Genomic DNA, 56,496 nt, shown 5'->3' with positions numbered 1-56,496 from the left:
TGCTCGTGCAGACCGAACCCGAAAGGGCCCAGCCGGTAGTTGAACGTCACCACCACCATCTGACCCCGCACCGCCAACCGAGCACCGTTGTAAGTGGGTTTGACCGAGGAGTGCACCTGCCACCCGCCGCCGTGGATGTAGACGAACACCGGACGCCGCCCCCCCAACCCCGGCGTCCACACGTTGGCGTACAACGCGTCCTCGGCGCTGACCGGGCTGTCGTCGGGGGGTTGCAGGAAGGCCGACGACAGCCCGGTGGCTTCACGCACTCCGTTCCACGGTGGGTGGGGACACGGTGCGGCGAACCGCAACGGCCCCACGGGGGGTGCGGTGTAGGGCACGCCGAGGAAGGCCAGGGCCTGCTGGTCGGCCGTGCCGCGTATCGCTCCCGCGTTCGTGCGGACGACCGGTGACGTGGAGGCCACCGGCTCGGATAATGAACTCGTCATGACGTCCTCCCACCGTGGTTCGGACCCCGCTGCGGTCGGGGTCAGTGCGCCTGTGCCGGTTGGTCCATCCCCGAGTTGCGGGTGCTCCACACGGTCAGCGTGGTGAGCAGCACGAGGACGGCGCCGAGCCAGAGCACGTTGGACAGCGAGGTGGTGTCGACCACCACGCCGCCGAACAGGGCGCCGAGCGAAATGGACAGGTTGAACATGGACACCCACAGCGCCGAGGCGGCCTCGGTCTCGTGCGGTGCCGCCTTGATCATCCAGGTCTGCAGGCTGACCGAGACGCCGCCGAAGGCCAGTCCCCACATGATCAGCAGTACGATCCCGCTGGCGACGGTGCCGCCGAGCAGGGGGAACAACGCCAGTACCGCGGCCAGCGCGAGGCTGATGGTCAGCACGGTGCCGCGCACGTTGCGGCCCGAGCTGGAACCGGCCACGAAGTTGGTGACGATGCCCGCCAGGCCGTATCCCAGCAGCAGGGAGCTGATCAGTCCCACGCTGACCCCGGAGAGGGACTGCAGCACGGGGCTGACGAAGGTGTAGGCGGCGAAGTGGCCGGTCACCAGCAGGAAGGTGGCGATCACTCCGGCCGTGACCGCGTGGTTACGGAACTGTTCGGCCAGTTTGCTCAGCCGTACCGGTTCGCTGGCGGGCAGTTTCGGCAGCAGTGAGACCAGCCCGACCAGCACGATCAGGGCCAGCGTTCCCAGGGCCGCGAACGCGGTGCGCCAACCGGCGAGTTCGCCGATGAGCGTGCCCAGCGGCACGCCGAAGACGTTGGCCGCGGCCACGCCCCCGAAGATCAGCGCGGTGGCCCGGGGAACGTACTTCTCCGGGACCAGGCGCACCGCGAGACTGCCCGCCACGGCCCAGAAGCCGCCGATGGTGATGCCGACCAGCACCCGACCCAGCAGCATGACGGCGAAGTTGGGGGCCAGGGTGGACAGCAGACTGGAGCCGCCCATGATGATCATCAGCGCGATCAGCAGGATCCGTCGGTCCAGTCTGCCGACCGCCACGGGGATGACCGGGGCGGATATCGCGGCCACCAGACCGGGCAGGGTCACCATCAGTCCGGCGGTGCCCTCGGTGACGTGCAGGGAGCCGCTCACCGCGGTGAGCAGTCCGACCGGTAGTTGTTCGGCGGTGACCATCGAGAAGATTCCCACGGTCACCGACAACACGGTGAGCCAGCCTTTCAGCCCCACGTGCTGTCGCGTTTCCACCGCCGTGTCCGCGGTGGCGGAGGTTCCTTTAGTGGTCATGAGAATGCACCTGATACTCGACGTTTTCCTCAGGTCGTGGCGTGTTGTGCGGGACGGGGAAGGCTGGCCCGAACGTGCTCCGCTTCGCTGTCGCTTAGGCCGATGCCGAAGGTGTCCCGTATCACCTCGGCGACGTCGCCGTCGTCGAGGACGACGACGTCCGCCTTCTTTCCGGGATCTTTGGTGCTCAACTCCCGGTTGTTGAGCGTGAACCGGCGAGAACCGTGTTTGCGTTCCAGGAAAACCCGTCCGGTGAAGGGCGAGCGTGGATGGGTGGAGATGAAGTGGTTGGCCGCCACGCAGTCGATCTGGTGCTGGGGATCGGTGCCGAACCGGTACAGCTGCAACGGGCCCGACTCTGTCAACAGGGACAGCACCCAGGTGACGCCGTCGGGGGATCGATCCAGTTGGTACACCCATCCGTCCTGCTCGGAACGAACGCCGTCGGTCAGGGGGATGGGCTCGGACGGGCCGTCGTCACCGAACCCCACGTCCACCAGGAAGGTCCGTTCCGTGGTGGGAACCAGCAGCATCAGATGGGTGTTGGGCAGTGGTTTGGCTGCTCCCAGCAGCGGCCGTGCGAACACCCGCAGGACCCGGTGTCCCAGCCGTTCCAGTAACGCGGCGAACAGGAGGTTGTGTTCGTAGCAACACCCTCCGCGGGGTTGTGCCAGGATCTTGCGCTGCATGCTGTCCATGTCCAGCGGAACCGGGCGTTGCAGCACGATGTCGAGGTTCTCGAAGGGGATCGACATCGCATGGGCACGGTGCAGTCTGCCCAACGTCGCCGGGTCCCCATCCGGGCGGCCGGTGTCACCGATGCGCCGGAGATAGGACTCGACGTCGAGGTCCTCCGATTCCCATTCGGAACTGTGGTGCTTTTCGGGCATGTCGAGCTCCGCTCGTCCTTCCGCCGCTGGGGTCTGTCGTGTCACCCGGCGGACGGGGTCTTCTCGCTGTCCAGCATGGCCATGCCGGCTTCGTCGAAACGTGTGCCGGCCACAGCGTCGGCGGGGATGGCCTTTTCGATCTCGTCGAGATCGCCCTCGGTCAGTTCCAGGTCGAGGGTGCCCAGTGCCTCGGCGAGCCTGTCGCGGGTGCGTGCCCCGATGACGGGAACGATGTCGGAGCCGCGGGACAGTGCCCAGGCGATGGCGACCTGGGAGACGGTTCCCTGCCTGCGTTCGGCGATGCGTCGCAGCCGGTCGGTCAGTGCCAGGTTGTGTTCGAGGTTGTCCCCGCTGAAGCGGGGAATGTGGGTGCGGGCGTCGTTCTCGCTGGTGGCGCGGTCCCGACTCCAGTGTCCGGACAGCAGGCCCCTGCCCAGCACCCCGTAGGCGGTGATGCCGATGCCCAGTTCCCGGGCGGTCGGCAGGATCTCCGACTCGATACCTCGGGACAGCAGTGAGTACTCGATCTGTAGGTCGACGATCGGGTGCACCGCGCTGGCCCGGCGCAGGGTGTGGGCTCCGACCTCGGACAGGCCGATGTGGCGGACATAGCCGGCCTGCACCATCTCGGAGATGGCACCGACGGTGTCCTCGATGGGCACCTGAGGATCCAGTCGAGCGAGTCGATAGACGTCGACGTGGTCGGTGTCGAGTCTGCGCAGCGACTGGGCCAGAGAGTTCTTCACCGCCTCGGGACGTCCGTCGACCCCGAGGATCTCGCCGTCCGGGTCGCGCAGCACTCCGAACTTGACACTGATCTCGACCGCGTCGCGGTCGCGTTCACGCAGCACGTCACGAAGCAGCAGTTCGTTGTGTCCGCTTCCGTAGAAGTCACCGGTGTCCAGCAGGGTCACTCCCGCGTCGAGCGCGGCGTGTACCGTGCGGCGCCCCTCCTCGGGGTCCGAGGGGCCGTAGAAGTCCGACATTCCCATGAGACCGAGCCCGAGCGCCGACACGCTCGGACCGGTGGAACCGAGTAAGCGTTGCAACATGAACAAAACATCGCAGTGTCACGACAACGGCGTCAAAAAAGCACCGAAACAGTCTGTCAGATCGCGCCGTCCTCGTTTTCGGAAAAGTGTGTTCCGTGTCCGCGGGAAACGTATTGTGTCGCTCGATCGGGCAGTATAGCGTCTCACTCGCCCACACATCCCCGGCGGAAATATGTCAAGTATCCGCCGGAAGGAGTGGATGTGAGCGACGGAATCGAAGGAGCATGTCGTGTTGGACGAGACCACGATCACTCGTTATCTGAAACGTATCGGAGCGGACCGGCCGGAGAACCTCGACATCGAGGCGCTCAGCCATCTGCAGGAACGGCACGTCCTGTCCGTCCCCTTCGAAAACCTCGACTATCACCTCGGAGTTCCGATCCCCCTGGACGAGAGCATCGTCGGAAAGATCGTGGACGACCGCCGCGGAGGGGGCTGTTACGAGACCAATCCCGCGCTCGGTTTCCTGCTGCGCTCGCTCGGCTTCGAGGTCACCATCATCTCCGGCAGAGTCCACTTCCCCGACCGGATGGGGCCTCCGCTGGGACATCTGGCCCTGCGGGTGGATCTCGACCGCCCGTGGCTGGTCGACGTCGGCCTCGGACGCAACAGCCGTCGTCCGCTGCGGATGGACACCACCGAGCCCCAGCAGGATCCGCACGGCGAGTACCGTCTGGTTCCCGCCCCCGACGGCGGCACCGACGTGTTGCTGAACGGCAAACCCGAGTGCCGTCTCTACGAACGCCCCTGCGAGCTCGACGACTTCCGCCCCACGTTGTGGTGGTTCCGCACCGCTCCGGAGTCCCCTTTTCTGCGGGACCTGGTCTGCTCGATGCCCACCGAACAGGGGCGGGTGACCCTGAAGGGAAACCGTCTGACCAGAGTGGTGCACGGTGAACGCCACACCGAGGAACTGCCGGACGAGGACACGACGAGGCGGGCCTACCGCGAATGGTTCGGCATCGAGCTGGACACGGTCCCCCGCGCTCCGGAGCAGTCCGCCGACCGCAATCTCGGCGGGGCGCTGAGCTGACACGATTTTACTTCCCGTGCTTTTCCGGTGTCTTTGTTTTCCCGCCGAGAAAGGGTTTCCGCGAGACGAAAAAACGGTACGTGACACATTATCCGAGAATTGACTGACTGGGGTGGTGCTTCTTGATCGGGGGATCGCGTGAATCACACCGTGGGAACTGTTCCCCGTTTCCGCGGAAAGGGGAACGCCGCGTGGGAGGCGGCGAAACACAGTGTCCGTCGCCTCCTCGTCCTCCGAAGAAACACCGCTGCCGCGGAGGGTGCGCCCGTGGTGACACCCTCCTTTTCCGCCCGTGGAGACGACATGGAAAGCTCCTTACTGCACATCCCACTGGAAAACGCGAAACAACAACCCGACTGGGGTGATTCGGCACAGGTCCAGCGCGTACGGGACGCGCTGACGGCCCGGCCCGGGCTGGTCTCCGACAAGGACGTCGGTGTGCTGCGTTCGCAGCTGGCCCGGGTCGCCCTCGGAGAGGCCGAGGTGGTGCAGGCCGGTGACTGCGCCGAGAACCCCGACGAGTGCACCTCGGCACAGGTCTCCCGCAAGGCCGCCGTCCTCGACCTGCTCGCGGGAACGATGAAGCTCGGCGGACACCGTCCCGTGGTCCGGGCCGGTCGTGTGGCCGGGCAGTTCAGCAAACCCCGGTCGCGCCCCACCGAATGGGTCGGCGACGTCGAACTTCCCTCCTTCCGGGGGCACATGGTCAACAGCCCCGAGCCCTCGGCCGAGGAACGCCGCCCGGACCCGTTGCGTCTGGTGACCGGATACATGGCCGCCAGCGACATCATGGAGCACCTCGGTTGGGGCCGCCGGAACCGGTCCACGGGTCCGGAGACTCCGGTGTGGACCAGTCACGAGGCGCTGCTGTTGGACTACGAGGTTCCGATGCTGCGGCGCACCGTCGACGGTGACCTGGTGCTGGCCTCGACCCACTGGCCGTGGATCGGGGAACGTACCCGCCAAACCGACGGTGCCCACGTCTCGCTGCTGGCCAACGTGGTCAACCCGGTGGCCGTCAAGATCGGCCCGAACATCACCACCTCCGAACTGCTGACGCTGTGCGAGCGGCTGGACCCCGAACGCGACCCCGGACGGTTGACGCTGATCGTGCGGATGGGTGTGGGAGTGGTGGCCGAACGTCTTCCGGCGTTGGTGCAGGCGGTACGCGCGGCGGGCCATCCCGTGGTCTGGATGACCGACCCCATGCACGGCAACACCGTCACCACCGCGCACGGGTACAAGACCAGGCACCTGGCGGCGCTGCGGGAGGAGATCCGGGAGTTCCGACAGGTCGTGCGCGCGGCGGGCGGCTTTCCCGGTGGGATCCACCTGGAGACCACTCCGGAGGAGGTCGTCGAATGCGTGGAGGACCAGCAGTGTGACGAGCAGGTCGGCAACCCCTACACGAGCTTCTGCGACCCCCGGCTGACTCCCTCCCAGGCCACCCAGGTGCTCGGTGCCTGGACCGAGGGCAACACCACCAGCGAGACCCGTTCCTCCCCGCCGGGCAAACCGCTGGTCGTGTTGGGACCGCAGTCGGGCGAGCACGGTGAGGAGACGACATGACCGAGACGATCGCGCTGGTCACCGGAGCCGCGGGGGGCATCGGCGCCGCCGTGGCCCGCAAACTGGCCGAGGACGACACGAGGGTGGCCGCCGCCGACCACGATCCGGACCAGCTGCGGGAGACCGTGGCCGAACTCGCCGGAAAGGGGCTGCCCGTCGAGGCCTTCCCCCTCGACGTCACCGACAGCGCGCGGGTCTCCGCCGTGGTCGAGGAGGTCGAGACCCGGATGGGTCCGGTGGAACACCTGGTCAACGCCGCGGGGGTGCTGCGGCTCGGCGAGACCCGCACGACGAGCGCCGAGGAGTGGGCCCACACCCTCGCGGTCAACGCCACCGGGGTGTTCCACGTGTCCCGAGCCGTGGTGGACCGGATGGTGCCGCGGCAACGTGGGGCGATCGTCACGGTGGCCTCCAACGCGGCCGGCACCCCCAGGGCGCGGATGGCGGCCTATTCCGCCTCGAAAGCAGCGGCCACGATGTTCACCAAGTCACTCGGTCTGGAGGTGGCCGAACACGGCATCCGCTGCAACGTGGTCGCTCCCGGATCCACGGACACCCCGATGCTGCGTTCGATGTGGCACGACGAGAACGGCCGCACCCACACCCTCAACGGCAACCCGTCCGAGTACCGGCTGGGCATCCCGCTGGGCAAGCTGGCCCACCCGGACGACGTCGCCGAGTCCGTGCGGTTTTTGCTGTCCGATCGGGCGGGACACATCACGCTGCACGATCTGACCGTGGACGGCGGAGCCACGCTCGGTGTCTGAGAAGGAGAGGGAACCATGTCAGGTATTCCGCACATCACCCGTTACCCCATGCCCGGCGAGCGCGACCTGCCCCCCAACACGGCACAGTGGAAACCGGACCCCGAGCGCGCCGTGCTGTTGGCCCACGACATGCAGCGCTACTTCCTGCGACCGTTCGCTCCGGAACAGTACACCGAACTGGTCGGCAACATAGCGCTGCTGCGCCGGTGGTGCGCGGCACTGGGGGTTCCGGTGGCCTACACCGCCCAGCCCGGGGACATGACCTCCGAACAACGGGGACTGCTCAAGGACTTCTGGGGTCCCGGAATGCGGATCGACCCCACCGACAGGGCCGTGGTCGAGGAACTGGCTCCCGGCGAGCACGACTGGATGTTCACCAAGTGGCGTTACAGCGCCTTCTTCGGGTCCGGTCTGCTGGACCGGATGCGGGAGCACGGCAGGGACCAGCTCGTCGTCTGTGGTGTCTACGCCCATGTGGGAGTCCTGATGACCGCGGTCGAGGCGTTCACCAACGACATCGAGACGTTCATGGTCGCCGACGCGGTCGCCGACTTCTCCGCCAGGGACCACAGGCTGGCCCTGGACTACGCGGCACGACGGTGTGCGGTGGTGACCACCACCCGGGGTCTTCCCACCGTTCACGGCCCCGTGGCCGAGCTCGGTGGCCGGACGAAGGTGGAGGCACTCGTATGAGCCCTGTGGAGACCACGCCTTCCGAGGGGGCGGAGCTGCTCGACGAGATCCTGTCCTGCGCTCCCCCACCGTTCGCCCTGCTGCACCGGCCGGAGTCCACCGGCTCCGGCCGGGTGGAGCTCCTGCTCGGAACCACCTCGGTGGTGGACACGATCGCCGACATTCCGGTCCCGGAGTCCTCCGAGGGCCCGGCAGGAGCCGACGTGCTGGCTCTGCTGCCGTACCGGCAGCTGAGCGAACGGGGTTTCCCCGCCCCGGACGACGGGACGCCGTTGGTGACCATGCGGGTGGAGCGCCAGACCGTGCTGGACAGGTCCGAGCTCCTCGGACGTGTCCCGGACCGGCCCATCGACATGGAAAACGGTCACTTCGACATCGACGACGCCACCTACGCCGAACTGGTGCGTGAGGTGCTGGCCGACGACATCGGAAGTGGGGCGGGAGCCAACTTCGTCCTCAAACGGTCCTTCGTGGCCGACATCGCCGAGTACACACCGGAAACCGCGCTGGCGTTCTTCCGGCGGCTGCTGGAACACGAAAGCGGGGCGTACTGGACGTTTCTGGTGTACACGGGACAGCGCACTCTCGTGGGGGCGAGTCCGGAACGCCACGTCAGCCTGCACCACGGTACCGCGGTGATGAACCCGATCAGCGGCACCTACCGTTACCCCAGTTCGGGTCCGACCCTGTCGGGGGTGATGGACTTCCTCGACGACGGCAAGGAGATGTACGAGCTGTACATGGTCGTCGACGAGGAACTGAAGATGATGTCGCAGGTGTGTGATCACGGCACCTGGGTGACCGGCCCCTTCCTCAAGGAGATGGCCCGGCTGGCCCACACCGAGTACTTCATCAAGGGCCGCACCGAACGCGACGTCCGGGAGATCCTGCGGACCACCCTGCTGGCCCCGACGGTCACCGGCAGCCCGTTGGAGAGCGCCAGCCGCGTGATCAGCAGGTACGAGCCGCACGGACGCGGCTACTACAGTGGAGTGCTCGCCCTGATCGGGAGGGACGGCCAGGGCGGCCGGACGTTGGACTCCTCGATCCTGATCCGCACCGCCGACATCGACGCCGACGGGCGCATGACGATCGGTGTGGGCGCGACCCTGGTGCGGGATTCCGATCCCGACTCCGAGATCGCCGAGACCAGTGCCAAGGCCACCGGTCTGCTCACCGCGCTGCGGGCACGTCCCTCGGGATCATTGGGGGAGCATCCGCAGGTGCTGCGTGCGCTGCGCGACCGCAACGACAACATAGCCGGGTTCTGGCTGCGCAGGGCGGAACCGGAAAGCTGTGCGCACCCGACGCTGCACGGCAAGAGCGTGTTGATCGTCGACGCCGAGGACACGTTCACCGCGATGCTCGGACACCAGCTGCGTTCCCTGGGGCTGCGGGTCACGGTGCGTCGTTTCGACGAGCCGTATTCGTGGACCGGCCACGATCTCGTCGTGATGGGACCGGGTCCCGGTGATCCCCGGGACGGGGCGGACCCCAAGATCGCCCTGCTGCGGGGGGAACTCGATCGGCTGCTGGAGGAGGGCGTTCCGTTTCTGGCGGTCTGCCTGAGTCACCAGGTTCTCAGTGACCTGCTCGGACTGGAACTGGCCGCGCGGGACTTTCCGAACCAGGGGGTGCAGAAGGAGATCGACTTCTTCGGCTCCCCCGAGAGGGTGGGTTTCTACAACACCTTCGCCGCGCGGGTTCCCGACCTGGCTGAGGAGTTCGAGCATCCTCACACGGGCACGGTCGAGCTCAGTCGGGACCCCGTCGACGGCGAGGTCCACGGGCTGCGCGGCAGGTGTTTCGCCGGAATACAGTTCCACGCCGAGTCCGTGCTCACCCAGGGCGGTGTGCGCCTGCTCGGCCAGCTGCTCACCGGGGTGCTTGACACGGCACCCCATCCGGTGCGGGTCTGACCGGTTCCTTCCGGACGGGACGGGGACGGCACGGTCGTCTCCGTCCCCGACTCGTCACCGAAGGGGTTGCGAGCAGCGGCCCCGGTCACTGTCCTCACGGGTGAATGACCAGCCGCGTGCCGTGCAGTTCGCCCGACTCGAGCAGTCGATGTCCCTCGGCGGTGTCACGAAGCGGCAGGTCACGTCGTCGTGCGGGGAAGAGTGCCCCTCGGCTCAGCAGTTCGTTGATGGCTTCCGCCGCCGTGGCCAGTTCCCGGACGGTGGCGTTGGTGATGGCGAAACCGAGCACCGAACGGTCCTTCACGTACAGCGGACCGGCAGGCAGGGTGGGTCGGGTGTGCAACCCCGCCAGCAGGACCACCCTCCCCCGCCATGTCAGCAGTTCCACGACGGTGTCGAGTTCGTTGCTGCCGGCCGTGTCCAGCCACAGGTTCACGCCGTGTGGGCAGTGGCGACGTACTTCCCCGGCGGGGTCGTGGGCCCGGTAGTCCACCACCTCCTCGGCGCCGAGGGAGCGGCAGTGCTCGGCATCGTCCCCATGGGCGACGGCGACCACCCGTGCCCCCGCGTGGGCGGCCATCCGTACCGCCGCGCCGCCGACGTTGCCGGCCGCGCCGTTGACGACCACGGTCTCGTCGGGCTCCAGTCTCCCGTGGGTGAACAGGCCCAGGTAGGCGGTGGCCGCGGGGTGCAGCATCGTCACCGCCGTGCCGGGATCCACCCCCTCAGGCAGGGGATAGAGTCTCTCGGAGGCGACGGCCACTCGTTCCGCCGCCGCCCCCTGTCGTCCGCCGTGGCCGAGGCTGTTGCACCACACCCGTTGCCCTCTCCGGAAACCCTCCACGTTGGATCCCGTCCCGGCGACCGTGCCGACCAGGTCTCGTCCCACGACGAAGGGGAACTCCACGGCGACGTCCAGTGCACCGGCACGAACGAAGGTGTCGACATGATTGGCCGTGGTCACTTCCACGTCGACGAGGACCTCGTTCTCGGCCACGGAGGGCTCGGGGCGTTGTCCGTAACGGATTTCTTCGGGGGGTCCGAACCGTTCGATATAAGCAGCACGCACGTTTCGGGATTGTCGTCGACGTCACGGCCGTTGTCCCCAGGCAACGCCCGAATGCGGATCGGATGTGTCACCTCCGGTGACTCCGCCCGGGGTGCGAGGCCCCGGAATGAGAAACCAGACAAGCTTTTTGTCAGGAAAGAAACCTGTTGGTTAGCTCGGGTGAAAGAGGAAAACGGACGTGAACACGCTTTTCATTGACTCTCGTCGGTGTTCAGGACTCGTCCGAGCGTGGTAACGAACCGAATGCGGATTTTATGAAACCGTCCAGTTGGTTTAGTATGAGTGTTCTGTTGGCCCTCACGCGGGGACCACAGGAGCAGTACTCGTCGAGCGGTTCCTCGACGACCGAGGTGGAACGGAGCCATCACATGGTCAGGCAGAAACGTGCGGAACGCACTCGGCACTCCCTGCTCCGTGCCGGAGCGGAAGTCATCGCCGCCCGCGGTTGCGAGAAGGCCAGCCTCTCCGAGATCCTGCAGCGTGCCGGTGTCACCAAGGGTGCCCTGTACTTTCACTTCCCCTCCAAGAACGCGCTGGTGCGGGCGGTGTTGGAGGAACGCGCCGCTGTGGCGGCCACCGACAGCGGAGAGCCCTACACGCAGGACCTGATCGACTTCACACATCGGGCGGCTCGGGCCGGGGAACGTGACCCCCTGCTGCGGGCGGAGACCCGGATGGCCGCCGAGTCCTTGTCCGGGAAGGACTGCCCCGTGCCCTACCGGGAGTGGAGCGCGACCTTCCAGGACATGCTACGCCGGTCCGCGAAGGCCGGGGAGACACTGCCCGGCACCGACCCCGCGGCGTCGGCGGACACTCTCGCCGCCGCCTACCTGGGTACGCGACTGTTCTGGCATGCCACGGGGCAACGTCCCGAGCTGAGGGAGATGCTCGCGAGGTTGTGGCGTCACCTGCTTCCCGGTCTCGTTCTCCCGGCGACGTTACGCCGACTCGACCCACACGGTGGCGACGTCTCGGCGGATGCGGGCGCGACGGACGAGGACTCCCGTGCCCCCTCCGAGACGAGATGATCACGAGAAAACGATTTCTTCGCCGCTCCTGCCAGGAGAGTCTCCCCGCGAGAGTCCTCGCCCGTGCGCTCCGCTGGAGCGAGCACGACTTCCGGGCAGCCACGGGCGGCTCCACAGCCCCTCACCACCCGGACGAGCACGCCATGCCGCTGCCAGTGACCGGGCTTTCCCCTTCGTGCTCATTCCGTCACGGTGACGATCACGAACCGGAGGCTCCTCGCCCCTTCCCGGGAGGACTCGGAACGGCCTTCCACGGATCCTGGGGCCAGTCGTGCTTGAGGTACTGGCCCCGGAGTTCGGCGCGGACCTGGTGGTAGCCGTTGTTCCAGAACGAGGTCAGGTCACCGGTCACCGCGGCCGGACGCCCCGCCGGATCGAGCAGGCGCATCAACACCGACACTCTTCCCTCGGCGACGGTGGGCACACTGCTCCACCCGAAGACCTCCTGCAACCGCACCGGCAGGGCGGGTTGCTGTTCACCGTAGTCGACCGGCACCCACCTGCCGGAGGGAACCATGATACGCGGCGGAGCCAACTCGTCCATTCTTCCGGCCTCGGGCCACGGAAGAAGTCGGTGCAGTGCCTGCCCCGCGTCGATCGTGTTCAGATCGGCCCGGCAGGAAGCCGTGGACAACTCGGGCTCCAGCCAGGTGTCCATCGTCTCGAGCAGAGCGGCTTCGGAAGTGTCCGGCCAGGGGGATCCGAACACCCGGCGAAGGAAGGCCACCCGGTCCCTGAGCTGACGGGCGTGTTCGTCCCAGTGCAACAGCCGTTCGAGCCCCTCGGTGCGCAGCCCCTGCACCAGCGCCGCTCGCGTCGCGGCAGCCGGTGGGGTACGGAGGGGCCTGTCGGACAGCACGATCGCCCCCAGCGTTCGGACGGTGCGTGCGCGGACATCGCCGTCGTCCCAGGTGATCTCGTCGGTCTCCGTGATCAGTTCCGGGGCGGCCTGTTCGGCGAGCCGCTGGTCCGCCCGGGCCGCCAGCCGCACGAACCCGTGCGTGCGGTGGGGCTCGCGTTCGGCGATCGCCACGGCCAGCCACTCGGATCCGGCCAGACCTTCGGAGGTGGGCATCCCCGAGGGGTCCTCGCGTACCTCGGAACGAGGCAGCTCCACGGCCGTTCCCCCGGCCAGGAGATACACCCGGGAACGGGGCGCGCGACGCCGGGCCAGCCGCTCGGGATGGGCCAGCGCCACCACCAGGGCTTCGTCTCCGGAGTCGGGCGGGTCCTGCGGGGCGGGGACCAGTTTTTCCAGACGGCGGACCTCGCGACGCCAGCGTCGGGCCCCTTCCCCGGCCGCGCGGAGTGTCCGCAGCGCGGCGGCGAGGTCGGTTTCGCGGGTGAGGGTGTCGTCGTCGAGCAGCGCGATGACTTCGGCCGCGTTACGACGTCCGACCCGGGCACTTCCGTCCAGCAGCGCTCGGGCCAGCCGTGGGTGCAGTCCCAGCTCGGCCATGCGTCGTCCCCGTTCGGTCACCTCGCCCGCGGCGTCCAAGGCTCCCAGGGTGGTGAGCACCTCACGCCCGGCCGTCAACGGCCCCTGGGGCGGGCTGTCCCACCAGCGCAGGGCGCGCCCGTCCGGTGTTCCCCAGCAGGCCAGTTCCAGGGCGAGCCGGGTGAGGTCCGTCGTACGGATCTCGGGCTCGGGGTAGCGCACCAGGTTGTTGTGTTCGTGTTCGGGCCAGCAGCGGTAGGCGACACCGGGGGCTTCCCGACCGGCGCGTCCGGCGCGTTGTTCGGCGACCGCCAGGGGAACCCGGACAGTGACCAGCCCGGCCAGACCCCTGCGGTGGTCCACGCGCGAAACGCGGGACAACCCCGAGTCCACCACCGCCCGCACTCCGGGGACGGTGAGGCTGGACTCGGCCACCGCCGTGGCCAGCACCACCCGTCGGCGCTTTCGGGGGCGCAACGCCGCGTCCTGTTCGGAGGTCGACAGCCGCCCGTGCAGCGGTAACACGTCCACATCGGACACGGACGAGAGCAGTTCCCGGGTGCGGGCGATCTCGCCCGACCCGGGCAGGAAGGCGAGCACGTCGCCGGGCTGCTCGTCCAGGGCGGTACGCACGGCCCGGGCCACGGTGGCCTCGACGCGTTCCTTGCGCAGCGCGGCGACGTGACGTGTTTCGACCGGGTGGGAACGGCCGTGGACGTTGAGCACCGGTGCCGGCTGCCGCTCCCCCAGCATGGTGGCCAGGCGGTCGCTGTCCACCGTGGCCGAGGTGGCCAGGATCCGCAGATCCGGGCGCAGCCCGTCCCGGGCGTCCATCAGCAACGCCAACAGCAGGTCGGCGTCCAGGTGCCGTTCGTGACACTCGTCGAGCACGACCGCGTCGACCCCGGCGAGCTCGGGATCGGACTGCAGACGTCGCACCAGCAGTCCCGAGGTGACCACCTCGACCCGGGTCTCGGCCGAGGACTTGCGTTGCCCCCGCACGGCGTAGCCCACCCGTGCCCCGACCGGTTCGTCGAGCAGTTCGGCCATACGGGTGGCGGCCGCCCTGGTGGCGAGTCTGCGTGGTTCGGCCACGACCACGCGGAGTCCCCGAGCGGCCAGCTCCAGGGGAACCAGGGTGGTTTTGCCTGTTCCGGGAGGGGCCACCAGCACGGTGGAACCGTGCTGTTCCAGGGTCGTGCCGATCTCGTCGAGTACCGGCCGCACCGGCAGGTCGGGCAACTCGGGCAGTGTGAGCGTCATCGACCGAAACCGTATCGCCGGTGCCGAATCCGTTCCCGGCTTCCCCGGACCGCGGCGGACAACGGGCACCCCGGACGCGGTGTTCAGATTCCGGCGGTGTGTCGGGCGGACAGCTGCCGGGTGATGTCGGTGACGGTGGTCTTGGCGGTGCGGCCGGCGCCGATGAGGGTGGCCGAGGCGTGTCCGGTCCAGTCGCCGTAACCGAGCAGGTACAGGCGGGGTTCCTGCACCGAACGGGTGCCCTCGGTGGGAATGGTCCCGTCACGACGGCGCAGCCCCAGCGGGCGTAGATGGCGAAGGGCGGGTCGGAAGCCGGTGCACCAGAGAACGGTCTCCGCCGGATGTTCGGTGCCGTCGGACCAGACCACGGTGTCGCGGGTGAGGCGGGTGAACATCGGGTGGGCGTGCAGCGCGCCGCGAGTACGGGCTTCGAGCACGCTGGGGGTCATGACGATGTCACCGAGCGCGGCCACGCCGCCGGTGTCCTCGGTTCCGCGACGGCGGGCGGCCTCGCGCCGGGTGGCCACGTCGAACAGCACACGCCCGTCGACGTCGTCGGGCATGAACCGGGGCGGGCGCCGGGTGACCCACAGCGTCTCGGCCACGGCCGAGACCTCGGCCAGGATCTGCGCGGCGGAGTTGCCGCCGCCGACGACGACAACGCGGTCTCCGCGGAACTGGTCGGGACCGCGGTAGGAGACCGTGTGCAGCTGGCGGCCGGTGAATTCGTCCTGACCGGGGTAGGACGGAATGTGGGGGGCTCGCCAGGTGCCGGTGGCGCTGATGACCACCCGGGCCCGCCACGTCCCCCGGTCGGTGGATACGACGAGGGATCGCGTGTCGTCCCGGCGCACACCCTCGACGTGCACCGGCCGGTGCACCGGCAGTGCGTAGCGCCGTTCGTAGCGGGTGAGGTAGTCCACGACGTGGGCGCGTGTCGGGTAGTCGAGGCCGGGTTGGCGGGGCATAGGCCATCCGGGCAGCGGGCTGTGCTCGGCCGGGGAGAACAGCCGCAGTGAGGGCCACATGTGCCGCCATGCCCCGCCCGGCTCGGACTGCGCGTCGAGGATGACGAAGTCCCAGCCGGCTCGGCGCAGGAAGTACCCGGCGGCCAGCCCGGCCTGGCCGCCTCCGATCACCACGACGTCGCAGTCCACGGTGCCGGCGCTCCTTTCCTCACCGAGGTCAGCCGGTTGGGACGGCTTCGGGGGTGGTGTGTTGGGTGGCCAGCCATCGTTCGGCGTCGATGGCTGCCGCGCAGCCGGAGCCGGCGGCGGTGACCGCCTGTCGGTAGGTTTTGTCCACCAGGTCTCCGGCGGCGAACACGCCGGGCAGGGAGGTGGCGGTGGTGGGCTGGTGCACCCGCACGTAGCCTTCCTCGTCGACCTCGAGCTGCTCGCGTACCAGGGTGCTGCGCGGGTCGTGGCCGATGGCCACGAACATGCCCGTCACGGCCAGCTCGGACTCGGCGCCGGTGACGGTGTCGCGCACCGTCAGCCCCGAGACGGTGCCCTGGCCGTTGACCGCGGTGACCACGGTGTTGGTGCGCCAGTGGATCCGCTCGTCGGCCCGGGCGCGGTCGAGCATGATGCGGGAGGCCCGGAACTCCTCACGCCGGTGGATGATCGTCACCGACCGGGCGAACCGGGTGAGGAAGGTGGCCTCCTCCATGGCCGAGTCCCCGCCGCCGACCACGGCGATGTCCTGGTCCCGGAAGAAGAACCCGTCGCAGGTGGCACACGAGGACACTCCCCGGCCGAGCAGCTGCTGCTCGCCGGGCACCCCGACGTAGCGGGGGGCCGCGCCCATGGCCAGGATGACCGCCCGCGCCCGGTGCTCGACCCCGTCGGCGACGACGGTCTTGACCGGCCCGCTCAGGTCGATCCGGCTGGCCTCGGTGGTGCGTAGCTCGGCCCCGAAACGCTGTGCCTGGGATCGGAACTGTTCCATGAGCTCAGGCCCCATGATCCCGTCGGAGAAGCCGGGGTAGTTCTCCACCTCGGTGGTGTTCATCAGTTCCCCGCCGTACTGGACTCCCTCGAAGACCAGCGGCCGCAACTCGGCCCGGGCCGCGTACACCGCGGCGGTGTAGCCGGCCGGACCCGAACCAACAATGACCACATCCCGAACGTCGCCCGTCATGTGGTGGTGTCCTTTCCTTCCAGGAGCTCGGTCAGCAGCTGCCGCACCCGGGTATCGATGTCGTCGCGAATGGGACGGATCTGTTCGACGGTTTTGCCGGCGGGATCCTCAAGGTCCCAGTCGAGGTAGCGTTTGCCCGGGAACACGGGGCAGGCGTCCCCGCAGCCCATGGTGACGACCACGTCGGAGGCGTCCACGTCCTCGGTGGACAGTTTCCTGGGGAACCGCCGGGAGACGTCGATGCCGAGCTCGTTCATGACCTCGACCACGGCCGGGTTGATCTCGTCGGCCGGCGTGGATCCGGCCGAGCGTACGGCCACCCGTCCCCCCGCGTGGTGGGCCAGCAGGGCGGCGGCCATCTGGGAACGTCCGGCGTTGTGCACGCAGACGAACAGTACTTCGGGTGTGGTGGACACGGATCGCTCCTTGGAGCACGTTCGAAGGGACTGTTACCGCTGGGAGGTGCCGGCGGCGACGGGTGCGGTGGTCGACTCGTGGTGGAACCAGCGACGGGCGGCCAGGCTGACGTAGACCAACGCGACCAGCACGGGCACTTCGATCAGGGGGCCCACGACTCCGGCCAAGGCCTGTCCGCTGGTGACGCCGAAGGTGGCGATGGCCACGGCGATGGCCAGTTCGAAGTTGTTGCCCGCGGCGGTGAAGGCCAGTGTGGTCGAGCGTTCGTAGGACAGGCGCAGCCCCTTGCCGAGGGCGAAGGTGCCCGCCCACATGACCACGAAGTAGACCAGCAGGGGCAGCGCGATGCGGGCCACGTCGAGAGGCTGGCTGGTGATCGCCTCGCCCTGCAGGGCGAACAGCACCACGATGGTGAACAACAGCCCGTACGGGGCCAGGGGGCCGACACGGTCCAGGAAGGTGGACTCGTACCAGACGCGGCCCTTGGCGCGCTCCCCGAGACGCCGCGAGAGATAGCCGGCCACCAGGGGGATGCCGAGGAAGATCAGCACGTTCTTGGCGATGGACCACGCGGAGACGTCCAACGCGGCCGTGGGCAGCCCGAGCCAGCCGGGCAGCACGGACAGGTAGAACCATCCCAACCCGGCGAACGCGATCACCTGGAACACCGAGTTCAGTGCCACGAGCACGGCGGCGGCCTCCCGGTCACCGCAGGCCAGGTCGTTCCAGATGATGACCATGGCGATGCAGCGTGCCAGTCCGACGATGATCAACCCCGTGCGGTATTCGGGCAGATCCGGCAGGAAGGTCCAGGCCAGCGCGAACATCACCGCCGGACCCACCAACCAGTTGATGACCAGCGAGCTGGCCAGCAGTCGACGGTCGCCGGTGACGGTGTCCAGCCGGTCGTAGCGCACCTTGGCCAGGACCGGATACATCATCACCAGCAGACCGACGAAGATCGGCAGCGAGACTCCGGAGATCACGTGCAGCGAGTTCAGCGCCGTGTTCAACCCCGGCACGAACCGACCGGCCAGCAGTCCCAACAGCATGGCCGCGCCGATCCAGACCGGCAGGAACCGGTCCATCACCGACATGCGTCGGGTTACCGACGTGGTCGGTGCCGTTTCCTCCGTGGTGGCCACCCCGTCACCTCTCTCGTGTACATGGCCCCGGCCGCACCGCGAGCGGGCGAGGCGGATCCGTCTGTCGTGTGCGTGCGGGAACGGCGCGACCACGCCCCACCTTCTTCTGCGGCCCCGGTCCGTGCCGACGGGACGGCTCGCTCCGTGGGGAAGGACGGGTCTCCGCGCACATTCGCCCGCCTTGAGTGATCAGGCCGTCGCGGGCGAGGCCGGGGCCGGGCCCAGCACCGCGGACAACTGCCGCAGCACCTGCGGTCGCACCGAGTAGAAAATCCAGGTGCCCCGGCGTTCGCTGTCGATCAGTCCGGCCTCGCGCAGCACCCTGAGATGATGCGAGATCGTCGGTCCCGACAGGTCGAACGCGCCGGCGAGGTCACACACGCACGCCTCCCCACCGGCGTGAGCGGCGACCAGGCTCAGCAGCCGCAGTCGCACCGGGTCTCCGAGCGCCTTGAACATCGCCGACAGCTCTCCGGCCTGTTCGCCCGACAACGGCTCCCCCGTCACCGGGGAGCAGCACCAGCGCTCGCCCCCCGGCTCCAGCTGATTCGACATACTTCTAATTTGACATCTATCGATATAAAAGACAAGAGTCTCTCGCCTTGAGACACCTCCGCACTCCCCGGTGGTCACGGCACGGCCGAGACGTCGCAGCAACTTCCTTCCGCTCGCTCGACGGAAGACTCCAACACACCGCTGCCGCCGCAGACCCCGGTTTCCGGCAGCACCAGCTCGACCCGTTCGGCGGCGGTGTGGTCCCCAGCCAGCGCGGCGGCGATCGAACGCACCTGCTCGTAGCCGGTCATGGCCAGAAACGTCGGGGCGCGCCCGTAGCTTTTCATGCCCGCCAGGAACACCTTCGGCTCCGGATGAGACAGTTCGGCGGCCCCGTGGGGGTAGACGGTGCCGCAGGAGTGCACGTTCGGATCGATCAACGGGGCCAGGGCCACCGGTGCTTGCAGGGTCGTGTCCAGGTTCAGCCGCAGCTCCGAGAGCCAGGACAACTCCGGACGGAATCCGGTGAGCACGACGGCCTCGTCGACCGCCTCGATCCGTTCGCCCGTCTCGGAGACCAGTACCAGGCGCTGGTGCGCGTCACGTTCGACGGCTTCGGTGCGGAATCCGGTGGTCACCGTGAGGCGTCCGGCCTCGACAGCTGCCCGGACACGTTGCCCCAGCGCGCCGCGAGCGGGAAGCTGGTCATGCTGACCTCCTCCGAAGGCATCACCGATCTGGGCACGCCGCAACAACCAGGTGATCCGTGTGCCCGTCTGGTGAGCGGCCAGCTCGTCGAAGGAGGCCAGCGCGGTCAACGCCGAGTGACCACTGCCGGCCACCACCACGTGCCCGCCCGCGTACCGCTGCCGTACGGCCGGATCGGTCAGGTCGGGTATGCGGTAGGTGATCCGTCGGGCGGCGGCCCTCTCTCCGAGTGCGGGCAGTCCGTCGGCACCGAGCGGGTTGGGATTTCCCCAGGTGCCCGAAGTGTCGATCACCGCACTGGCCGTCACACGTTCCTCTCCTCCCGAAGCGGTGCGCACGTGCACGGTCAGTGGTTCGGCGTCACGGCCGGCATCGACCACCCGGTTCCGCCCCCGGCGGGCCACGCCGGTGACCGTGACACCGAACCGGACCCGGTCTCCCAGGGCCGCGGCCAGTGGCCGCAGGTACCGCTCGACCCACTCCCCTCCCGTCGGATAGCTGTCCGCTTCCGGTGGAGGCCAGTCCTGGGCCTCCAGCAGGCGTCGGGCTGCCGGGGCGAGCACCTCCTCCCACCGCGAGAACAGCCGTACGTGACGCCACTCGGTCACGGCGGCCCCGGCGTGTTCGGCGCGTTCCAGTACCAGGGGGCGGAGTCCGCGTTCGGTTAGTTCGGCGGCCGCTGCCAGCCCCACAGGACCCGCGCCGACCACCGCAACAGGGAAGTCCCGCATCCTCGTACTCCTTTTATCGATTTAGGTCGATTAAAGCTCAATATATCGACTGTGTTCGATACAAGCAACCATCGAGCCGTGTCGATACAATTGCGGTATGGCCACCGAGTTCCGAGAGATCCAGGCGCTGCCCGCCACGGATGCGGCCACCTACGCGGAGTGGTTCGCCTGCCTGGCAGAACCCGTGCGCGTTCGGCTGCTGCACGCGGTGGCCACCAGTCCGACCGGCATCACCGTGGGCGCGCTGGCCCGAACTCTGGGCACCAGCCAGTCCACCTGCTCGTTCCACGTACGCAAACTCGCCGACACCGGATTCGTCCGTGTGTACAAGCGCGGCACGGCCACGATCGTGGCCGTCAACGAAGCCTGCTGTACCGGCCTGCCTCATGCCGCCGACGCCGTCATGGGCCTACTCGGGCCACGCTCCTGCTGCCCGGAGAACCTGCCTTCCGACGTCACCGTCCGTGCCCTGGATACCGAGGACTGGCCCTCCGTACGTCGGCTCTACGCCGAAGGCGTCGATACCGGCCTGGCCACCTTCGACACCACTGTGCCCAGCACAGCCACCCTCGATGCGGCATGGTTGCCCGAGCACCGCTGGGTGGCCGACATCGACGGGCAGGTCGTCGGATGGACCGCCGCCAGCTCCGTCTCAGCACGCGAGTGCTATGCCGGGGTCGCCGAGACCTCCGTCTACGTCAGCGTCGACCACCGGGGACGTGGGATCGGAAAAGCACTGCTGCACAAACAGGTCACCGAAGCCGACAGCGCAGGCCTCTGGACCCTGCAAACCTCCGTCTTCACCGACAACCGCGCCAGCATAGCCCTGCACCATGCCGCCGGCTACCGTACCGTCGGCGTCCGCGAACGCATCGCCGAACGGCACGGCACCTGGCATGACACCGTCCTTCTCGAACGCCGCTCACCCGTGAACTGACACCGCCCCCGTGGATCCGGGAGGGCGGACGACACCGGAACACGTCCACGTCCACACGGGAGCGGCGAGAGTTCCATGGTGGGGATGAGCGCTTGTGCGGTGTCGCGGTTGAGGCGGTTCCGGTGGGGACACCGCGCGTAGCGCCGAACCGGTTCACGTAGTAGCGAAGCTCGCCGCGTTCGGCGTCAGGCATTCCCCCGCCGCCCACGAGATCCGTTCTCGGGCTGATCGGCCCCGGGCCCCGTTGGTCGAGCACTGTCGCGAAGACATCGCACCCCCCTGCTCGTCACCACCCCTCGGGATCACGATCATGTTTCGGCCTCGTCCCGGCGGGGATCGGACTCTCCCTTCCTCCGCGGCCTCCGCGTTGCCGAGTTCTCGCCGTGGTTCGGACCCTCCGGCGCGGCCACACCCCCTCGGGAGCTCGCTCCACCCTTCGATCCTTTGAGTAGTAGATAACCGTCCTTATCTACTACTCAAAAGAAGTCTACATATATACTTATTGAAACAAAACTACCCTTATTTTGTTTAGTGAACTGAAGTGATAGTCTCTGGGTGTGTCTGTTGAGGAGGGACGGTTCACAGGAGACCAGGTGGAGGGCGTCGAGGAGGGCGACCAACAGCGCCACCTCTCCCCCGGTTCCACGGGGGAGAACACCGCGCGCACGGAGAGACATGACGGAAGTCGTGACGAAAAAAGTTCCCGGTCATCGGCTGAGGAGCGCCGTTGTGCCTACAGCCGGTGTCGAGCGGTACTTCCCGAAGCCAGGACCGGGCGTAAACGGGAGTTCTGCCACGAACGCGACCGCACCTGGAACGTGGACGGCAGGGCGGTGACCTGCGCCGAACTGGGCAGGGCGGAACGACTGCTGGCGGCGGCCCACGGGGACCAGTGCTCTCCCGCCGCCACGGTGGACACCACCGTGCTCGGGGAACTGGTCACCACCACCCTGCAGGGAGTGCACCGGTTGCGGTCCCCGTTGGCCGAGTTGACCCGCTCCCTGGAGAGCGTGGCGGGCAAACTCGACGAGGACGTCGCCTCGGCTCGGGCGGCTCAGGCCGCGGCGGAGTCCGAGGCGGCCGAAGCGCGGGGACAGAGCGAAGCCGCCGAGCAGGCCCGTGGCGAAGCCGAGTCCGAGCGGGACGCGGCCGAACAGGCCAGAAAGGAAGCAGACCAGGCCCGCGAGCGGGCTGAACAGGCCCAACACGCCGCCGAACACGCCCAGTCCCGTGCCGAGGGCCAACGTGACCGCTACGCCGCCCACGCCCAGGACCTCGAACAGCGTTTGGCCGCTGTCACCCAACTCCGCGATGCGGCGGAACAGAACCTGGCCGAGGCGCGGGCGGAACTACGCAGCACCCAGCAGACGCTGGCCGACACACGGGAGCAACTCGACACGGCCACCGCTCGCGTGCACCAACTCGTCGGCGAACACACCGCCGCCCTGGAACAGGCTCGTCGCGAGCACTCCGAGGAACTCGAACGTCTGCGGGCCGAACACACTGATCAGACCCGTCAGCTCGAACAGCGACACCAGCGGGAACTCGACGAGCTCCGACACAGTCACGCGGAGGAACAGCGACGAACGCGGGAGGAACTCCAGCACCACCACACCACCCAGGTGGCCGAGCTGCACGAAACGATCGGAGGGTTGCGTCATCAGCTGTCCGCCGCCGAGCGGCACCGGGACGAACACGCTCGACTGCTCACCCACTGGACGAGCACGTTGAGCCGGGCTCTGCACGAGGACACCGACGAGCAGGCGCTCACCGACGTGATCCGCCGTCTGCTGCACGAGCGGGAAGGAAGGACCTCCGTCGAACCGCCGGCTGACACGGATGCTCCAGGATGATCGTGTTCTCTCATGAAGCGCGCACGCAGACGGTGACTTCGGTGGAGAGGCGGTTCGGGCCCGAGCGATGGCACACCGCTCGGACCCGAACCGGTTGCTCTTAATGCTCGCTGTGCAGGCTGGTCGTGTGGTAGGTGGTTGTTGTGGGACTGGTCAGGACCGCGTCGAATGCCCGCGGTACGGGAGTGGACAGGCTGGAACTCTGGGTGCGGATACCGTCCAGTCCTTCCACGGGTGCGTTGCGGAGGTTGGTGAGGCTGATCTCGGCGTCGTAGCCGGCGTCGATGACGGCGGCCTCGACACTTCCGGGAGCGGGAGCGTCGAGGCGCTCCTCGGTGACGGTGAAGCCGGTCTCGGTGTCCTCGCTCGGATGCATTTCGGCGACGTGCTCGGCGGTGTGGGTCTGGGCCAGCGCCCGGTAGCTGTCGCCGAGCAGGAGGTGGAGATAGTATCCCATGGGCAGAGCTGCGAGTTCCCCGCCGAAGTACACCGGGGTTTTCTGGATGTGGTTGTTGTGGGCGGCCAGCACGATGCGTGTTCCGGGCTCGGCGCGGTCGAGGTGCCAACGCAACGATTCGGCCATGTAGTGGTCCCGGACCGAGGCGTCCCCTTCCATCCCCCCTCCAGCGAAAAGGTCGCGCATGGTGGTGAACATGTAGTCGGCGTGCAGGGCCGCCTCGAGGTGACGCAACGCGCGGTCGTAGCCAGCCTGGTCACTGCGTGAAACGTACAGCGGTTCCAGTGAACGGAACCGCAGCAGCAGCCGCGTCAACGAGGCGGTCAGTGCGTCCTGCTCGGCACCATCCAGCTGTGCCCATTTCGGGGCAGCCACAGCCACCGAGGTTCCGGTGAATCGGTCGGCGATGGCCAGCGCCCGCTCGACCAGGTCAACGACCTCGGGATCCACCTCGCGCAGGTAGTCGGCCAGTGGTTCCAACGCCGGGCGCAGCTGGCCGCCGGCCGTGGGCGTGTCCACACCGACGAAACGCAGCGGATGTGCGCTGGTGCGGTTGTGTCGGCGCAGCCAGTGCACCAGTTCCGGGTTCACCCCGGCGTTCGTGGTTCCACCCACCGTGGCCAGGTCGGCCTCGTCACCGTGGCCCCGCAGCCAGTGGTCCAGGGCCGCGGCTTCGCTGAATCCGAACTCGAAGGCCACGACAGTGAATCCACAGCGTTCGGCCAGGAAGCGCAGCATCCGCTGTCGAGCATGGGTGAACTCACTGACGAAGTGGGCTCCTTCGCCCAGAGCCACCACCTGCGCGTCGCCGACGATGTCGCGCAACGGTTCGAGGTCGTCCAGCGGCGCGTCCACGTCGAAACCACGCAGAATGCTGGTGTGCTCGCAGAACCAGTCGGACAGTGGGGCGGAACGAGACATACGGTCAGTCATCAGTCGCTCAACTCTCGGTGTAGGAACGAAACGCAGTCACCGAATGGGGAGACGGACCCAAGCCGACTTGGCCATGCACAACCGGTGGCGGGCCGCAGCCCGGCTCCACCGGACCGGAGGAGACAGCACTCCGGTCGTCCGCGCTCCCCGGGAGGAGCGTGTCAGAGGAAAAGACTTCCCGTAGGCATAGTGACCACCCTAGCAGCCGTTGACCATCCCGCCCCGGCCACCCTCCAGTGCTCGTGGGCCCGGTTCTCCCGAAACTCCCGCGAGCCGCGAAGTAGGCGTGGTTCTCAGGTCAGGTCGCTACGACACACCCCCGTGTCGGAAATCTCAACGGCCGAGCCAACCGAGAAGAAGATCGATATAAGCGAGGTTGACGATGATGTGCACCCCGATGGTGATCCAGATATTGCGGTAGCGAGACCACAGATACCCACAGAACACCCCGAACGAGCCCTGGAAGGCCAGTATCATGGCCACTTCGGTGAGCACCGGTCCGGATCCCAGATGGGTGGGCAGATGCATCATCGCGAACAGCGATGACGACACCATGATCGCGGGCCAGCGTCCCAGCAGGCTCTCGATTCGGGTCTGCAGGAAACCACGGTAGAAGACCTCTTCGAGAACACCGGCGGTAAGCAGAGTCACCAACGATGCCACAGCCAGAGTCACCGGATCCGGTAGTGCCTCGGCCGGAACGGGTGGCGGAGCCAGTGGGCTGATCCGCGACAGACAGAACCACGCCACAACAGCCGGGATCGGAGCCAGCCAACGCGGGCGCATCACACGCAGCGGAATCGCGGGAGAACTCGGACCGGTTCCGCGCAGGATCCGGAACGCCATCAGCGGCACCACGAGAAACAGCGCTACTTTCGATAGCGCGTAGCCCACGTCACGGGAGAACCCGGCGGGGAGCACGGCGATCATTACCGGAAACACCACGGCCATCGCCACGACCGTCCACATCTCCCGCAGTGTCCGAGCACGTCGAACGTGCGCCAGTGGATCGATTTCCGCCAGCCGAAGCGGGACCAGCCGCGTGAGTACCAAGCCCACCGCGGGGGGAAGTATCGCCGCTCCCAGGGAAACCGGTGGAGCTCCCTCGTTCGCCGAGACACGGAAACTCGTGTGTCCGGTCAAAAGCAGCCACAGCGGAGAGCCGATCAGGAGGACGAGTCCGCACGTCGTTACTGCGCGCGCCGTGCGTCTCTTGGCAGGAAGGCTCGCCGCCACATCGCCTTCGGAGGTCTCCGTCGCGGAGGACATACTTCGATACCTTTCACGACCCGAGTAGGTCGGTTAGGGGGTGATGCCTCTCCCCGCGTTTCCGGACCGGACACCGTTCGTGAGCGGGTTGAGGACAATGAGGGCCAGCGGGAAACCCCGGCACCCGAGCTGTCCCGTCTTCGACGAGTGTCTGTCCGGCGGTCCCAGGGATGTCACATGATCATCCGTTCTCCCCCGGCCGCACGTTCGAGGACGAGTCGGACAGTCGTGTTCCCGTGATCCTGCTGGCCATCCCGAACAGAAGCTCGAAGAGATGTGTCTCCTCCTCCCCCTCGTGGTCACGGCTGAACAGCATGTAGCAGCACCGTTCGGCCATCCAGCAGAAGGCCAGCAGCTCCGCTTCCAGGTCACCACCGCCTACCGGGAGTCCTCGCTGCCGGTCCCGTTCCAGGGCCGCGACCTGGAGGGCGACACTGCGTTCCATGTATCCTCTCCACACGCGCCGGTAGTCCGGATTGGAGGCCACGAACTCCATGACACCGGACAGTATCCCGCTGTGAGCTTTCCACGTCGCGAAAAGCAGACGCAGTATGGCGGGGAAGGCTGCCGTGAAACCGTTGTCGGTCAGCAGCTGTTCGTGCTCGTCCATCATGGGACCCACCACGCTCTCGATGGTGGCCGAAAGGATCGACTCCTTGCTGTCGAAATAGAAGTACACGGTGGACCGGGCCAACCCCGCCTCGCTCGCTATGCTCCCCACCGTCAGCTGTGACGGCAGCTTCTGCTGGAGCAAACGCCGTGTCGCCTCCAGCAGGGCGCGTTCCTGGATGTCGCCCTGGCTGATCCCCGTGCGATTCCGATATCTCGGTGACTGCCACCCGGAGTATTGCATGCCGCTCATCGTATGAGATTGTCCCGTTTTGTTCTATACCCTCTTGTCGTCGACACCGTGTTTAGTAGAATCAACACTGTGTTCGGTAATGGTCGGAAAGGTAGTCGATCGAAGAGCGCTTCCCGTTGACGGGATTCGTGGAGCTTGTTTTCTTTCGGTGACTTTTCCCGACGTTTCCGTGAGCACGGAATGATCGGACGATCGTGTCCCGAACAAGGAGATAATACATTGTCTTTGCGCAAGAAGTCCGTTGCCGTGGCCAGTGCTTTCGCCATGATGGGAGTCGGTCTGGTCGGGTTCGCCGCCCCAGCCACGGCCGACCCGTGCCCGTCCGGAGCTCTCTGTGCCTGGTACAACAAGAACTTCGACGGAGACCCGGGAACCGTCTACGGGGACAACAACAACCTGCTGCAGTACTCCAAGTTCGCCAATGCCGGATCCACCTACAACAACGGGACGAGGTGCAACGTCGCACTCTACAGCGGCAGGAACATGACCGGCAGTAAGTTCACCCTCGCCCGGGGAGACGGGATCAACATCAATCCTCGCGGGGCATACGCCGACGGTATCGCCTCCAACGACTGGTGTGTCTGACTCGATGCGTCTTCGCGGCCCGGTCGGCTTCGTGGCCGTCCTGGTGGTAGCACTGTCGATGGCCGGGTGTGCCTCCACTCCCGGCCATCGGCCTCCGAACGAGGTGGGCTATCCCTTCGGAGGCGTCACGCACTTCTCGGAACGGCGTGCCGTGCTGCTGCACGAGGCGAAGGAACGACTCATCGCCGAATGCATGGCAGACAGAGGATTCACCTACGAAGTCTCCCCCGCCGCCACCGGCGGCGAAGGTCCGGACAACCCGTACGGTCTGCTGTCTCCGGAAGAGGCGCGGAAGAACGGGTACGGCATGACGATGCGCCACGTCGAAAGGGCGGAACGGGAGGAGAAGAGGGACGAACGACCGAACTCTCGTGGAGAGCGGTGGAAGGAGGCACTGACCGGAACCGAGGAGCACAGAGTCTCTTTCACCACTCCGACCGGGCGGACGTTCACGTATTCCAGTGACGGGTGCGTCCATCGTGCCCGTACGAGGCTGTACGGAAAGTCCTGGTACCGTGATTTCCACACGATCCAGTCCCTGTCGAACAGGGTGATACGGGCGGTGACGGACTCCGAGGAGTTCAAGGCGGCCCAACAACGCTGGTCGGACTGCATGTCCTCCGCCGGGCACGACTTCGACACGATACAGGGTCCGTTACGTGTCGTCCGGGAGGAACTCTCCGAGCAGGGGGCGAGTAAGGAAGTGGCCGACCTGGAACTGTCCTTGTCCCGTCAGGACGCCCGGTGCCAACGGCGTGCCGAACTGCCGGACACGGTGGAAGCGGTGCAACGACGGGTGGAATCCAACACCCTGTCCGGACATCGCGACACCCTGGACAGGTTGCGTGCCTCGCACACCGAGGCCGTGGCCCGGGCCCGTGACCTCGTGCGTGACTAGCGGCTGTTCGCGATCCCTCCCCGGCTGGGAAGACAAAGGCGCGATGTTCATGTTCCGGAAATCAGGAATTTCCGCGACCATCGTTCGGAATTCGCTGGCTGATTCGGCTGGGCCGAACTTCCGTTTCCAGAGGGCTCGGATACCATCACGGAAACGATTTCGTGTCCCGGGGAGAGATCCGCCATGTCGTCCGAGCCCTCCGCGCTGGCCCGTCGTCTGGGGACGTACGACGCCGTGGTTCTGGGATTGGGCTCGATGCTGGGTGCGGGGGTCTTCGCCGCGTTCGCTCCGGCCGCGGCGGCCGCCGGATCCGGGCTGCTGGTCGCGCTCGGTCTGGCCGCGGTGGTGGCCTACTGCAACGCCACCGCCTCGGCCCGGCTGGCCGCCCGGTACCCCGAGTCCGGCGGCACCTACGTCTATGCCGGACGCCGTCTCGGACCAGTGTGGGGATTCGTGGCCGGGTGGGGGTTCGTGGTCGGCAAGACCGCCAGTTGCGCGGCCATGGCACTGACCCTGGGCTCCTACGCGTGGCCGGAGCACCCGGTTCCCGTCGCCGTGGCGGCGGTGGCGGTACTGACGGCGGTGAACTACTTCGGAGTGACCAAGACAGCCCGGCTCACCCGTGTGCTGGTGGTGCTCACGTTGCTGACCCTCGCCGGGGTGGTGGCCGCCGGGCTCGGAGGAGGCCAGGTCGACCCGACTCGGCTGGGCGACTGGACCACCCACGGGATCACCGGTATCACCCAGGCGGCCGCGCTGCTGTTTTTCGCCTTCGCCGGTTACGCGCGCATCGCCACGCTGGGAGAAGAGGTCCGCGATCCGGCCCGCACCATCCCCCGGGCGATCCCCCTGGCACTGCTGTTGGTGGTGGTCGTCTACGCGGTGGTGGCCACGAGCGCGTTGCTCGTGCTCGGTCCCCAGGGCTTGGCCGAGGCGCGGGCCCCGCTGGCCGCGGTCGCCCGCACCGGTGACCTGGGTGAACTGGCCGTGCTGGTACGCGTGGGCGGTGCGGTGGCCTCGGCCGGTGTGCTGCTGTCGCTGATGGCCGGTGTCGGTCGCACCGGTCTTGCCATGGCCCGCGACCATGAGCTGCCGCACTGGCTGGCGGCCGTGCACCCCCGCTACCGGGTTCCCCGCCGGGCCGAGCTCCTGCTGGGGATGGTGCTGACCGTGGTGGTGCTGTTCGTCGACCTGCGCGGGGCCATCGGTTTCTCCAGCTTCGCCGTGCTCGTCTACTACACCCTGGCCAACGTGTCCGCCTTCACCCTCCCCGGCGAACAGCGCCGTTGGCTGCGACCGCTGACCGTTCTCGGTGCCGCCGGATGTCTCCTGCTGGCCACCACCCTGCCGGTGACCAGTGTGCTCGGTGGACTCGGCCTGTTCGGTGTCGGACTGGCGGCCAGAGCGGTGGTCCCCCGTCGAGGTGGTCGGGGACTCCGGCGGGGAACCGGGAGCTGAAGCGTCCGAGGGCCGAAGCCGTGCTCGCGCGAGCCGTGGAAAACGGCCCGGAACGCTGCTAGCATTCCCGATCCGATCTTGTGTTAGCGCTAACACAACACCGGAGACCATCGCGCCGACCCGCTTCGACGCCAGGAGCCCCCATGAGCTCTCATGTCAACCGCCGCCAAGCGCTTTTCCTGGGCACGGCAGCCGCGTCGCTACTGGCCCCGCCTTTCACAACCTCAGCCGCCCACGCAGGGGCCAGGGCTGCCGCAGCCACCTCGTCCGAGCCGTTCCCACCGCGATTACGTCCCTTCCCGCTGTCCGAGGTGAGCCTCGGACCGGGGGTCTTCGCGGACAAACGTGCTCGGATGCTGGATTTCGCCCGCGGTTACGACGAGAACCGGTTACTGTTGAACTTCCGGGTGAACGCGGACCTTCCCACCCACGGGGTCAGCTCCCCCGAAGGGTGGGAAAGCCTGGACGGCGAGGCCAACGGCAACCTGCGTGGACACTTCACCGGCCACTTCATGACCATGCTCGCCCAGGCACACGCCGCCACCGGTGAGGACGTGTTCCTCCGCAAGCTCCGCACCCTGGTTTCCGGGCTGTACGAGTGTCGGCAAGCGCTGAACCGAGCTCCCTCACTGCGGACCGGCCCGGGGCCGTTCGGCAGAGCCGTGGAGGTGCGTCGGGGATCCCATCTCCATCTCGACGTCCCGGCGGAGTCGCTTCACGGGCTGTCCGAGTTGACCTTCGCGGCCTGGGTGCGTCCCACCGTGGCCGAGCCGTGGGCCCGGATCCTCGACTACGGTGATGACACCGAGACCACCATGTTTCTCACCGCCTGCGACGGTGACGGGCTGCCCCGCTTCGCGATCACCCGTGCCGGCGCCGACAGCGAGGAGCGAATCGTCGGCACCCGACCGCTGTCGGTGGGTGAGTGGAACCACGTCGCCGTCACTCTCGGAGGCGGAACCGGCCTGCTCTACCTCAACGGACACCAGGTCGGTCAGAACAGGGCGATGACGCTCACCCCGTCCGAACTGGGACCGTTGGCCCACTGCTGGCTCGGCCGTTCCCATTACGGCGACCCCGTCTACGCCGGCGGATACCACGACGTCAACCTGTGGTCGAGTGTGTTGTCTGCCGAGCAGATCGCCCGGATGGGCCGTTCCAGGGCGGCGGAAGTGGTCGGCCCCGGAGACCGGTTCTCCTACCCGTGTGACGAGCACGGGGGAACCGTGCTGCACGACGTGTCGGGGGCCGGACGGCACGCGCGGTACGCACGCACCTGGGGGCGACCCAGCCACCCCGGTTTCCTCGCCGCGTACCCGGAGACCCAGTTCATCCTGCTGGAGTCGTTGACCAGCAGCGACTACCACTTGGTCTGGGCGCCGTACTACACGGCGCACAAGATCCTGCAGGGACTGTCGGACGCCTACGAAACCACGAACGACTCCCGTGCGTTGGAGCTGGCCTCCGGCATGTGTGACTGGATGTATTCCCGGCTGAGCCGGTTGACCGAGGACGATCGGCAGCGGATGTGGAGCATCTTCTCCAGTGGGGAGTACGGGGGCATCGTCGAGGCGATCCTGCGCACCCACGAGCACACCCGCGAGCCGCGTCATCTGCGGTTGGCCCGGTACTTCGACCTGGACTCGTTGATCGAGGCCTGTGCGCGTGATCGCGACGTGCTCGAGGGCAAGCACGCCAACCAGCACATTCCGATCCTCACCGGGTTGGTGCTGTTGTGGGAACGAACCGGAGAGCGGCGTTACCACCAGGCCGCGCACAACTTCTGGCGCATGGTCGTGCCACCCAGGATGTTCGCGATCGGCGGCACGGGCGAAGGCGAGTTCTTCCACCGTTCCGGAGCGGTGGCCGAACTGCTGGGGCCGCACACGGCGGAGACCTGCTGTGCCTACAACATGCTCAAACTCACCCGGGAACTCTTCCTCCGGGACCCCTGCCCCGACTACACCGAGTACTACGAACGGACGCTGGTCAACCAGATCCTGGGATCCAAACAGGACACGGTGGATCCCGAGAGACCATTGACCACCTACTTCGTGGGGCAGCAGCCCGGGGCCGTCCGTGACTACACCCCGAAGAACGGCACCACCTGCTGTGAGGGCACCGGAATGGAAAGCGCCACGAAGTACCAGGACTGTGCGTACTTCGTCGGTGAGGACCAAGAGTCGCTGCACGTCGCTCTGTATCTGCCCTCGACCCTGCGTTGGCACGCCAAGGGGGTGAGGGTCGAGCAGCGTACCTCCTTTCCGCACGAGGGACGCAGCAGGATCCGGATCAACGGTTCCGCGGAGTTCGAGCTGCACCTGCGGGTGCCGGCATGGGTGGTACCCGGTGGGTTCGCGGTGCGGGTCAACGGAGTCCCGCATCCGGTGCGGGGTGCGCGGAGCCGGGTGCGGATAGCCCGTCGCTGGAGCGACGGCGACGTCGTCGAGGTCGATCTTCCCTTCGCACTGCGTGCGGAACCGACCCCGGACGATCCGACGGTACAGAGTCTCATGTACGGGCCGGTGCACCTCGTGGCACTCGAGGCGAGCACCGAGTTCCTGAACTTCGGGCTCCACCCCACCGCGAGACTGTCCGGAGACCTGTCCCGCGCTCTCACTCCCCTGCCGAACAGGCCGTTGCACTTCCGGCTCGGTGGCGTGGAGCTCGCTCCCTTCTTCGAAGGCACCACAGAGCCCTGTCACTCCTACTTCCGGAGGGAGGAACCCCGCATCGTGTTCGACTCGGTCGACTCCGGAGTCCCGAACCGCACGGGGCCCGACGGCACCACGTTCCTCGACCGGATCTGGAGCGCCGCTCCCTTCGCGGACAAGGGGGAACTGGTCGAGCGGGTGACGGAGGTGTCCGGGCTCTGGTGCCGACAGGGCGTGTTCACAGTGGAGGAACGCCGGAGGATCAGAAGGGCCGTGGCGCGGGCACGCTACGAGCACTGATCCCCCGGGATCTCGGCGGGGCGGAGGCGGACGGGCCGGGGTCGGCAGACGGAACCGATTCCGCCTGCCGACAGCCTGGTCGGACGGTCCGGACGGGACGGTATCGTCGGTTCGGTCCGAACGTCGGAGGTGTCTATGTCCCGGAACGCGTCCGCGCCACGACGTCCCGTCGTGATGACCGACGTGGCTCGGCTGGCCGAGGTCTCGCACCAGACGGTGTCCCGGGTGCTCAACGGTCACCCGTCGGTGGCCCCGCGGACCCGTGCTCGGGTGTGGGAGGCGATCGAGCGGCTCGACTACCGCCCCAATTCGGCGGCCCGTGCGCTGGTGACCCGGCGCACGGGAGGGATCGGGGTGATCAGCCCCGTCACCACGCTCCACGGCCCCGCTCGCACGCTGTACGGCATCGAACAGGCGGCACGGGGGAGCGGCCACTTCATCAGCGTGGCCAGGGTGGAGGACGTCGAAGGGGAGACGATGCGGCGGGCCGTGCGACGGCTGGGCGAGCAGTTCGTCGACGGGATTATCGTCATCGCACCGCATCAGGCCGCTGTGGAGGCGCTTCGGCGGACGCCCTCACGCCTTCCGCTGGTCGTGGTGGAAAGTGGCGAGGGAGGAGAACGGCCCGTGGTGTGCGTGGACCAGTTCGACGGGGCGGGCGCGGTCACACGGCACCTGTTGGAGCGGGGGGCCTCCACGGTGTGGCATCTGGCTGGCCCGGAGGACTGGTGGGAGGCCCGCCAGCGCCTCGCGGGGTGGAGAGACGAACTGTCTCGGCACCGGCGCAGTACCCCCGAGGTGCTGTTCGGCGACTGGAGCCCGGATTCCGGCTACGCCAACGGTCTGGCACTGGCCGAGCGCGTCGGAACGGGTGCCGTGTTCGTCGCCAACGACCAGATGGCGCTGGGCGTGCTGCGCGCTTTCCACGAACGGGGCCTGCGGGTTCCGGAGGACGTGCTGGTGGCGGGCTTCGACGATGTCCCCGAGTCGGCCTATTTCACCCCTTCGTTGACCACGGTCCGGCAGGACTTCGACGCGGTCGGCCGCAGTGCCATGGAGCTGCTGCTGCAACGCATCGAGGGTGCCGAGCACCCCGAGGCCCGCGTCGTGGTCCCGCCGGAACTGGTCGTGCGGCAGAGCACCGATCTTAGTTCGATACACCGAACATAGGTTCGTGGTTCGTGCCCCGCAGCCCTGTACTCCTGAAACTGTCCCGAGAACGGAGCAGGGCAGACAGTCCTCGGTGAGGAGCGCGGGGCCGACGGTGTGGGCGTGCTCGGTGGTCAGCGGTCCTGGCTGGTACTGCTGCTTGGTCGACAGCTCGGGTTGTCTGCCGCGCGACAGGCCCGTGGGCTTCTACAGCTTGCGGGGGGGGGCAGCCCCCGAAGGCGAGCTGGACTGTCTGTTCGTGGATCCCTCCGCCGTCGGCGGCGGACGGGTCTGGAACCACCTGTGCGACACCGCCCACAGCCTGGGTTTCCACCAGATCCGCATCGAGTCCGACCCCAAGGCCACCTCTTTCTACCGGTCACGCGGAGCCGAGCTGGTCGGCACTGTCACCTCCGGCTCGATACCCGACCGCGAACTACCCCTACTCAAGTACTTCCTACCCGAAAACCTGCCACGACCAGACTCACAGCGTTCCACTACGCGTACCGACACGTCGCACTGAGGTTCTCCCCACGGGGCTACGTTGTCGTTCGTGTCGTCACTGTGACGGTGATGCCGGGCGGAAAAGACAGCGCACGGGTCGGGCCACCGCAGCGGCGAAAGTGGATACTTCTCGCCGGTTCGGGGTTCGTCTTCTCCGGTTCTCGGGCTAGATTCCCCTTATGGGCTCCCCAGCGGACATGCCGGAACAGGGCCACACCGGACCTCGTCGACGGGGTGCTCTCGGTCGAGGGGGTGCTCTCGCGGGACTGTTCGCTCTGGTGCTGGTCGGTGTGCTCGCCACGATCGACCGTCACCCGGTGGAACCGCTTCCCGCGGAGGCTCCCTCCTCGGTGTTCAGCGCCGCACGTGCGGCCGAGCACGTCGAACGGATCGCCGAGGAACCCCGCCCGGTGGGATCAGCCCACCACACCGAGACGCGACATTATCTGCTCGACCGGCTCGACGCCTGGGGTTGGACCACCGAGGTCCGGCGCGGCGTCGGAGCCAGCCCCTCCTCCACCGGAACCCGACAACTCGCCGCGGTGTCCAACATCGTCGCCAGGCTGCCCGGGACCGATCCCAGTGGAACAGTGGTGCTCGCCGCCCACTACGACTCGGTGCCCGGTTCGCCGGGAGCCGCCGACGACGGCCTCGGCCTGGGGGTTCTGCTCGAAACGGCACGGGCGCTGAGCACGGACGGATCCGCACCCCGCAACGACGTGATGCTGCTGATCACCGACGCGGAGGAACTCGGCCTGCTCGGAGCCGAGGCGTTCGTCCGCCGGCACACCGAGGACCTCGGAACCACGGTGCTGCTCAACCACGAGGCACGGGGAAACGCGGGCACACCGTCCACTTTCCGCACCACTTCCCCCAACGGGGAACTGTTGCGTGTGTTGTCCGCCGCTCCGGGGACCGTGGCGAACTCCGCTTTCGAGGCCGCGTTCGAGGCCCTGCCCAACGACACCGATGTCACCCGCTTCGCCGAAGGCGGGTTGCACTCCTACGACACGGCGATCATCGGAGGCGGGGCCTACTACCACACCCCGCTGGACACCCCCGACCGTCTGAGCCGTTCGGCGTTGCAGCAGACGGGGCAGGCCAGTCTGGCGATGACGAGACAGCTCGCCGTCGCTGATCTGACGGCAGTGCCCGAAAGCGGGAGCGAACTGGTGGTCACCACACCGTGGGGTCTCCTGCGCTGGCCCGCGGCGCTCGAAGAGCCACTCGCCTGGATGACACTCGCGTTGGTCGGTCTGGTCACGGCACTGCGTCACCGTCGAGGTGACCTGACCCTGCCGCGTGTGGGGATGTCGGTGGGGGTCACCGTCCTCGTTATGGCGATGGCCGGCACCGCCGCGCTGGCCGTGTGGCGAACAGCTCTGGCGATCGACCCGGGGCAGGCTTCGGTGGAAGTCGGAACCGTCTATCACCCCGAACCCTATCGCCTGGCGATGGCGTCGGCCGGACTCGGTCTGCTCCTCGTCGGCTACGTGCTGGCGCGCCGTCGCCTCGGAACTCCGGCGCTGGCGACGGGAGGACTGGTGACCTTCGCCCTGTGCGGGGTGGTGGCCGCGCGGATGGCGCCCGGTGCCTCCGCGCTGCTGTTGCCTCCCCTGCTTCCGGTCGTGCTGGGACACCTGCTGGCGACACTGCTGCCCGCACGACACGACCTCGCTCGGACCGTGGTGCTCGTGCTCGCGCTGGTCCCGGCCGCGCTCGTGCTCGGGCCGAACGCACTCAGCGCTTTCGCTCTCGGAGCCGGGATGGGCGGGGTGCTGGCGGTGGTGTTCCTCTCCCTGTTCGCCTGGTTGGCTCTGCCGTTGCTCGGGCGTCTTCCTTCCCCCGACTCGCGAGGCGCCCGAACCCTTCGGCACGTGCTGGTTCCGGCGCTGGGGATTGTGCTGGTCGCGTTTCTCACCGCGACCGGTCTGGTCGTCAACCGCAGCGAAGCGACGCCCCCACGCCAGGAACACGTCCTGTACGCACTGAACACCGCCACCGGCAGAGCACACTGGGCCTCCCCACGGGAACCGGACACGGGATGGAGCCGATCGCGGCTGACCGAACAGCCCGCCGTGCTCGACGAAAGCTTCCCCTGGCTCGACGGCCGTAGGCTCTTCCACGGCCCCGCCCCCGCGACGGACAAGAGCCCACCACGGCTCGACGTGGTCGAGGACCGGCGTGGGGACGACGGCCGTCGGGAGTTGCTGCTGCGGTTGTCCTCGCCCAGGGGAGCCACCGGTGTCGGGATGTGGATCGCGGGTGAACAGGCCACGGTACGTGCCGCCACCGTAGGGGGACGAGACCTGTCGGTGGATCCGGCGGACGAGGAGTTCGGATTCGTCTTCGACGACACACCACCGCGGGGCATCGAGGTGAGGGTGGTTCTCGACCAACACCAGGAGACGCTCACCGTGCGCCTGGTCGACCGGAGCCACGATCTCGACAGTGTCCCCGGCTTCACTCCCCCGCAGGGGGTGCTGGTGACTCCCACGGTGGCGGTCACCGGAGTCCGGACGCTCTGAGACCGGCCCCGTCCCCGTGGGCACCTCAGTCGTTGTCCGGAAGTATCCCCACCGCCGCGTAGGCGTTGCTGCGGGCCGCGTACTCCTCGGAGACGGGTTCCTCCGGTCGCCACGCGGCGCTGGGCACCAGGCCGGGCTCCAGCAGCTCGTAACCGTCGAACATCTCCAGAACCTCGGCGTGGCCGCGGGTTGTCAGGGTCGGGGTTGTGGTGGTCTCGAAGACCTCCTGGGCCCCTTCGACCTCCTCGGTGGTGATGTCCAGTACCGCCGAGTGGGAGAGCACGAGCGCGCTTCCCGGCGGGCAGGCGTCCCGGTAGGCCGCGACCAGCCCCACCGGGTCCGGCGTGTCGAGAATGTCCAGAACAGCCACGGCGAGTACGGCCACCGGCCGCCGGAAATCCAGCAGCCCGGATACCCCCGGAGCGGCCAACACGGCCGCCGGATCCCGGACGTCGGCACGGGTCGCGGTGACCAGTCGGTGGTCGGCCAACAGCTGGTGGGCGTGGCGCACCGCGATCGGTTCGATGTCCACATAGGCCACACGGGCCCGCGGGTTCACCTGTTGGGCGATCTCGTGCACATTGCCTTTGGTGGGGATGCCGGAGCCCAGGTCGAGGAACTGGTCGATTCCGGCTTCGGCGCAGAGGCGCACGGCCCGTCCCAGGAAGGCCCGGTTGATGTGGGTCCATTCGAGGTTTCCGGGAAACACCCGCAGCAACCGGTCGGCCGCCTGCCGGTCGGCGGCGAAGTTCGTCGACCCCCCGAGGAAGTAGTCGTACATGCGGGCGATGTTCGGAGTGTGCTCGTCGATCTCGCCGCTGTCGGAATCGGACTCCACGGGTTCCCTGTCGTGCTCGCTCATCGCGAACAGTCTGACACGGACGGGATCGTCCCTCCGTCCGGTACGGCCCGGGCGTGGCCCGTACGGACGGCCTCGACACCGGGACGGGGCACGTGCTGTCACCGGCGGCGCGGGGCGTACATGATCACGGCGACTCCGACCAGACAGACCGACGCCCCGATGACGTCGTAGTGGTCCGGACGGTAGCCGTCCAGCACCACCCCCCAGGTGAGTGATCCCGCGACGAACACGCCGCCGTAGGCGGCCAGGATCCGCCCGAAGTGGGCCTCGGGCTGCAGCGTGGCCACGAAACCGTAGAGGCCCAGGGCGAGCACGCCGAGCCCCGCCCACAGCCACCCCTGCTGTTCCCGCACGGCCTGCCAGACCATCCAGGCACCACCGATTTCGAACAGGGCCGCCACCACGAACAGGCTCACCGAACGGGCTATGGTCACGCCCCGACCGTAACCGCGGTCTCGTGGACCCTCGTTCCCGGAGAGCCCGCCACTCGACACGACTGCCGAGGGAACGTCCGTGTCGGACACGGAGAACCTCGCGCTGCTCGTATCCACCGGGTACCCGACGGTGAACCGCCCACGGACGAGGGTGGGGGTTTCTCCGGCGGAGTCAGTTGACGCGCGTGGTGTAGCCCTCGGGGAGCCTCTCCGGGGGTTCGGCGATGACGGTCTCGTCGTCAAGGCCCCTGTCCTCGACGAAGGTGATGGTGGCGAACTCGGGAACCGTGAACACGGGATAGGTGGGTCCCTGGTCGCGGTAACGCTTCATCTGTTCGAGATGCTCGTTCTGGAAGCACACGGTGCGTTCCGGATGCTGGTGGACCCAGCGCGGGAAGAAGATCACCCCGTGCAGGCGTCGCGGGCCGAGCAGCACGTTGACGCTGACCGAGGTGCCGGTGGGTTCGTTCCAGGAGATCTTGTAACTGTCCTCGGCGAGTCGGACGAGGTCGACGGGCTGGTCCTTGACCCAGCGTCCCCCCACCATCCCGCTGTGGATGCGGTAGTCGATCGTCTCGGCGTTCTTCACGTACATCTCGTACCGCCATCCGTTGGCGTAGGTGTAGATGAAGTGCCTGCCGAGGATGCCCGTGAGGTCCTGCTCCGGAGCGGCCGGGAACAGCGCGGTCATCACACACCTCCCTGCGTGTCGTTGCCGGGACACCTTCATTTTTGTTGCAAAACTAGTTTGAGTCAAAATAAAGTGTGTCACAATGTTCCCGTGACCACAGCCGCTTCACTCAGCCGTCTGCTCGGCCCGCTGCGGCGGGCCGTGCTGCGTTCGACCAGGACCGCCGAAGACCTCCCCGACCTGCCCGAGGCGCAGATCGAGTTGCTTCGCGTGCTCTCCGACGAGGGTCCGCTCGGAACCAAGGCGGCAGCGGAACAGCTCCACACCTCGCCGGCAACGGTCAGCAATCTCGTGCGGACGATGAGTTCCTCCGGCCTGGTGGACAGAAACACCACCCACCGGGACCTACGCACGGTACAGCTGTCGATCACTCCGCGAGCCCGGAGGCTGCTGGAACGTTACGACAAGGCCAGTCGACAGACCCTGGAACGGGCACTGGCCGAACTCACCGTCGAGGACAGAACGGCCCTGGCCACGGCCATGCCCGCCCTGGAGCGTCTGACCGAGATCCTCTCCGTCCGGTCCCACGAGGACTCTCCCGCCTCCTGAGCCCTCCGTGGCGGCCTAGCCCAGCGACAGCTCCTGCCAGCTCGCCCCGCCGTCGAAAGTACGCAGCACCGCACCGTGTCGTCCCGTGCCGGAGCCCCGCAGCACCACCCCGTGCACCGGATCCTGGAAATCCAGGTCGAGAAACATCGGGGGTTCCCGGCGCAGCGCGGTCTCCCATTCCCTTCCGCCGTCGGTGGAGCGGAACAGGAACCCGAAACCGCCCCCGACCGAACTCACCACCACCGACAGCGGGGTGGACACGGCCAGTCCCCGGCTGATTCCGGGTGCCGGTGCCCGACCCAGTGTCCGGAACTCCCCCCGCCCCAGGGAACACTTCAGGTCCTTGTAGGTGTGGCCCGGGGGCTGGTCCGCCTGGTAGGAGCACAACGCGAACACCATGGACGGATCCGCCGGCGGTACCGTGAGCCAGGCGGCCATGTAGGGCTCCGCACACGGCGGGCTGCCCTCCCGCCAGTCCGTTCCGTTGTCACTGACCCAGTACCGCCCGGGAACGCCCCCTCCTCCGAGAGCGACGAAGGCGGCACTGCCCGTCGCCACCACCGATCCGCCCGCGGGACCGGGAACCTCGATCCCGGTCGCCGGTTCCCACCGCGACTCGGAGACCGGTGACACGAGCAGACGGGTCCGTCCGGTCTCTTCAGCACCGGAGGTGACCACCGCGTAACAGAAGTGCTCGTTGGAGGCCAGGTCCCCCACCAGCACCGGGTTGCCCGTCTCGGCGAGTTCCACGAGGTGCCAGTGTGCGGCCCCGTCGTGCGTGGCGAAAACGGTTTCGCCGTTGGTGACCAGCAGGTCCCGCTCGGTCATCGCGTGCACCCGTACGTGCCCGGAGAACTCGCTCACCTCGACCTGAGGCGCCGCCCGTCGTGACCAGGACAAGCCGCTGGTGTCGGTGTGCAGCAGCACCGGACGCCGGGACTCCTCCTGTCCGGCGAACCCGAGGATCCAGCCCCGATACGCGTTGGTCCACGAGGTCGAGGTGGGAACGAACCCGTGGGGGACTGCCGCCTCGGTCATGGTCTCTCCTCACCGGTGTTGGTCCGCGGGTCCCGGTGTGATGGGTGCCTACCGGGAGGGCTGGCTGCTGGTGTGGCGGCAGTGTCGCACTCCGCACGGCCTGGCGGCGGTATTTCACGCTATCGGAGCACGGCGGAACCGACTCGCTGTCGCCCGCGAGCGCGCGGACGGAGGCCGCGGGCGACCGCAACGACGGAACACGCCGCTGCCTCGTTGGTTCCGGTCCCACTTTCGTTGTGCCACCGTTCCCACGACGACCCGTTGGGCCGAAGACTCATTCGTCGTTCTCATATCGCCCCGCCCGATCGTCCGTCGCCTTTCCGGGGGAGACGCCCGGTTCCGGTGTCAACAACTCCCCGATGTCGCAGTCCAGCACTTCACAGATGACATCCAGATCGGACAGTTTCAGACTGATCGGCGTGCCCGACCAGAGACCAGACAGCTTCCCCGCCGAGACGTGCAATCCGTGTTCGGCGAGTCTGCGCTGCAACTCTCCCGCCTTCCAGATGCCCCGGTGGGCCGCCACGAGTCGTAGATTCCACTTCACCTCTCCGTCCTTCCTGGCCGACACCCGTCGCCGTGCTCACTTCTGCCGAAGTCTGCTCCGACGTCGAGGAATCCGGGCAGGAGCACCGGTCTCGACTCTCGTTCGAGGTTAGTATCCACTGATTCCCGTGGGGGCGATTCATGCCGGGAAATGCACGATCGTGTCATCGTCCCACTCGGAACGGGAACTCGTTTTCTCCGGGCTTTTTTCCTCCCGTTTCGGAAAATTGTTGTGATCACACTCAAAAGGAGGATTGTCTATTACGTTGTGTCCGGGACAAGCCTCCGGAAAGGTGATTGTCTCTTCGCGCGGAGACCTTCGAACTCTCCGCGCTGCCGGGGAGATGGCAACGTCGGCCCCTGGTCGCCTCCTGGGCCTCCGGTCGCCGAGGAGCCCGTCAACCTGCCGGACACCGGTGGACCTCCCACACACGGGAAAGCCGGAACGGTCACCGACTGTGCTCCGGCGGACACGCGGCCACACGCCGACGCGGCCCCCGAGCGTCCCCTCGAGACGGGGTTCGTCTCACCGACACCGCGCCACCCCCCGGGGGTCGCGCGAGGGGTGTGACGCATTCGGGCAACACCTCTGAGCTGCCAGGTTCGGTCACACGCCCTCGGCGGGTGGTGCTTAATCGGAGTGTTACCGGTAGGCTCTGGTACGCCGGACAGGGATTCACCCTCCGGTGGGACTGGCCGTTTGCTCCTATCACGAGTCGATACGGATGACACTTCAAGACGACCGTGCTCGACCCTGGTTCCAGCCTCTGGTGCCGCACGAACAACCGCACAGTGACTTCACCAACGACGCGGGACCACTGACCACCCGCATCGAGGGGGAGCTCGTTCCTCCGGACCAGCCGTTGAACCCGGCACCGTGGACGGAACGGCTCGAGGTCACGCAACCGTTCATCCCCGCCATCCGGGAACAGGCACCGGAGTTCGCCAAACGCCTGAACCCGGAGCCGACCCCACCGACCCAGGCCGCGGAGGAGCCCGGCGAGACCGAACCCGCTCCTCCGCCCGGCACCGCGTCTCCGGCGAGCCAGCAGCGACCCGTCGAGGCCCCCTCGCCGGACACCGCGGCGGCCTCGGGGGACGGTTCCTCCGAAACGGTGGGGCCCCCGCAGAAACGACGCAGCCTGGCCCGCCGTGTCGTACGCCGGATCCTCGGCCCGGATCTGCTGCGCAAGGACCCTCCCCCGAGGAAACGCTGACACAGTGGGGCCTTCCGCCCGTGACAACTCCGATGCGGCCCCGTGCCTGTCGGGCTGTTCCCATAGCCACTTCGGAGCGTAATGTCCACAGCACCCCCGGCCTCCGCCGGAACTTCGCTGCGTGAGCCCGGCCCGTCCGTCCCCCACCGGCCTCCCGCCTTCGCGTGGCTTCCGCTCACCGTGCTCGGTCTCGGCGTGCTCACCGTGGGAACCCTGGTCGCCTCACGCTACGGCTACTTCGGTGACGAGCTGTACTTCCTGGCGGCGGGACACCATCTCTCCCTCGGGTACGTGGACCAGCCCTTCGGAGTGCCGCTGCTCGCGCGCACCATGCAGGCCCTGTTCCCCGACTCGCTGGAGGCGCTGCGGCTGCCGTCGTTGCTGTCCACGATCGGCTACCTCGTGCTGACGGCGCTGACCACGCGGGAACTCGGGGGAACACGCACGGCACAGACCTGCACCGCCCTCGCCTGCGTGCTGGCCCCCCATTTCGTGGGTTCGGCGCACCTGCTGGTCACCTACTCGTTCGACCAGACGATGTGGGCCTGGGTGCTGTGGCTGCTGGTGCGGTGGGTCCGCCGGCACCCCACCGGCGACTCGGGGGACCTTCTGCTGTTGGCCGCCGGAGCGGTCACGGCCTTGGCGCTGCAGTTCAAACTGCTCATCCCGGCACTGTGGGTGGTGCTGGTGCCCGTGAGTGTCGTGCTCGGGCCCCGGCGGCTGCTGCGGCGCCCTGGGCTGTGGGCGGGCGGTGCGTTGGCCGTGTTCGCCGCGTTGCCCAGTGTGCTGTGGCAGTGGCGTCACGGCTGGCCACAGCTGGACATGGCCGATGTCGTGGAGGCCGAGACCGGCGGGGTGGAGGCCTTCCTGAAGGTGCTGCTCACCCAGGTCGGCCCGATCGGTTCCGTGTTGACGCTGTTGGGGCTGGGTGGACTGCTGTTCGCGCGCGGGCTGCGTGAGTACCGGTTCCTGGGGGTCACGGCGGTGCTGCTCACGGTGGTGTTCGCCGCCAGTGGCGGACGTTCCTACTACCTGGCCGGTTTCTACGCCGTGCTGTTCGCCGCCGGGGCCGTCCTCGTGCAGCAGTGGTGGTGGCGACGTCCCCGCACTCGGCGGTACCGGTGGTTGTTCCGCGGATGGACCGCCGGGGTGGCGGCGGCCTACCTGTGGGCGCTTCCCACGGCGGTGCACACGCTGCCCCTCGCCCCGGTCTCGTCCATCGGGCCGGCGAACGTGGTGGCCACGGCCAGCCTGGGATGGCAGCCGATCACGGAGCAGCTCGCCGCCGCGTACCACAACCTGCCGGGAAGCGAGAACACCAAAGCCGTCGTCACCCACGACTACTGGTCGGCCGGGGCGCTGCACCATTTCGGTCCCGAGCACGGCCTGTCCGAGGTCTACAGCCCCAGCCGGGGGTTCTGGTACTTCGGGCACCCCTCCGAGCGGGTGCGGAGGGTGGTCTACCTCGGCTCCGACCGGCAGCGACTGGGAGAGCTGTTCGAGTCGGTACGGCAGGTCGGCACCGTCAACACCGACCTGCCCGCCTCCACCTACTACGAGGGCATGAGGATCTGGGTCGCCGAGGATCCGAAACTGCCCTGGTCCCGGCTGTGGCCCCGGCTGTACCACATGAGTCTGTGGTGACCGTCCCGCTCTCCCCGCCGGCAGGTCCCGCCGGTTCGGGAACCCGGTGAGCCCCGCCGAACCTCTCGGTCGCGGGACTCGGGTCACAGGGAGGGATCGAACGGGATACCGGCGGGTTCGGCCGCGGCGAGGTTGTCCCGGAACGCCCCGTCGGTGATCGCGAACGCGGCGTGGCCGAAGTCGGCCTCGCTCAGTACCGAGCGGGTGTCACCGGGAAAACGTTCCCAGCTCACCAGGGCCGGATAGTGCCAGTCTCCCAGGTCGTTCTCCGGCTGTTCGTCCTCTCCCGCCAGCCGGAAGGCGTGGGTGCCCACACCGTCCTTGTGGTAGACGACCTTCGCGTGGGTGCCCTCGTGCCAGTCGACGGCGGAGGCCGGATGCACGTCGTACTCGCCGTGGGCCGAGGTGGACACGTAGCGGGCACGGCCCTCGTGCACCCACACCACCACGTGCTCGATGTCGTGTCGGTGACCGAACACGTCGAAACCGGGAACGGCCTGGTCCTTCTGGAAGTACACGTCGTACAGGTGGGCCTGCCAGCCGTGGTTGCTCTCGGAACGGGCATAAACATTGGAGTTCTCCAGGTCGGAGAGGTCGTGGCACTGCCCGTCCAGCGCCCCCGAGTTGTCCAGTCCCGAGTTCACCGTGCCGTCCGGGCCGACGGCCACGCTGGGGTAGCATCCGTCCCCGTCGTAGTCGAAGGCCGGCATCCACTTCCGGTCCAGGGAGGTGGAGTCGGCCGGGATCCGCCGGGGGACGGTTTCGGCCACCGCCGAGCCCGGCAGGGCCACCAGCAGCAGAACCGCGCCGTGCACGGCGGCCGTCACCCGTCTCACGCGACTCCGGACGAACCTTCCCGTCCGGCCGTGCTCCCACCGTGCTCCGGTTCCGGTGACTTCCCGCGCGGCCGATGAGCGCGTCATACGTTCCCTCCTCCGTGTGCGGGTGGCGACGCGGGGTGATCGTAACGGGAGAACGGAAACGGTGACCTGGCTCCGCGGGAACGGAACGTGAAAACGACGTGCTCGACTCCCCGGTGGTCCGACCCGGACCTCCTTCGGTGACTCGTCGTCGGAGCGCTCGTCGGAAGTGGCCTCCTGCCGGTGTGGTTCCGCGCCGGTAACCAGGAGAACCGTTCCGGCACGCCACCGACCTCGTGGCCCCTGTTTTCCCGACCCTCCGACGCGGTTACGCTGTAACACAGCAGTGTTTTCGCCTTGACGAAACATGTGTTGGGTTCCTGGAAACTCTTCGTTCCGGTGGAGGGAGATCCCGGACATGAACACGACACTGGACCGGCTTTCCCCGGGAGAGACCGCGACGGTGACCGCCCTGGACGTCGAAGGCCCCCAACGACGGCGGCTGATGGACCTGGGAATCCTGCCGGGGACTCGGATCCGGGCCGAGCGGAGCAGCCCGCTCGGCGACCCGACCGCCTACCTGGTGCGCGGCAGCCTGCTCGTGCTGCGCCGGAACCATGCGGGCAGGATCCACGTCGACCGTCACCAGGGGTGAGACCCACGATGAGCCCCACCCCCTCGCCACCCACCACGAGCGCGTGCGGAACATGCGCGCTCAACAACGCCGCCAACCTGCGCCGACTGGGAGTGGACCCCTCCGGACACGACCTGGTCGTCGCCCTGGCGGGAAACCCCAACACCGGCAAGAGCACCGTGTTCAACGCCCTGACCGGCCTGCGACAGCACGTGGGAAACTGGGCGGGCAAGACCGTGGACCGCGCCGAAGGCGGTTTCGAGTACCACGAACGCAGGTACAAGCTCGTCGACCTACCCGGAACGTACTCCCTGCTGTCCACCAGCGAGGACGAGGACATCGCCAGGGACTTCCTGGTGTTCGGCCGCCCCGACGTGACGACGGTGGTCGTCGACGCCACCCGGCTGGAACGCGATCTCAACCTCGTACTGCAGATCCTGCAGATCACCACACGGGTGGTGGTCGCCGTCAACCTCGTCGACGAGGCCCGCCGCCACGGCATCACCGTGGACTTCCGGCACCTCTCCCGCGAACTCGGAGTGCCCGCCGTGGGCATGGCGGCACGCCGGGGCACCGGGATCGAGGACCTGCTCGACGCGGTCGAACGGGTGGCACTGTCCCCCACGTCCTTCGGTGGGCGCCGGCTCATCCACCGGAACCGGCGGCTCGAACGCGCGGTGAGCCACCTCGCCGAGCGGGTCGCACGGCACGTCCCCGGTGTGACCAACCCCCGATGGGTCGCGCTGCGGCTGCTGGAGGGTGACGCGACGCTCGAACGCGCCGTCGCCGAGGGCAGGTTGCGTGAGCTCGTGGCCGATCCCGCCGAACTCCGCTCGGAGACCGTCCCGGAGGAACCCGACGCATGACCCGCTCCCCGATCCTCGACGAGACCGACAGGCTACGGGCCGAACTTCCCGAGAACTTCCGGGACGACATCGTGGAGTCCCTCTACGCCGAAGCGGCCCGCATCAGCGCCACCAGTCTGTCCCACGGTGAACGACCAGCCCGCCCCACCCTGGACAAACTCCTCGACCGGATCCTGACCCACCGCGTGTGGGGGTTCCTGGCCATGGGAGCGCTGCTGTTCGGGGTTTTCTGGTTCACCATCGCGGGCGCGGCCGTACCCTCGGACCTGCTGTCCAACCTGCTGGTCGAGCACGGCCACGAACAGCTGAACCGTCTGTCCCGACTCCTGTCGCTGCCGGACTGGATGAGCGGACTGCTGGTCGACGGGGTCTATCTGTCCACCGCCTGGGTGGTGGCGGTGATGCTGCCGCCCATGGCGATCTTCTTTCCCCTGTTCACGATCCTGGAGGACTTCGGTTATCTGCCCCGGGTCGCGTTCAACCTCGACAGGCTGTTCGCCAAGGCCGGAGCGCACGGCAAACAGGCCCTGACCATGATGATGGGATACGGCTGCAACGCCGCCGGGGTCACCGCCACCCGCATCATCGACAGCCCCCGGGAACGGCTGATCGCGGTGATCACCAACAACTTCAGCATCTGCAACGGCCGTTGGCCCGTGCTCATCCTGCTGGGCACCGTCTTCCTCGGACAGCTCGCCCCGCCCCCGCTGGCCGCGGTGGTCGCCGCGGCCTCGGTCACCACGGTGGCCGCGCTGGGAGTGCTGACCGCCCTGGTGGTCTCCTGGGGACTGTCGCGAACGGTACTTCGGGGCGCCACCTCGGTCTACTCACTGGAGCTGCCTCCCTACCGCCCACCCCGCATCTGGCGCACCCTCTACACCAGCCTCATCGACCGCACCCTGAAAGTGCTGCGCAGGGCGGTGACCATGGCCGCACCCGCCGGTGCGGCCACCTGGCTGATCAGCAACATCACCGTCGCCGACGCGAGTCTGGCCGCTCACCTCGTCGACCTGCTCGCCCCGCTGGGATGGTTGATGGGCCTCAACGGCATCATCCTGTTGGCCTACGTCGTCGCCATTCCCGCCAACGAGATCGTCGTTCCCACCATCCTGATGCTGACGATGACGCTCGGGACGAACCTGTTCGGCGCCGAACAGGGAGTCCTGCTCGAACTCGGCACCGCCGAGACCGCGACCGTGCTCGTGCAGGCGGGAGGCTGGACCCTGCTCACGGCCGTGAACCTGATGCTGTTCACCCTGCTGCACAACCCGTGTGGAACCACGATCCTCACCATCTGGCACGAAACCCGCAGCGCCACGTGGACCGCGGTGGCCACGCTGCTGCCGGTCGGGCTCGGCATCGTGGTCACCAGCCTCACCGCCGCCGTGGCCCGGTGGGCCGGATGGGGGTGAAACCGGTTCACCGGGCCAGATGCGCCTCCAGGGCGTCGGCACCGGCCACCGCCCCGCCGCCACTGCGCACGCCGAGGCTGGTGGCGGCGGCCACGGCCCGCATCCGTTCGTCACCGGCCACCTCCTCCACCGTTCTCCGCAGTGTCGAGGCGGAGGCCTCCTCGGCAAGGATGCGGGCCAGGCCGAGTTGCTCGGCCCGTTCGGCGTTGGCCCGCTGTTCCGGCATCTGCGGATAGGCCACCAGGGGAACTCCGTGGTACAGCGCCTCCATCGTGGAGTTCATCCCGGTGTGTGACAGGAACACGTCGGCGTGTTCGAGCACCGCCGGCTGGGGGAACCGGGGCCGTACGTCGACGTTGTCCGGCAGGGTTCCCAACTCGGCCGGGTCGACCCGCTCACCCACGGACATGGCCACCTCCCAGGAGGTTCCGCCGAAGGCCTCCAGGCAGCGGCGGTAGAACTCGGGGCGGTTGTTGAACGCGGTGCCCAGGGAGACGAACAACAGCGGTGCCTCGGGGTCGCGGGGAGTGAAGGATTCGTTCCGCGCCCTGCTGCCGAGGGAGGGGCCCAGGAAACGGAACCGGTCGTCGAAGGTCTCGGCCGCGTACTGGAACTGGAGCGGGACGAACACCAGGTTCAGCCCGGCCGGTTGCGGCGAGAACAGCGGCCCCGGCGGAGTGACACCGAGTTGGTCGGCCAGCTCCAGTCGGCTCCGCTCCACCTCCCGCAGCGCCGGGTGTTCGGTGTCGAAGTCCTCGGGCAGAAACGTCTTCGCCAACGAGAACCGTTCGTTGGCGGCGAAGTTCGGCACCAAAGCCACCTGGGCGACCCCGAGAGTATCGGCCAACATGGGGCCGGCGGGCATCATCATGTCGTGACACACCGCCTCCGGCGGGTCGGCGACGAAACGCTCCCGCAGGGAGGGGAACGAATCACGCACGTGGTCGAGGAAACGGTGCGTCATCTCCGCCATCATCTCGGGGGTGATCCGGTCGAACGAGTGGCTGGGCAGGGCGAAGTCCAGGCCGAGGTCCACGGGCCGGGCCCCGCTGGCACGCACCGTTTCCAGCTTACGGTCCCCGGTGGCGTAGGTGATCCGGTGTCCGCGCCGGACCAGCTCCTCCACCAGCGGCAGGGTCGGATTCACGTGTCCGTCGAAGGGGGGTGCCATGAACGCGAAATGGCGGGGCATAGTTCCTCACAGCCACATCCGAAAAACCTGGCATTACTGCCACTTTCCCGTCGATTATTCCGCGTCGACGAGATCCCAGGCCCGTTTCCGGAAGGAAACGTGACGTCCTCAACACCGACATTCGGACCTAGTTCCCAAAAAGGACGCCGGAATTCCCCGTCGGCGTCGGATCCGACGCCTTCCTCCGCACACGCCCACGGATCGTCCCTCGTGGATTCGAAGCCCTTTCGCCCGTGGGCAACCTCGAGGACGGTTTCCCGCAGCGTGTTGGTAACCACCAACGTGGACGGTTAGGCTACGTGTATGTCTCGTGACGCGGAGTTGGCCGCCCAGGTGGCGCACGCGGATTTCAACCAGCCCAACATCGCACGGATGTACGACTACCATCTCGGCGGATCCGCCAACTTCGCCGTGGACAGACACACGGCCGAGCAGGCACTGCGCGTCGCGCCGCAGGAGCTGGACTACTGCTGGGCCAACCGGGCCTTCCTCGGCCGGGTGGTCCGCACCCTGGTCACCGAGTACGGCCTGGACCAGTTCCTCGACCTCGGCTCGGGGGTACCCACCGTCGGCAACGTGCACGAGATCGCACACGAGCACAACCCCTCCGCACGAGTGGCCTATGTGGACTGGGAGGCCATCGCCTGCCACCACGCGCGGCACCTGCTCGGTCCGGACGAGTGGCGCGTGACGGTGACCGAGGCCGACGTGTGCGAGCCCGAGGTGGTGCTCAACGCTGCCGGGGTGGCGGGGCTGCTGGACTTCACGCGTCCGATCGCGGTGCTCGCCTTCGGCATCCTGGACATCATCCCCACCACAGACGGGGCTGGGCTGGCCGCGCGCTATCGGGACGCCTGCGTGTCCGGCAGTGCGTTGGCGGTCTCCAACAACGCCCAACTGACCCGCAGTGACGAGGAGGTGGCCGGACTCAGAGCCCTGCTGGCGAACACCTCCACCCCGAACCTGCATCTGCGTACCCCGGAGGAGGTGGCCGCGCTGATGCCCGGCTACACCCTGTTGGACCCGGGAGTGGTCCCCGCTCCGCTGTGGCGACCCGACCGGCCCGTGTCCGAGCAGGAGGCCCGGCGCGGCAACGTGTACGGGGCCGTGGGGATCCTGCGCTAGGGAACCGCCCGCTGTCAGCGTTGCCCGCGACACCGTGTGCCCGGGCGACGCCGCCCGGGCACGACTTCAGCCCGCCGTCAGCACCCGGGGGCCGTGCTCCCCCACCGCCACCGTGTGCCCGAGCAGGAAACAGGGACTTCCGTCCACGGTCTCCACCGCGTTCCCGGGGCCGTGCCGGCACCCGTCGGCACCGCCCCGTGCCAACGCGGAGACCAGTGTGAGCACCGTCCCCGGCCGCAGGGACAGCCCCGTTCCCCGTTCACCGGTACGCGGAACAGTGGGGGGCTCCCGAACGAAACGGCCGATACCGTGCCCGCACGAGACCGGTATCCCGTATCCGGCGCCCCTGGCCGCCAGACCCAACGCCCAGGACACGTCACCCAGCCGGTTTCCGACGGTGCTCACGGCGACGGCGCTGCGCAGCGCCTCCCGCGCCGTGTCCCGGGCCCGCAGCACGGCCTCGGTCTCCGGTCCCACGGCGGTGGTGACCGCGGCCCAGGCACACCAGCCCTGGACCCGGCCCGCGCATTCCACCGTGACGAGATCGTTCCGGTTCACACGCCCGGCGTCGGGAACACGGCCACGCACGACCTCGTTCGGCGCGAGGGCCAGGGCGGTGTGCTTCCCCGTGTCCTGGTGGTCCAGCGCCGGGACGGCATCGTGGTCCCGCAGTACCGCCCGCGCCAGCCTTTCCAGCTCCACTCCGGTGGTTCCGGCCACGAGGTGTTCGCTCGTGTGGCGCAGTGCCTCGGCCACGGCACGACCGGCCAGACGCATGCACCCGATCTCGGCGGCTGATCTGAGCTCGACTGAGTTCCGGACCACTCAGCTCTCCCCCTCGACGCGGGACCGGCCGCTGCGGGTGAAGGTGGTGTGCAGCACGTGGTTCTTCGTGGGCCCGGCGACCACCCAGCGCTGCCACCACCTGTTCTCGTCGACCACGCCGAACTCGCCCTGGTAGAGGTCGTCACGACACGGATGGTGGGTTCTGCAGTGCCCGGCACGCAGATCGAGCGTGTGGAAGAACCCCCCGTAGTCGAAGTACACCTCCGCCCGTCCGGGCCCGGTCACGCGGTACCGCAGACTCCGGAAGGCGTTCCCGCGGTAGTCGCCCAGCCGCAGGGTGCCCCGCTCCTCGTAGACCAGCACGTCGTCGACGGTGCGGAAACAGCCCGAGCCGTCGAACTCGCCCATCCGGTTACCGTCTGGGTCCGAGATCACCCGCCACAGCGACCACCGCCCCCCGAGGAAGCCGGGAAGATCGTGTACCGGGTGGCCACACGCTGTGTTCACCGTCCGCTGGCCCCTCCCACCACGGCGGCACCGGAGGCGGAGCCGTCCTCACCGGAGGGGAGCAGACCGGACAGGTCCGCGCCGGTGTCGTTGATCCGCAGCACGAACGGTCGGGTCTCGGTGTAGCGCACCACGCTCAGCGAGCACGGTTCGACCACGATCCGCTGGAAACCGTCCAGGTGCAGCCCCAGGGCGTCGGCCAACACCCCTTTGATCACGTCGCCGTGGGTGCAGACCAGCCACACCGTCTCGGGGCCGTACTCGGCGGACAGCCGCGTGTCGTGACCGCGCACCGCCGCCACGGCCCGCGCCTGGACCTGGGCCAGCCCCTCCCCTCCCGGGAACACGGCCGCGGAGGGGTGCTGCTGTACCACACGCCACTGCGGTTGTTCGGCGAGTTCCTCCAACCGGCGTCCGGTCCACTCACCGTAGTCGACCTCGGACAATCCCTCGTCGGTCTCCACCTGCAGGGAGCGGGCGGTGGCCAGCCCGGTGACCGTTTCCACGCACCGTTGTAGCGGGGAGGCCAGCACCGCCCGCAGCGGTACCTGGGCGAGCCGGTCGAGGAGTCCGGCCGCCTGGGCGCGGCCGGACTCGTCCAAGCTGACACCGGGACTACGTCCCGCGAGAGTGCCCGTGCCGTTGGCGGTCGAACGTGCGTGCCGCAGCAGAATCACCGTTGCCACGGCACCGAGCATACGGATGCGCCGTTCCACACCGGGCATCCGGTGCGAGGCCGCTCACATCCGAAACACGAACCGGACCCTCACGCCTGCAACACGCCGAAACCGAGCAACAGGTACACGGCGAGCCCCACCAGCACACGCCACCACACGAACAGGTAGATGCTGTGCTTTTCCACGTACCTCAACAGCCAGGCGATACAGGCGTAGCCGACCAGACCGGCCAGTACCGTGGCCACGAGCATCTGTGCTCCGCTCGGTTGCAGTCCCGGCCCACCCGGATCGAAAACGTGGCCCAACTCCAGCAATCCCGCCGCGAACACCGCGGGGATCGCCAACAGGAACGAGAACCGCACGGCGGTGGGGCGGTCCAGCCCCAGCGAGAGTCCCGCGGTGATCGTCCCTCCCGAGCGGGAGACTCCGGGGATCAGGGCGAGTGCCTGGGCGCAGCCCATGAGCACTCCGTCGCTGAGACGCAGCTCGGCCTGTTTGCGCAGCTGGGGGCCGTACCGTTCGGCCAGGCCCAGCAGCAGGCCGAACACGATCAGGGTGGTCGCGGTGATCCACAGACTCCGCAAGGCCCCCCGGATGAGGTCCTGGAAGAAGAATCCGAGAACGCCGATGGGGATGCTGCCCACGATCACGTACCACGCCAACCGGTAGTCCTGGGTTCGCCGCACCTCGGGGTTGACCATGCCGCGGAACCACGTCGTGATCAGACGTGCGATGTCGGCGAAGAAGTAAATCACCACGGCCAACTCCGTGCCGATCTGGGTGACCGCCGTGAACGAGGCGCCCGCGTCGGCGTCGAACAGCAGCTGCGAAACCACCCGCAGGTGCCCCGAGGAAGAGACGGGCAGGAATTCGGTCAGCCCCTGCACCACAGCAAGCACCACGGCCTGCAACCAGGTCAACGAAACCCACTCCACACAGTCGAATCTTGCGCCCCGTTTCGGAGCACCCTGTAACGGCCTCTTGCTGCCGGAAATCTTGCAGCATGACCCGAACAGGGGGGGATAGCGGGCCGTTGACCGTGGTCACGTACGCAACGGGGCAGGTCACTGGGCGAATCGGACCCACTGCGGACACGCTGAGCCACAGACGGGCGTCGTCTTCTCGCCCAACAGGGAAAAGGGTGATGTGAGTCACTCGTTTCGTGTTCACTGTGTGGCCACGCGCTGTTCAGCACATCCGGCACCAAAGGAATACGATCAGTCACCGTGCGTTATCGACAGCTCGGCAACACCGGTATGCGCGTCTCCCGGCTCGCGCTGGGGACCATGACGTGGGGAAACGGCACCGACGTCTCGGAGGCCGCCGCCCAGTTGTCCCTGTTCCACCAGGTCGGTGGGACCCTGGTCGACACCTCGCCCGTCCATCAGCACGGACACGGCGAGACGATGCTGGGGAGTCTGCTCAACGACACCGTCGCTCGCGACGACCTGCTCATCGCCACCACCACGGGCCCCCGGACCTCCCGCGCGGCCCTGCTGGACTCACTGCACGGTTCACTACGACGTCTGGGCGTCGACCACATCGACCTGTGGCAACTGCACGGCTGGGACTCCACCGTCCCGCTGGAGGAAACCCTCGACACCCTCGACACCGCCGTCACCAGCGGAAAAGTCCGCTACATCGGTGTGGTCAACCAGCGGGGGTGGCAGCTGGCCACCATGGCCGCGCTGCAGAGCACCGCCTCCGGGCGTATCCCCCTGGCCTGCGTGCGGACCGAGTACTCCCTGTTGCAACGCCTTCCCGAGCACGAACTGCTGCCCGCCGCCCGCCACCACCACGTCAGCCTGCTGCCCTGCTCTCCCCTCGCTGGGGGCGTGCTGACCGGCAAGTACCGAACCGAGACCCCCACCGACTCCCGAGCCGCCGACCCGGAGATGGCCCCCTACATCGCCCACCACCGCACCCCCCGATCCGGGCGCATCGTGCACGCGCTCGCCACCGCCGCCGACGGACTCGGAACCTCACCCGCCGCGGTCGCCCTGGCCTGGATCCGGGACCGCCCCGGCGTCGGAAGCCCGGTCCTCGGTGCCCGCACCACCGAACAGCTCAAAAGCTGCCTCGAGTGCGAGCAGGTGACGCTGCCTCCGGCCATCCAGGCCGCTCTCGACGACGTCAGTGCCCTCCCCCAGCCCTGAGGCACACCCCGGCGCCGCCCACCACGCTCGTGCGGGATCCTGGAAGCACGTCGACACCGACGTGCCAGCTCGTCCCCCAGGGAGGTCACCGTTGCGACGTCTCCTCGCCGCGTGCCTGACCACATCGGCTCTGCTGCTGACCGCCTGTACCGGTGGCGGCGACTCCCGTCCCCTGCAGGTGACCGACGAGCTCACCTCCGCGACCCCCGCACCGGCTCCCTCCCCGGAGACCACACCGGCGGGCCGGGTGGTGCCCGCACCACCCGCCGACCACGCCGTCTACCTGCCCGCCACCGGCCTGCTCGCCCTGGCCGGGGCCGAGCAGGCCAGCGTCACCCTGGTCGACACCCGCGAGCTGGGATCCCCCGCCCGGACGATCGAGCTGCCCGCTCCGGCCGCCTCCCTGCGTCCCCTCGACGGAGGCCGGGGTCTGCTGGCGGCGCTACCCGAGGCCGAGGTGATCGTCGACATCGACGTCGACAGCGGTGAACTCACCCGCACCCCCGTGCGGGGGCACCCCTCCGACGCCCTGCCCGTCGGGGACCGCCTCTTCGTCTCCCGCCCCGGGGCCGAGGACGTCGCCGTCCTGCGGGACGGTGCCGTCCAGCACCGCGCCGAGGGTTTTCCCGGAGCCGACACCCTGCTGCGCCGCGGCTCCACGGTGGTGGTGGTGGACAAGCTCACCACCTCGGTGACCCCGCTCGACATCGAAACGGCGGAGAAACTCCCCGCGCTGCGTGCCGGGGAGGGGGCGACCCGGGCGGTGACCGACGAGTTCGGGCGCGTCCTGCTCGTCGACACCCGGGGGGAGGAGATCATGGCCTTCGACACCGAACCACTGATCATGAAACAGCGTTACCCGGCGAAGGGGTCTCCCTTCGCCCTGGCCTACGATCCGGGTCGGGATCTGGCCTGGGTCACGCTGACCGCCCGCAACGAGCTCGTCGGCTACGACGTGACCGGGGGACAGCCTCGTGAGACCCACCGTGTCCCCACTGTCCGCCAGCCCGAAGCGGTCGCGGTGGACCCGAGGACCGGCACCCGCTACGTCGCTTCGGCGACCGGAGACGGACTACAGGTGGTGCGGAAGTGACGGCGACCGAGGACACATCCTCCTCCGAGCAGGACTGGGAGTACTTTCCCCTGCGGCTGCCCCCGGGGATTTCCCGGCTGAGCGCGGCCACCCGTCTGAGCATCCACGCCGAGTTCGCCGGGTGGGAACTGTCGCGGGTGCTGTTGTACTCCGACGGTTCCCGCAAGGTGTGGCTGCGCCGTAAACGCACCCACCTCACCGCGGGAGCGGTCGGAGTGCTTCCCCTGTCGTGAAGAGGGCTCGCTCACGGATCCCGGCAGGGGAGACCGCCCGGCCCCCACCCGTGTCGGTGTTCGAACAGCTCGGCTGCTCGGTCGGAAGACTCCTAGGGCACCCGGTGCAGCCACTCGGAGGTGGCGAACTTCGTGGCGACCAGTTCCTCGGCGCGTTGTTCCTCGGCGGCGGTGATCCCGTCGGCGACCAGCCCGTGGCGGGCCCGGAAACCCGACTCCAGCCGGTCGATCACGGTCTGCCGATCCAGGCCGGTCTGACGTCGCAACGGGTCGACGCGCTTGACGGCGCTGCCCACCCCCTTGTCGGAGAGCTTCACCCCGCCGACCCGGAGCACCTGCCCCAGCTTCTCCGCGTCCACGTCGTAGGACATCGTCACGTGATGCAACACGGCCCCGGCCGAGACCCGCTTCTGCGCGGCACCGCCGATCTTGCCCCCGTCGGAGGTGATGTCGTTCAACGGCTGGTACCACACGTTCAGCCCCAGCTCCCGCAACACCTCCAGCACCCAGTCGTCCAGGAACGCGTAGGAGTCGGCGAACGACATGCCCGCCACCAGCGACTTCGGTGCGTACAACGAATAGGTGACCGTGTTGCCGGGTTCGACGAACATGGCGCCCCCACCGGTGATCCGACGCACCACCTCGATGCCGTAGTGCTCGGCGGTGGGCAGGTCCACCTCGTTGCGGACCGACTGGAAACTGCCGATGATCACCGAGGGGTCCGACCACTCCCAGAAACGCAGCGTGGGGCTCCGTCGTCCGGCCGCGACCTCCTCGGCCAGCACCTGGTCCAGGGCCATGTGCATCAACGGTGAGCGGGCCGGCTCCCTGACCGACAACCACCGGTGGTCCAACCAGCCGGTCGAGCCGGTCACCGCCCGTCGCACCGCCACGGCCACCGACTCGGGGGTGAACCCCACCATGCGGGTCTGTGGATCCGTACCCGCGCGCACCAACGACGCCAGGGTGTCCACGTCCGTGTTCGCCGCGGCCCCGACCAGGGAACCGTTGATCTCGTCCAGGGCCTCGTCCGGCTCCAGGAAGAAGTCACCGCTGACCCGTACCCGGCTCAGTCTGCCCTCGGTCACCTCCACGTCGGCGGCGACCAGCTTCCCGCCGGGAACCTTGTACTCCCCGTGCACCACACACCTCGCACACCACGACCGTCGTTTCCGGACGGGCAACCACTCTAGGCCTCGTTCGTGCCGCGCTCGCGGGCACCGGAGGGCACTGCTGCCGTGTGTCCGGACGACGACACGCGGTGATCGGACTCCTCACTCTGAGGAGTCCTGCTCGGGGCTGTGAGTGTGGTCGAACTCGGCGAGTCGTGCTCGGGTCCGTTCCAGGTCACGTTCGAGTTCGGCGATGCGGCACACCGCCGACAGCACGGTGTGTCCCTGGTCGAGGAGCTCGCGCACCCGGGCCGCCAGACGCAGCTGGGCCCGACTGTAGCGGCGGTGACCTCCCTCGGAACGAGCCGGCGTCAACAGCCCGGTCGTGTTGTCCAGGCT

53 protein-coding genes (1 of these 53 running past the window's edge) are annotated in these 56,496 nt (G+C 68.0%); 25 read left to right on the top strand and 28 right to left on the bottom strand.

The window, feature by feature from the left end:
* The 4 genes from ACTMO_RS20840 to ACTMO_RS0109220 form a co-directional block, all read right to left on the bottom strand.
* On the bottom strand, positions 1 to 449 hold a 449-nt coding region (locus ACTMO_RS20840), incomplete at its 3' end, for a carboxylesterase family protein (RefSeq protein ID WP_157063016.1).
* 41 nt (positions 450 to 490) lie between these two features.
* Positions 491 to 1,717 (bottom strand): MFS transporter, encoded by a 1,227-nt coding sequence (locus tag ACTMO_RS0109230; protein WP_019854400.1) that lies wholly within the window; start codon positions 1,715 to 1,717, stop codon positions 491 to 493.
* Positions 1,718 to 1,746: 29 nt separating this feature from the next.
* Positions 1,747 to 2,607, bottom strand: a complete 861-nt coding sequence (locus tag ACTMO_RS20835; protein ID WP_019854399.1) for an arylamine N-acetyltransferase family protein — start codon at positions 2,605 to 2,607, stop codon at positions 1,747 to 1,749.
* Positions 2,608 to 2,648: 41 nt separating this feature from the next.
* Complete coding sequence (locus tag ACTMO_RS0109220; protein ID WP_019854398.1) at positions 2,649 to 3,659, bottom strand: aldo/keto reductase; 1,011 nt, start codon at positions 3,657 to 3,659, stop codon at positions 2,649 to 2,651.
* Positions 3,660 to 3,888: 229 nt separating this feature from the next.
* Between ACTMO_RS0109220 and ACTMO_RS0109215 the strand changes: the two genes are divergently transcribed.
* The 5 genes from ACTMO_RS0109215 to ACTMO_RS0109195 all read left to right on the top strand — a co-directional run bounded on the left by ACTMO_RS0109215 (position 3,889) and on the right by ACTMO_RS0109195 (position 9,640).
* Positions 3,889 to 4,692 (top strand): arylamine N-acetyltransferase family protein, encoded by an 804-nt coding sequence (locus ACTMO_RS0109215; RefSeq protein ID WP_019854397.1) that lies wholly within the window; start codon positions 3,889 to 3,891, stop codon positions 4,690 to 4,692.
* A gap of 303 nt (positions 4,693 to 4,995) precedes the next feature.
* Positions 4,996 to 6,261 carry a 3-deoxy-7-phosphoheptulonate synthase gene (locus ACTMO_RS0109210; RefSeq protein ID WP_019854396.1) on the top strand — a complete coding sequence of 422 codons (1,266 nt, stop codon included), beginning with the start codon at positions 4,996 to 4,998 and terminating at the stop codon, positions 6,259 to 6,261.
* The gene (locus ACTMO_RS0109205) at positions 6,258 to 7,028 is read left to right on the top strand and encodes a 2,3-dihydro-2,3-dihydroxybenzoate dehydrogenase (protein ID WP_019854395.1); all 771 of its coding nucleotides are present in this window, start codon (positions 6,258 to 6,260) and stop codon (positions 7,026 to 7,028) included. The genes ACTMO_RS0109210 and ACTMO_RS0109205 overlap by 4 nt, the downstream gene beginning before the upstream one ends.
* 15 nt (positions 7,029 to 7,043) lie before the next feature.
* Positions 7,044 to 7,721, top strand: coding sequence for an isochorismatase family protein (locus tag ACTMO_RS0109200; protein ID WP_019854394.1), 678 nt, complete (start codon positions 7,044 to 7,046; stop codon positions 7,719 to 7,721).
* Positions 7,718 to 9,640, top strand: a complete 1,923-nt coding sequence (locus tag ACTMO_RS0109195) for an anthranilate synthase family protein (RefSeq protein ID WP_051099057.1) — start codon at positions 7,718 to 7,720, stop codon at positions 9,638 to 9,640. The genes ACTMO_RS0109200 and ACTMO_RS0109195 overlap by 4 nt, the downstream gene beginning before the upstream one ends.
* Before the next feature lie 94 nt (positions 9,641 to 9,734).
* Here the strand turns inward: ACTMO_RS0109195 and ACTMO_RS0109190 are convergent, their stop codons facing one another.
* Positions 9,735 to 10,709: an NADPH:quinone reductase gene (locus ACTMO_RS0109190; protein WP_026449032.1), complete on the bottom strand. Its 975-nt coding sequence runs from the start codon at positions 10,707 to 10,709 to the stop codon at positions 9,735 to 9,737.
* Between the two features lie 368 nt (positions 10,710 to 11,077).
* Here ACTMO_RS0109190 and ACTMO_RS0109185 point away from each other — a divergent pair, with 368 nt between their 5' ends.
* Positions 11,078 to 11,737 (top strand): ScbR family autoregulator-binding transcription factor, encoded by a 660-nt coding sequence (locus ACTMO_RS0109185; RefSeq protein WP_033401842.1) that lies wholly within the window; start codon positions 11,078 to 11,080, stop codon positions 11,735 to 11,737.
* Between the two features lie 199 nt (positions 11,738 to 11,936).
* Here the strand turns inward: ACTMO_RS0109185 and hrpB are convergent, their stop codons facing one another.
* The 7 genes from hrpB to ACTMO_RS0109150 all read right to left on the bottom strand — a co-directional run bounded on the left by hrpB (position 11,937) and on the right by ACTMO_RS0109150 (position 20,076).
* Complete coding sequence (hrpB, locus tag ACTMO_RS0109180) at positions 11,937 to 14,438, bottom strand: ATP-dependent helicase HrpB (RefSeq protein WP_019854390.1); 2,502 nt, start codon at positions 14,436 to 14,438, stop codon at positions 11,937 to 11,939.
* Positions 14,439 to 14,521: 83 nt separating this feature from the next.
* Complete coding sequence (locus ACTMO_RS0109175; protein WP_019854389.1) at positions 14,522 to 15,595, bottom strand: ArsO family NAD(P)H-dependent flavin-containing monooxygenase; 1,074 nt, start codon at positions 15,593 to 15,595, stop codon at positions 14,522 to 14,524.
* A 28-nt stretch (positions 15,596 to 15,623) separates the two neighbouring features.
* Positions 15,624 to 16,580, bottom strand: coding sequence for a thioredoxin-disulfide reductase (gene trxB / locus ACTMO_RS20830; RefSeq protein ID WP_019854388.1), 957 nt, complete (start codon positions 16,578 to 16,580; stop codon positions 15,624 to 15,626).
* Entirely contained in the window at positions 16,577 to 16,996 is a 420-nt protein-coding gene (locus tag ACTMO_RS0109165; RefSeq protein ID WP_019854387.1) for an arsenate reductase ArsC, read from the bottom strand. Before ACTMO_RS0109165 ends, trxB begins: the two co-directional genes overlap by 4 nt.
* A 33-nt stretch (positions 16,997 to 17,029) precedes the next feature.
* Positions 17,030 to 18,094 (bottom strand): ACR3 family arsenite efflux transporter, encoded by a 1,065-nt coding sequence (gene arsB, locus ACTMO_RS0109160; protein ID WP_019854386.1) that lies wholly within the window; start codon positions 18,092 to 18,094, stop codon positions 17,030 to 17,032.
* 237 nt (positions 18,095 to 18,331) lie between these two features.
* Positions 18,332 to 18,697 (bottom strand): ArsR/SmtB family transcription factor, encoded by a 366-nt coding sequence (locus tag ACTMO_RS0109155; RefSeq protein ID WP_026449030.1) that lies wholly within the window; start codon positions 18,695 to 18,697, stop codon positions 18,332 to 18,334.
* A gap of 74 nt (positions 18,698 to 18,771) precedes the next feature.
* Entirely contained in the window at positions 18,772 to 20,076 is a 1,305-nt protein-coding gene (locus tag ACTMO_RS0109150; protein ID WP_026449029.1) for an FAD-dependent oxidoreductase, read from the bottom strand.
* A 97-nt stretch (positions 20,077 to 20,173) separates the two neighbouring features.
* On the opposite strand from ACTMO_RS0109150, the gene ACTMO_RS0109145 reads away from it, so the two are divergent.
* Both ACTMO_RS0109145 and ACTMO_RS0109140 read left to right on the top strand, forming a co-directional pair.
* Positions 20,174 to 21,013: a helix-turn-helix domain-containing GNAT family N-acetyltransferase gene (locus ACTMO_RS0109145; RefSeq protein ID WP_019854383.1), complete on the top strand. Its 840-nt coding sequence runs from the start codon at positions 20,174 to 20,176 to the stop codon at positions 21,011 to 21,013.
* Positions 21,014 to 21,570: 557 nt separating this feature from the next.
* Complete coding sequence (locus tag ACTMO_RS0109140; protein ID WP_157062852.1) at positions 21,571 to 22,866, top strand: coiled-coil domain-containing protein; 1,296 nt, start codon at positions 21,571 to 21,573, stop codon at positions 22,864 to 22,866.
* A 100-nt stretch (positions 22,867 to 22,966) separates the two neighbouring features.
* Here the strand turns inward: ACTMO_RS0109140 and ACTMO_RS20825 are convergent, their stop codons facing one another.
* The 3 genes from ACTMO_RS20825 to ACTMO_RS21980 form a co-directional block, all read right to left on the bottom strand.
* On the bottom strand, positions 22,967 to 24,256 hold the full coding sequence (locus tag ACTMO_RS20825; protein ID WP_211212936.1) for an erythromycin esterase family protein: 1,290 nt from the start codon (positions 24,254 to 24,256) through the stop codon (positions 22,967 to 22,969).
* Between the two features lie 333 nt (positions 24,257 to 24,589).
* Positions 24,590 to 25,207, bottom strand: coding sequence for a CPBP family intramembrane glutamic endopeptidase (locus ACTMO_RS0109130; RefSeq protein ID WP_245556291.1), 618 nt, complete (start codon positions 25,205 to 25,207; stop codon positions 24,590 to 24,592).
* A 499-nt stretch (positions 25,208 to 25,706) separates the two neighbouring features.
* On the bottom strand, positions 25,707 to 26,387 hold the full coding sequence (locus tag ACTMO_RS21980; RefSeq protein ID WP_019854379.1) for a TetR/AcrR family transcriptional regulator: 681 nt from the start codon (positions 26,385 to 26,387) through the stop codon (positions 25,707 to 25,709).
* A gap of 219 nt (positions 26,388 to 26,606) precedes the next feature.
* On the opposite strand from ACTMO_RS21980, the gene ACTMO_RS0109120 reads away from it, so the two are divergent.
* The 7 genes from ACTMO_RS0109120 to ACTMO_RS0109090 all read left to right on the top strand — a co-directional run bounded on the left by ACTMO_RS0109120 (position 26,607) and on the right by ACTMO_RS0109090 (position 36,463).
* Positions 26,607 to 26,972 (top strand): peptidase inhibitor family I36 protein, encoded by a 366-nt coding sequence (locus ACTMO_RS0109120; protein WP_026449027.1) that lies wholly within the window; start codon positions 26,607 to 26,609, stop codon positions 26,970 to 26,972.
* On the top strand, positions 26,965 to 27,870 hold the full coding sequence (locus ACTMO_RS0109115; protein ID WP_157062851.1) for a hypothetical protein: 906 nt from the start codon (positions 26,965 to 26,967) through the stop codon (positions 27,868 to 27,870). Before ACTMO_RS0109120 ends, ACTMO_RS0109115 begins: the two co-directional genes overlap by 8 nt.
* A gap of 183 nt (positions 27,871 to 28,053) precedes the next feature.
* Positions 28,054 to 29,328 carry an APC family permease gene (locus tag ACTMO_RS0109110; RefSeq protein WP_019854376.1) on the top strand — a complete coding sequence of 425 codons (1,275 nt, stop codon included), beginning with the start codon at positions 28,054 to 28,056 and terminating at the stop codon, positions 29,326 to 29,328.
* Positions 29,329 to 29,471: 143 nt separating this feature from the next.
* Complete coding sequence (locus tag ACTMO_RS0109105; RefSeq protein WP_033401517.1) at positions 29,472 to 32,282, top strand: beta-L-arabinofuranosidase domain-containing protein; 2,811 nt, start codon at positions 29,472 to 29,474, stop codon at positions 32,280 to 32,282.
* Between the two features lie 135 nt (positions 32,283 to 32,417).
* Complete coding sequence (locus ACTMO_RS0109100; protein ID WP_019854374.1) at positions 32,418 to 33,452, top strand: LacI family DNA-binding transcriptional regulator; 1,035 nt, start codon at positions 32,418 to 32,420, stop codon at positions 33,450 to 33,452.
* Positions 33,453 to 33,591: 139 nt separating this feature from the next.
* Positions 33,592 to 33,954: a GNAT family N-acetyltransferase gene (locus ACTMO_RS20815; RefSeq protein ID WP_169509058.1), complete on the top strand. Its 363-nt coding sequence runs from the start codon at positions 33,592 to 33,594 to the stop codon at positions 33,952 to 33,954.
* 160 nt (positions 33,955 to 34,114) lie between these two features.
* A complete protein-coding gene (locus tag ACTMO_RS0109090; protein ID WP_026449026.1) occupies positions 34,115 to 36,463 on the top strand; it encodes a M28 family peptidase in 2,349 nt (782 codons plus the stop codon).
* Between the two features lie 25 nt (positions 36,464 to 36,488).
* On the opposite strand, the gene ACTMO_RS0109085 is transcribed toward ACTMO_RS0109090, so the two are convergent.
* The 3 genes from ACTMO_RS0109085 to ACTMO_RS0109075 form a co-directional block, all read right to left on the bottom strand.
* A complete protein-coding gene (locus ACTMO_RS0109085) occupies positions 36,489 to 37,325 on the bottom strand; it encodes an SAM-dependent methyltransferase (protein ID WP_019854371.1) in 837 nt (278 codons plus the stop codon).
* 98 nt (positions 37,326 to 37,423) lie between these two features.
* Positions 37,424 to 37,759: a YnfA family protein gene (locus tag ACTMO_RS0109080; RefSeq protein ID WP_026449025.1), complete on the bottom strand. Its 336-nt coding sequence runs from the start codon at positions 37,757 to 37,759 to the stop codon at positions 37,424 to 37,426.
* Between the two features lie 172 nt (positions 37,760 to 37,931).
* Entirely contained in the window at positions 37,932 to 38,450 is a 519-nt protein-coding gene (locus ACTMO_RS0109075) for a phenolic acid decarboxylase (protein ID WP_019854369.1), read from the bottom strand.
* 90 nt (positions 38,451 to 38,540) lie between these two features.
* On the opposite strand from ACTMO_RS0109075, the gene ACTMO_RS0109070 reads away from it, so the two are divergent.
* Positions 38,541 to 38,999, top strand: a complete 459-nt coding sequence (locus ACTMO_RS0109070) for a MarR family winged helix-turn-helix transcriptional regulator (RefSeq protein ID WP_019854368.1) — start codon at positions 38,541 to 38,543, stop codon at positions 38,997 to 38,999.
* Positions 39,000 to 39,014: 15 nt separating this feature from the next.
* Here the strand turns inward: ACTMO_RS0109070 and ACTMO_RS0109065 are convergent, their stop codons facing one another.
* Both ACTMO_RS0109065 and ACTMO_RS20810 read right to left on the bottom strand, forming a co-directional pair.
* A complete protein-coding gene (locus tag ACTMO_RS0109065; protein ID WP_019854367.1) occupies positions 39,015 to 40,037 on the bottom strand; it encodes a beta propeller repeat protein in 1,023 nt (340 codons plus the stop codon).
* Between the two features lie 274 nt (positions 40,038 to 40,311).
* Complete coding sequence (locus ACTMO_RS20810) at positions 40,312 to 40,584, bottom strand: helix-turn-helix domain-containing protein (protein WP_051099236.1); 273 nt, start codon at positions 40,582 to 40,584, stop codon at positions 40,312 to 40,314.
* A 724-nt stretch (positions 40,585 to 41,308) separates the two neighbouring features.
* Between ACTMO_RS20810 and ACTMO_RS0109055 the strand changes: the two genes are divergently transcribed.
* Both ACTMO_RS0109055 and ACTMO_RS0109050 read left to right on the top strand, forming a co-directional pair.
* Positions 41,309 to 41,800 carry a hypothetical protein gene (locus tag ACTMO_RS0109055; RefSeq protein WP_245556096.1) on the top strand — a complete coding sequence of 164 codons (492 nt, stop codon included), beginning with the start codon at positions 41,309 to 41,311 and terminating at the stop codon, positions 41,798 to 41,800.
* Positions 41,801 to 41,881: 81 nt separating this feature from the next.
* Positions 41,882 to 43,444, top strand: coding sequence for an ArnT family glycosyltransferase (locus ACTMO_RS0109050; protein WP_019854364.1), 1,563 nt, complete (start codon positions 41,882 to 41,884; stop codon positions 43,442 to 43,444).
* Between the two features lie 83 nt (positions 43,445 to 43,527).
* Here the strand turns inward: ACTMO_RS0109050 and ACTMO_RS0109045 are convergent, their stop codons facing one another.
* Positions 43,528 to 44,367, bottom strand: a complete 840-nt coding sequence (locus tag ACTMO_RS0109045; protein WP_019854363.1) for an NPP1 family protein — start codon at positions 44,365 to 44,367, stop codon at positions 43,528 to 43,530.
* A 355-nt stretch (positions 44,368 to 44,722) separates the two neighbouring features.
* Here ACTMO_RS0109045 and ACTMO_RS0109040 point away from each other — a divergent pair, with 355 nt between their 5' ends.
* From ACTMO_RS0109040 to ACTMO_RS23265, 3 genes are read left to right on the top strand one after another with little or no spacing between them, the layout of a single operon-like run.
* Entirely contained in the window at positions 44,723 to 44,959 is a 237-nt protein-coding gene (locus ACTMO_RS0109040) for a FeoA family protein (protein ID WP_019854362.1), read from the top strand.
* 8 nt (positions 44,960 to 44,967) lie between these two features.
* On the top strand, positions 44,968 to 45,804 hold the full coding sequence (locus ACTMO_RS23270; protein ID WP_019854361.1) for a FeoB small GTPase domain-containing protein: 837 nt from the start codon (positions 44,968 to 44,970) through the stop codon (positions 45,802 to 45,804).
* Entirely contained in the window at positions 45,801 to 47,216 is a 1,416-nt protein-coding gene (locus ACTMO_RS23265; protein ID WP_019854360.1) for a nucleoside recognition domain-containing protein, read from the top strand. The genes ACTMO_RS23270 and ACTMO_RS23265 overlap by 4 nt, the downstream gene beginning before the upstream one ends.
* Positions 47,217 to 47,223: 7 nt before the next feature.
* Here ACTMO_RS23265 and ACTMO_RS0109025 read toward each other — a convergent pair whose 3' ends face one another.
* Entirely contained in the window at positions 47,224 to 48,408 is a 1,185-nt protein-coding gene (locus ACTMO_RS0109025) for a macrolide family glycosyltransferase (protein ID WP_019854359.1), read from the bottom strand.
* Positions 48,409 to 48,711: 303 nt separating this feature from the next.
* Here ACTMO_RS0109025 and ACTMO_RS0109020 point away from each other — a divergent pair, with 303 nt between their 5' ends.
* Entirely contained in the window at positions 48,712 to 49,533 is an 822-nt protein-coding gene (locus ACTMO_RS0109020) for an SAM-dependent methyltransferase (RefSeq protein ID WP_019854358.1), read from the top strand.
* Between the two features lie 66 nt (positions 49,534 to 49,599).
* Here the strand turns inward: ACTMO_RS0109020 and ACTMO_RS0109015 are convergent, their stop codons facing one another.
* From ACTMO_RS0109015 to ACTMO_RS0109000, 4 genes are all read right to left on the bottom strand, one after another.
* Entirely contained in the window at positions 49,600 to 50,358 is a 759-nt protein-coding gene (locus ACTMO_RS0109015; RefSeq protein ID WP_019854357.1) for a M24 family metallopeptidase, read from the bottom strand.
* Positions 50,359 to 50,826: a DUF6314 family protein gene (locus ACTMO_RS0109010; protein ID WP_019854356.1), complete on the bottom strand. Its 468-nt coding sequence runs from the start codon at positions 50,824 to 50,826 to the stop codon at positions 50,359 to 50,361.
* Positions 50,823 to 51,512, bottom strand: a complete 690-nt coding sequence (locus ACTMO_RS0109005) for a histidine phosphatase family protein (RefSeq protein ID WP_026449023.1) — start codon at positions 51,510 to 51,512, stop codon at positions 50,823 to 50,825. The genes ACTMO_RS0109010 and ACTMO_RS0109005 overlap by 4 nt, the downstream gene beginning before the upstream one ends.
* An 80-nt stretch (positions 51,513 to 51,592) precedes the next feature.
* Positions 51,593 to 52,438: an undecaprenyl-diphosphate phosphatase gene (locus tag ACTMO_RS0109000; protein WP_019854354.1), complete on the bottom strand. Its 846-nt coding sequence runs from the start codon at positions 52,436 to 52,438 to the stop codon at positions 51,593 to 51,595.
* A gap of 291 nt (positions 52,439 to 52,729) precedes the next feature.
* Here ACTMO_RS0109000 and ACTMO_RS0108995 point away from each other — a divergent pair, with 291 nt between their 5' ends.
* The 3 genes from ACTMO_RS0108995 (at position 52,730) to ACTMO_RS0108985 (ending at position 54,985) form a co-directional block, all read left to right on the top strand.
* Positions 52,730 to 53,659 (top strand): aldo/keto reductase, encoded by a 930-nt coding sequence (locus ACTMO_RS0108995; protein WP_019854353.1) that lies wholly within the window; start codon positions 52,730 to 52,732, stop codon positions 53,657 to 53,659.
* Between the two features lie 91 nt (positions 53,660 to 53,750).
* Entirely contained in the window at positions 53,751 to 54,752 is a 1,002-nt protein-coding gene (locus ACTMO_RS0108990) for a YncE family protein (RefSeq protein WP_019854352.1), read from the top strand.
* A complete protein-coding gene (locus ACTMO_RS0108985; protein ID WP_019854351.1) occupies positions 54,749 to 54,985 on the top strand; it encodes a DUF5703 family protein in 237 nt (78 codons plus the stop codon). The genes ACTMO_RS0108990 and ACTMO_RS0108985 overlap by 4 nt, the downstream gene beginning before the upstream one ends.
* Positions 54,986 to 55,077: 92 nt before the next feature.
* Here ACTMO_RS0108985 and lplAB read toward each other — a convergent pair whose 3' ends face one another.
* Positions 55,078 to 56,127 carry a lipoate-protein ligase LplAB gene (lplAB, locus tag ACTMO_RS0108980; RefSeq protein ID WP_019854350.1) on the bottom strand — a complete coding sequence of 350 codons (1,050 nt, stop codon included), beginning with the start codon at positions 56,125 to 56,127 and terminating at the stop codon, positions 55,078 to 55,080.
* Positions 56,128 to 56,259: 132 nt separating this feature from the next.
* Positions 56,260 to 56,496 carry the 3' portion of a MerR family transcriptional regulator gene (locus ACTMO_RS0108975; protein WP_019854349.1) on the bottom strand. It continues 117 nt past the right edge of the window, so 237 of the gene's 354 nt are visible here — the last part of the coding sequence; the start codon falls outside the window, past its right edge; it ends in the stop codon at positions 56,260 to 56,262.

This window comes from Actinopolyspora mortivallis DSM 44261 (assembly GCF_000384035.1).
GTDB classification, from domain to species: domain Bacteria; phylum Actinomycetota; class Actinomycetes; order Mycobacteriales; family Pseudonocardiaceae; genus Actinopolyspora; species Actinopolyspora mortivallis.
This window is presented reverse-complemented; position numbering and strand designations above follow the sequence as displayed.

Coding starts and splice junctions, on each gene's coding strand:
- arsB (WP_019854386.1), bottom strand. CDS start 18,094: ATGTCGGTGATGGACCGGTTCCTGCCGGTCTGGATCGGCGCGGCCATG.
- ACTMO_RS0109025 (WP_019854359.1), bottom strand. CDS start 48,408: ATGCCCCGCCATTTCGCGTTCATGGCACCCCCCTTCGACGGACACGTG.
- ACTMO_RS0109205 (WP_019854395.1), top strand. CDS start 6,258: ATGACCGAGACGATCGCGCTGGTCACCGGAGCCGCGGGGGGCATCGGC.
- ACTMO_RS0109045 (WP_019854363.1), bottom strand. CDS start 44,367: ATGACGCGCTCATCGGCCGCGCGGGAAGTCACCGGAACCGGAGCACGG.
- ACTMO_RS23265 (WP_019854360.1), top strand. CDS start 45,801: ATGACCCGCTCCCCGATCCTCGACGAGACCGACAGGCTACGGGCCGAA.
- ACTMO_RS0109130 (WP_245556291.1), bottom strand. CDS start 25,207: ATGGCCGTGGTGTTTCCGGTAATGATCGCCGTGCTCCCCGCCGGGTTC.
- ACTMO_RS0109055 (WP_245556096.1), top strand. CDS start 41,309: ATGACACTTCAAGACGACCGTGCTCGACCCTGGTTCCAGCCTCTGGTG.
- ACTMO_RS0109050 (WP_019854364.1), top strand. CDS start 41,882: ATGTCCACAGCACCCCCGGCCTCCGCCGGAACTTCGCTGCGTGAGCCC.
- ACTMO_RS0109105 (WP_033401517.1), top strand. CDS start 29,472: ATGAGCTCTCATGTCAACCGCCGCCAAGCGCTTTTCCTGGGCACGGCA.
- ACTMO_RS0109100 (WP_019854374.1), top strand. CDS start 32,418: ATGTCCCGGAACGCGTCCGCGCCACGACGTCCCGTCGTGATGACCGAC.
- ACTMO_RS0109075 (WP_019854369.1), bottom strand. CDS start 38,450: ATGACCGCGCTGTTCCCGGCCGCTCCGGAGCAGGACCTCACGGGCATC.
- ACTMO_RS0109020 (WP_019854358.1), top strand. CDS start 48,712: ATGTCTCGTGACGCGGAGTTGGCCGCCCAGGTGGCGCACGCGGATTTC.
- ACTMO_RS0109065 (WP_019854367.1), bottom strand. CDS start 40,037: ATGACCGAGGCGGCAGTCCCCCACGGGTTCGTTCCCACCTCGACCTCG.
- ACTMO_RS0109090 (WP_026449026.1), top strand. CDS start 34,115: ATGGGCTCCCCAGCGGACATGCCGGAACAGGGCCACACCGGACCTCGT.
- ACTMO_RS23270 (WP_019854361.1), top strand. CDS start 44,968: ATGAGCCCCACCCCCTCGCCACCCACCACGAGCGCGTGCGGAACATGC.
- hrpB (WP_019854390.1), bottom strand. CDS start 14,438: ATGACGCTCACACTGCCCGAGTTGCCCGACCTGCCGGTGCGGCCGGTA.
- ACTMO_RS0109085 (WP_019854371.1), bottom strand. CDS start 37,325: ATGAGCGAGCACGACAGGGAACCCGTGGAGTCCGATTCCGACAGCGGC.
- ACTMO_RS0109185 (WP_033401842.1), top strand. CDS start 11,078: ATGGTCAGGCAGAAACGTGCGGAACGCACTCGGCACTCCCTGCTCCGT.
- ACTMO_RS0109200 (WP_019854394.1), top strand. CDS start 7,044: ATGTCAGGTATTCCGCACATCACCCGTTACCCCATGCCCGGCGAGCGC.
- ACTMO_RS20835 (WP_019854399.1), bottom strand. CDS start 2,607: ATGCCCGAAAAGCACCACAGTTCCGAATGGGAATCGGAGGACCTCGAC.
- ACTMO_RS20825 (WP_211212936.1), bottom strand. CDS start 24,256: ATGACTGACCGTATGTCTCGTTCCGCCCCACTGTCCGACTGGTTCTGC.
- ACTMO_RS0109210 (WP_019854396.1), top strand. CDS start 4,996: ATGGAAAGCTCCTTACTGCACATCCCACTGGAAAACGCGAAACAACAA.
- ACTMO_RS0109195 (WP_051099057.1), top strand. CDS start 7,718: ATGAGCCCTGTGGAGACCACGCCTTCCGAGGGGGCGGAGCTGCTCGAC.
- ACTMO_RS0109040 (WP_019854362.1), top strand. CDS start 44,723: ATGAACACGACACTGGACCGGCTTTCCCCGGGAGAGACCGCGACGGTG.
- ACTMO_RS0109145 (WP_019854383.1), top strand. CDS start 20,174: ATGGCCACCGAGTTCCGAGAGATCCAGGCGCTGCCCGCCACGGATGCG.
- ACTMO_RS0109110 (WP_019854376.1), top strand. CDS start 28,054: ATGTCGTCCGAGCCCTCCGCGCTGGCCCGTCGTCTGGGGACGTACGAC.
- ACTMO_RS0109150 (WP_026449029.1), bottom strand. CDS start 20,076: ATGCGGGACTTCCCTGTTGCGGTGGTCGGCGCGGGTCCTGTGGGGCTG.
- ACTMO_RS0109220 (WP_019854398.1), bottom strand. CDS start 3,659: ATGTTGCAACGCTTACTCGGTTCCACCGGTCCGAGCGTGTCGGCGCTC.
- trxB (WP_019854388.1), bottom strand. CDS start 16,580: ATGACGGGCGACGTTCGGGATGTGGTCATTGTTGGTTCGGGTCCGGCC.
- ACTMO_RS21980 (WP_019854379.1), bottom strand. CDS start 26,387: ATGAGCGGCATGCAATACTCCGGGTGGCAGTCACCGAGATATCGGAAT.
- ACTMO_RS0109230 (WP_019854400.1), bottom strand. CDS start 1,717: ATGACCACTAAAGGAACCTCCGCCACCGCGGACACGGCGGTGGAAACG.
- ACTMO_RS0109155 (WP_026449030.1), bottom strand. CDS start 18,697: ATGTCGAATCAGCTGGAGCCGGGGGGCGAGCGCTGGTGCTGCTCCCCG.